Origin of the sequence: Staphylococcus devriesei (assembly GCF_002902625.1) — a bacterium.
Classification (GTDB): domain Bacteria; phylum Bacillota; class Bacilli; order Staphylococcales; family Staphylococcaceae; genus Staphylococcus; species Staphylococcus devriesei.
The window spans coordinates 1-56,933 of the sequence record NZ_PPRG01000023.1; the positions used below are offsets into that span (position 1 = coordinate 1).

The window sequence follows — 56,933 nt, forward strand, 5'->3', positions numbered from 1 at the left end:
CTATCATCTTATATATATAATAGCATTTCTTCAAAGATTAGAATAAAGTAATTATATAATATTATTTAAATATTAATATTTTGCTAAGATAATTTTTTTAAGAAAAAATAGATTTATCTTAAGTAACTCAAGAAGAACTTAACTATGCTTTAGATTCAATTAAATATGGACCAAGAAAGTGTTAAAATTACCTTATGAAGTTTTATCTAAAAAATGTTGCACTTAAATTGACAATCTAATATATAAAGATACTAATTTTCTTCAACTATATTATGAAATGTTAATATTAATCTCCCTTTGAACTCGAACAATTTCTTCCCCCTTAGGTGTATTTTGACATTTTTAAAGAACTATATACACTTTTGGTAGCGTTTTCAAAAAATATGATAAAATAATATGGTAAAGTAACTATTCAACAAAGGGTGGGGGAATAAAAATGAAAAAATATCGTTACTTTATTATTGTCATGATTATTATTATGACTATGATTAATTACATAGACAGAGGTGCAATTTCGTATGCACAAAAGGATATTATAAGTGAATATGGTTTTGACACTATAGCTTGGGGCAAGATTCTGGGTTATTTCGGATATGGGTATATGTTTGGTTCTCTTGTAGGTGGGTTAACTGCTGATAAGAGGGGGCCTAAATTCGTTTGGATTATAGCTGGAACGTCATGGTCTATTACTGAAATAGCGATGGCATTTGCTGGAGAGCTAGGTATGGCATTATTTGGCGGTTCAGCAATCTTAGGGTTTGGTATTTTAAGAGTACTGTTTGGAGTAGCTGAAGGACCAGTATTTTCAATCATTAGTAAAACAAACGCAAACTGGGCAGCGCCAAAAGAGCGTGGTTTGTTATCTGCGCTAGGTCTAATTGGTGTGCCACTTGGTGCTTTAATTACAGCACCTATTGTTTCTGGATTTTTAACAATAGCGAGTTGGAAATTGTTATTTATTATTTTAGGGGCGCTAGGGTTAGTATGGGTCGTGATATGGGCTTTTGTATTCACTGACTACCCAGAAGATAATAAGCGTGTATCTAAAGAGGAATTAAAAGAAATTCGTTCCACTGCCAATAGCTTAAACGATGAAAAGACAATTGAAACTGAGACGGTAAATAACGAAAAATGGTATCATTTCTTTAAAAGTCCAACATTAGTTGGAAATATGTTTGGCTATTTTGGTTTTCAATATGTTAACTTTTTAATTTTAACGTGGACGCCTAAATATTTACAAGATGAGTACCATTTTGAAATTCATTCATTATGGTATTTAGGGATGGTCCCATGGATAGGTGCATGTTTCACAATTTATTTTGGCGGTCATATATCTGACTGGCTTCGTGAAAAAACGGGAAGTCTGCGTATAGCAAGATCTTATTTTGCGATGGGTGGCATGATTTGTGCAGCGATTTGTTTCTTAATTATTCCGTTTACACATAGTATTGTTGCCATTATGATATTGATGATGATAGGTAATGCCTTTATCTTTTTACCTAATGGTGTATATTGGTCTGTTATTATTGATACAGCACCGAATAAAACAGGTACATATGGTGGGATTACTCATTTCTTCGTTAACTCTGCAACCGTAATTGCACCTACATTAACAGGTTATTTAGTGGCAAGTTTTGGTTATTCATCAATGTTTATTTCCGCCGTAATTGCCTCAGTCATCAGTATTGTAGCCATGAGTTTTGTTAAACCTGGACAGAAAAGAATGGCAAAACATTAATATTTTCATACATTATAAAAAGCAGTTACCTCATTTTTTTCGAGGCAACTGCTTTTTAGTTTAGAATAAATAAAGACATTTATAAGTTATGCATTTAGAAAATGATTAACGAAATTAAATAAATAACTGTCCTAAAATACTCTATTTTCTATATTTTAATTTAGCAAAAGCGTCATGTTGGTGGATAGATTCTTCATTGCGACATTCAATATCGAAGCCGTCAATCCAATCAAATTCGACTAAATCAGCAGCAACCAAACGAATTAAATCTTCAACAAAACGAGGATTTTCATATGCACGTTCAGTCACACGTTTTTCATCCGGACGTTTTAAAACTGGATACAAGATTGAACTTGCATTAGCTTCCATGGCGTCTAGGATTTTATCTTTATAGTCATCAACTACATCATTATCTTTGTCTAAATATACTTTTACAGTTACGATACCACGTTGATTATGTGCAGAATACTCGCTGATTTCTTTAGAACAAGGACATAATGTTGTCACGCTTGCTTCAATTGTAATTTCTTTACGTGTAATTTGATCTTGTTCAATCGCTAAACCGTACGTTACATCAGCATTGCCCACAGCTTTAATATTAGTTACAGGGCTAAAACGGTCGAAGAACCATTTACCAGAAACATCGACGCCGGCAGAATTTTGTTTCATATTCGTTTGAAGCGTACGTAATACTTGATAAAGTGTGTTGAAATTTAGTTCTAAACCATTATTGTAGTGCTTTTCGACACTTTCCAAGATACGGCTCATATTAATGCCTTTTTCATCTTTATTCAAACTTGTTGAAAAGCTAAAACGACCGGCAGTTTGAAAGCGATCAATATTAACTGGGTAAATTAAATTTTTAATACCAACTTCTTCTATTTCAAATAAGAAGTTTTTATGAGTACTTTGCAAGTCTGTCATTTCACTTTTAGTTGTAGGTTTTGTACCTTCAACTGGGTCAACTGAGCCAAAATGTTTCCAACGACCCTCGCGTGTGGATAAATCAAATTCAGTCATCATTTACCTCCCCTTAAGATTCAAAATGATATGTCCAATAAGGTTCAACATCTAAGAAACTCTGTGTTTCTCCACCAACTTCAGGACTAGCAAGTTGTTGTAAGAAAGGACCAGTTTGAGATGCATGAGCCTCAAACGCTTTCATTTTCAGTTCTTTATATTGACTAATATCATTTAAAATATCTGGTTCACCTAATACTTCAGGTGCATCATTACTAAATGCCACAAGTTGTAATCTTGGACGTTGTTCTTTTGGCATGCGTTCAACAGTTCTAACTACTGCTTCGGCTGTAGCTTCATGATCTGGATGGACTGCAAATTTTGGATAGAAAGAAATAATAACTGAAGGATTCGTTTCTTCAATTAAATTCTTCACCATATCGTCCATTTGATCATGGGGCTCAAACTCTACCGTTTTATCACGTAAACCCATTTTGCGTAAATCAGTAATACCAATTATCTTCATCGCTTCTTCAAGCTCACGTTCGCGGATATCAGGTAGCGATTCTCTGGTCGCAAAAGGAGGATTTCCCAAATTACGTCCCATTTGACCTAATGTTAAGCAAGCATAAGTGACTGGGACGCCATTATCTATATAGCTTGCAATCGTGCCAGCTGATGAGAAGGTCTCATCATCAGGGTGTGGAAATATCATTAACACATGTCTTTCATCTTTCATGAATAACCCCCCTATACCGTAAATGGCTTTTCACTAATTTCGAGTGTAGCAGCCAATTGTCCTTCGTAGTTAAACCCTGCAATTAATAACTCATTATTATCATTTATTTCATAATGAGTTAATCCTTGAACATATCCCCAACCGCCGTCGCGAAGTTTTAGCCCAACACGATAGGGATCTTTGTCTCCGCCTTTAAGTTGCGCATGTTCATATGTTACTTGTATATTTCTTAAAAATGTTCCCGCATTAAAGACACGCTGATCGAAATGGTTAGCATATGCACCATTAGTCGTTTCAACGTGTAAGAATACAGGTTTATTTTCGAATGATGTTAATAATTGTTGTACTTCTTCAGCGTTAATGAGTTCCAACACTTTCACTCCTTGCAACCATTCAATGTGTTTATCTATTCATTTTACTAAAAAGAACGGATGAATTGTATATCTCTGCTCAATTTATTTATAAAAAATTGTATTTTTAGTCAAAATAAGATAATTTCCTTTAATAATATGAAGGAAATGAACATGATATGGGCTTATAAAAACGATATCGTTTAAAATGTGTCCAAATGGGTAGACTATGAAATGTGAAATAAAAAACTAGAGTGTTGAGATTGAGTGGCGTTAATTGTTTTTTAAGAGTATAAATAATTAATAGCCAATCTTACAACTCATCGAAAGGATGTTTGCATTGGAATTACAATTAGCAATTGATTTATTAAATAAAGAAGAAGCAGCAGAATTAGCTAAAAAAGTTGAGGAATATGTAGATATCGTAGAAATTGGTACACCTATCGTTATTAATGAAGGTTTGCCATCAGTACAACATTTAAATGAAAATATTAATAATGCAAAAGTATTAGCTGATCTTAAAATTATGGACGCAGCAGACTATGAAGTTAGCCAAGCAATTAAATTTGGTGCAGATGTTGTTACAATTTTAGGCGTAGCAGAAGATGCTTCAATTAAAGCAGCAGTTGAAGAGGCACACAAACATGATAAACAATTATTAGTAGATATGATTGCAGTTCAAGATTTAGAAAAACGTGCGAAAGAATTAGATGAAATGGGCGCTGACTACATTGCAGTGCATACTGGTTATGACTTACAAGCAGAAGGACAATCACCATTAGATAGTTTACGTACTGTAAAATCTGTAATTAAAAACTCTAAAGTAGCTGTAGCTGGTGGTATTAAACCAGATACTATTAAAGACATTGTGGCAGAAGGACCTGACTTAGTTATTGTTGGTGGCGGTATTGCCAATGCTGATGACCCTGTAGAAGCAGCTAAACAATGTCGTGAAGCGATTGAAGGTAAGTAATGATGTCTCAATTTACAAATTATCGTCTGATTCTTGATGAATTAGATCGTACATTATCTCATGTTCAAGACGAACAGTATGATCGTTTTGCTAATGATATTAATGGCGCACAAAGAATATTTACGGCTGGTAAAGGCCGTTCAGGGTTTATTGCGAACAGCTTCGCTATGCGTCTTAATCAATTAGGTAAAGAAGCGTTTGTAGTAGGTGAATCTACTACACCTTCTATTAAAGAACATGATTTGTTTATTATTTTATCTGGTTCTGGTTCAACAGAGCACTTGCGCTTGTTAGCAGATAAAGCACAATCTGTCGGTGCAAAAGTAGTCCTATTAACTACAAAATCCGATTCTCCAATTGGCGAATTAGCAGAAACTATCATTGAGCTTCCAGCTGGAACAAAGCATGATGCAAAAGGATCAGAACAACCCTTAGGCAGTTTGTTCGAACAAGCTTCACTTTTATTTTTAGATAGTGTTGTACTTGGATTAATGGAAACGTTCAATGTTGATGAAGAAACAATGCAAAGTAATCATGCGAATTTAGAATAAAATATACAGTAAACAGTCCAAGACAGTAATGTTTTGGACTGTTTTTTATATGCGTATTTTATTAATGCTTTGTATTGTTTAGCTCGCGTTCTTACAGTAATGCAAGCTTTTCGTAGGGACAGGCTAAACCATGGTCTCAACCTAATCCAGTTCTCCGAGAAGTCTCGCTTCTTTAATGTCTGTTACCGCTCCCTATTTTTTATGTGCGCGAAATTTTATATAATGTTAACATATTATAAAATAAAGTTGACATTAAGAGGGTTAAATTATGTTAGAAATTTTACGTAAACTTCAAGATTATGCTATATCCCAACCTGATTGTATTGCACTTCAATTTGATGACGAAACGTTAACGTATAAAGAGTTATATCAAACAGTGATATATACTAAATCTCAGTTTCCTAATCTAACAGAAGGCACACGTGTAGGTTTACTAAGTGATGTACCTATGAGTAATATGATTCATTACTTCGCTATATTGATGAGTCATGGTGTGCCTTGCTTTTTAGATGCACAATGGTCGCAAACAACCATTGATGAATTAATTAGCACATACCATATTGAGTACATCATTTCTTCAGATAAAAGATTACTGCCTACATCTTTATGTGAAGCCCAGACATCCATCGAAGAAGAACAATCTCAAATTACGCAATTATTACATATTGGTTTTACTTCAGGCACTACTGGGTTACCAAAGGCCTATTATCGTAATGAACCCTCATGGCTTGCCTCTTACGTTGAAAATGAAAAACTCTTACACCATAATGAACGTTTACTAATTGCGCCAGGGCCGTTAGCACATTCGTTATCATTATACACTTGTATTTTTGCATTGTATTCGGGCAGAACGTTTGTCGGACAGTGTAGTTTTAACGCACGCAAGTTGATGCTTTAATTACAACAACAAACTCAAAATTGTGCACTCTTCCTTGTGCCAACGATGTTGTATCAACTTATTAATTTAGATATACCTTGTCCTTGTCTTACCTCGATTTTTAGCAGTGGCGCTAAGCTATCACCACAATTATTTCAAAAGTGACGCGTCAATTTTCAAAAGCCAATATCATTGAATTCTTTGGTACATCAGAAGCGAGTTTTATTAGTTACAATTTTAATCAAACTGCGCCTACACAATCAGTCGGTTATATTTTTAACAATGTAAATATACAACTAGAAGAGCAAGATGCTAACAACATCGGTCTCCTCAAAGTACAAAGTAATATGATCTATTCGGGTTATGTTAATCGTAAAGTTGTCACACCAAACAGTTGGATTGAGACAGTAGATTTCGCTTATATCAAGGATAATCATCTTTATTTAGTCGGTCGGAAAAGCGAGCGTCTAATTATAGGAGGCAAGAATGTTTATCCTAATGCAATTGAACAACGCGTTAAACAGTTGGAGGGCATAGAGGAAGCGATAGTAATTGGGGAACCGCATCGGCGTTTTGGTGAAATTGCGGTACTAATTTATATAGGAGATTACGAACTTGATTATGTAACTTTACGACGTTATTTACAACAAACTTTATCACGATATGAGGTGCCTTCTAAGCTTGTGAAGGTAAATACGTTGCCTTATACCAATAGTGGTAAGGTTGCGCGTGGTAGCGTTCGATCACTTTATTTAAAAGGGGAGTTTAAATCGTGAGAGAAGCAGTCGTAGTATGGGCTAAGCGGACACCGTTTGGTAAATATGGTGGAACGTTAAAACATTTAGAACCTGAGGCCTTACTTTTACCACTTTTTCAAAAAATAAAAAAAGAATATCCTGCTATAATGAATCAAATCGATGATGTAATATTGTTGGTAATGGTGGGAATATTGCGCGTAAGGCGTTGTTGGAAGCGGGTTTGGGTGATGCAATCCCTGGAGTAACGGTGGATCGTCAATGCGGTTCGGGTTTAGAGAGTGTTATTTATGCGTGTCGGATGGTACAGTGTGGTGCTGGGCGTGTCTATATTGCCGGGGGTGTGGAAAGTACGAGTCGTGCGCCATGGAAGATTAAGCGTCCACAATCAGTGTATGAAACGCAGTTACCTCAGTTTTATGAGCGTGCATCGTTTGCGCCTGAAGGTCAGGATCCAAGTATGATAGAAACGGCGGAACGTGTAGCGCAGTATTATGGAATATCGCGTGAAGACCAAGATGCGTTTGTGTTGCGAAGTCATCAGCTGACGTCTCAACATTTTGACAATGGAGATATTAGTCGTGAAATTGAGCCGTTGAAAGTGAAAGGGGAATGGTTTAATAGGGATGAAAGTATTAAACCAACGTTAAATGAGAGACGTTTAAATCGCTTGCGTCCTTTATTACCTGGAGGTACGGTAACAGTTGGTAATTGTTGTATGAAGAACGATGGTGCGGCGCTAACTTTAATCATGGATAAAGAAATGGCAGAAGCGTTAGAGATTTCTAATGGTCTTCTTTTTAAGGATGCAGTTACAATAGGGGTGAATCCTACTGTTTTAGGTATTGGTCCAGTGCCAGCTGTTTCTAAATTATTACATAGACAGGGAGTAGCGATAGAGGATATTGATGCTATAGAGTTAAATGAAGCGTTTAGTTCACAAGTATTAGCTTCTATAAATGAGTTGCATCTATGCATGAATCGAGTAAATCGCTGGGGTGGCGCAATTGCATCCGGACATCCGTATAGTGCAAGTGGTGCAGCTTTAGTCACGCGACTTTTTAATATGCAAGACTGGAAATTAGGTATTGCTACTATGGGCATTGGAGGAGGAATGGGTAATGCAATTCTCTTTGAAAAATGGTGACACGGAAGCTCAACGTGTGATATTTAAGGACCAAGACGTACGTAACTATTGTGAAATGATAGGGTACGAATACGATAGCGTAGTACCAACTTTAATGTGTGCACAACTTTGGTCGGAGTTTAAAGTATTTCAAAGTTTTTCAAATGAAGAAATAATGCTAGTTCGCACAAAAGTTGAAAAGTACGAAAATTTAGAAAGCGACATGCAATATTGTGCATATTTAACGTATAAAAAGTCTTATAAGGTAAAGCAATTTGACCAATTTATCTTCGAATTAAAAATAAATAATAATAAAACATGCATTATTATCGAACAAACTTTTTTAAAAGAGGTAAAGATGTATGACATTTAACCATGAGTTAGTGACACGATATTTAAAGTTAGTAAATGATAATAATCCGATACATAATCACATTGTTCCTGGTCAACTTATTGTTGAAAAAGCTTTTTTAATATGCAAAGTAAATTGGAAATCATATAGCATTAAATACCGTAAAGCCACTATTATTAACGAAAATGTGAGATTTGACAAAGAATTAGAAAATAAAATCACAGTAAAAAACGATAGAAATGAAATAAAAATTGTTATCACTAAAAAAGTATAATTTTTCTGCGTTGAAGAATAAATTTTAGTTTTTCAATATCTAAAATATAAAGAAATTCTCTAATTTTCTTTATATTCTGTAAAGTGAATAATATTGTAATTTTAAAATTAGATTAAAATTAATAAATTTGACAAGGTTCATTAGGTCTGTATAATTATGTAACATAAATAGAAGGAGTGTTACAGATCATGGACTTTGAAAAAGATAGAATTAACATGGTGGATGCTCAGACAGCGAAGAAAACGGTCTTTGCCACGGGTATTGGTAACGCCATGGAGTGGTTCGACTTTGGTGTGTACGCTTATACAACCGCCTACATTGGTGCGAATTTCTTTTCACCAGTTCAGAATCCTCAAATCCAACAAATATTTACTTTCGCGGCATTAGCGATTGCTTTCCTATTACGACCAATAGGAGGCATAGTATTTGGTATTATTGGTGATAAATTTGGACGTAAAGTTGTGTTAACAACTACGATTATTTTAATGGCCTTATCTACATTGACTATCGGTGTTTTACCGAACTATGACATGATAGGTTTATGGGCGCCGGCGCTCTTATTACTTGCTAGAGTACTACAAGGTTTCTCAACTGGTGGGGAATACGCAGGTGCAATGACATATATTGCAGAAATATCACCAGACAAAAAGCGTAATAGTTTAGGTAGTGGTCTTGAAATAGGGACATTATCAGGTTATATCGCAGCTTCGATTATGATTGCCTTACTTAGTTTCTTTTTAAATGATGCACAAATGGAAGCATGGGGTTGGAGAATTCCCTTTATATTAGGTTTATTCCTTGGACTATTTGGTCTTTATTTACGTCGTAAACTTGAAGAGTCTCCAATTTATGAACAAGATGTAGAAGCACCGGCACGTGATAATATTGGTTTCTTTACAATCATTCGTTACTATTTCAAAGATATTCTCGTTTGTTTTGTAGCAGTAGTTTTCTTTAATGTAACAAATTATACTGTAACGGCTTATTTACCAACTTATTTAGGCCAAGTTGTTAAAGTAGATGAAACCACAACAAGTTTATTAATTACTTGTATTATGGCCATTATGATTCCGTTAGCTTTATTCTTCGGTAAACTTGCAGATAAAATTGGTGAGAAGAAAGTATTCCTAATCGGTACAGCTGGTTTGACATTATTCAGTGTTATAGCATTTAGTTTATTAAATACACATTCACTACCATTTATTATTTTAGGTGTATTTATCTTAGGCTTCTTCTTATCAACATATGAAGCGACTATGCCTGGTTCATTACCAACGATGTTCTTTACGCATATTAGATATCGTACATTAGCAGTTACGTTTAACGTCTCTGTATCATTATTTGGTGGTACGACACCATTAGTGAATTCTTGGTTAGTACATGAAACTGGTAATATTTATGCGCCAGCATATTATTTAACTGCCATTAGTATTATTGGCTTTATTGTGATCGCATTACTTCACGTAAGTACTGCAGGAAAATCACTTAAAGGTTCATACCCTAACGTCGATAATAAACAAGATCTTCAATACTATGAAACGCATCCTAAAAAAGCATTGTGGTGGATTAGTAACAAGAAGAAGAATAAAAATGCATAGGTTTTAGCATCAATCCATTGACGATAGTTTCGTCAGTGGATTTTTTAAATAATAATAACTATAACAATTTTCTTTCATGTCTAGCCGAATTAAAATAGATTAGAAGATTAAGTAGAAATAATAAGTCAATACATAAAAAAATATAGCGTCAAATGTTAGTTTAGCTTAAAGTTACTCTCTAAGCTTCCAAAGGGGGACAATCCTTGGCTAACATTGACGCTATTTTTATAAGGTGAGTTAGGAATGATTAATGACTTTTAAAGCTACTTAGTGTTAGGGGGCATAAGTACTTAAAAATCAATTTTTAGGAATAATTCATCTGTTTGAATTCTTAATCTGGAAAACACTTTTTGTACTTCTTGGTGTAAACTCGACTTAATAATACACTTTCATATTATCAAGGTCACTTTCAAGTAGAGAGAGCAATTTGTAAATCTGATTTTTATTAAACGTTTCATCGAATTTTACCGTAATTGTCTTGAAAGTTTTAGTGATGATTTCGTACATTGGGGTACCATTTTCTATATTTTGTTTGTAGATAATCATGATGTGTGATTTCTCCTTTGCCTCTCTACACTTAATATAGTAAGATATTTTTCTAATTAAAACATGAACCCCAAGTACCAACTTTCAATACGACGAACAACTGATAAATTACTACGACTAAATACCTAGATTTTGAAGTGATTTTACTTATTCTTCGGTAAAGTAATGAGTTTCTTTATTCCTTTCAAAAATATAGATTAATTCTAAAAAATAGATAAAAAGCTTTTAATTCTTACTTAACACTTTGTATGATAAGTGCTAAGAGAATTAAAAGCTAATAGCTAAAATTTATATAAAAAAGTTGTTATTTTCTTGTTTATACTTCTGTAACTTCAACATCAATATGTTCTACACGATTGAAGGCACCGTGGTCTACTGGACCTACGAAGTCGTTCATTTTCCAACCATTTTTAATTGCTGAAGCTACAAATGCTTTAGCACTAACTACAGCATCTTTAGGCGATTTACCGTTTGCTAGATAAGCTGTTGTAGCAGCTGCAAATGTACAACCTGCGCCGTGGTTATAGCTTTGTTGGAACATGTCTGTAGTTAATTGATAATATTGGCTACCATCATAGTATAAGTCGTATGATTTATCTTGATCTAAGGCTTTGCCACCTTTAATAATAACATGTTGAGCACCTTGATTGTAGATAATCTCAGCTGCTTTTTTCATGTCGTCAATTGAAGTTAATTTACCTAAGCCAGAAAGTTGACCGGCTTCGAATAAATTAGGTGTTACAACTGTTGCTTTAGGTAATAAATGTTCAATCATTGCGTCAGTATTTCCTGGGTTAAGTACTTCATCTTCGCCTTTACATACCATAACCGGGTCAACTACGAAATATTGTGCACCTGATTGCTCGAATGCTTCGCCGGCACGTTTAATAATCTCTTGAGTGCCTAGCATAGCTGTTTTTACAGCATCTGGTCCAATAGAAATTGCTGTTTCAAGTTGTTTCTCGAATAAGTCCATTGGAAGAGGAGTCACATCGTGAGACCATGTTTCTTTATCCATTGTTACGACAGCAGTTAAAGCGACCATGCCGTATGTGTCTAATTCTTGGAATGTTTTAAGGTCTGCTTGCATTCCAGCTCCCGCGCTAGTATCTGATCCTGCAATTGTTAATACTTTTTTTAAAGCCATATCTATTCACTCCCGATAGTTTCTAATCTATGTCCTATCATATCACGTTTTTCTTAACTCTTGCTAGCTACAAGTTATGGTAGAAATCGGTAACTGATAAGTGGTTGATTATGTTAAAATATGGCATGAGGTGAATGCGATGGAATGGTCAGAAATATTTCATGACATTACAGAACGACACGACTTTAAAGCAATGCACGATTTTCTAGAAAAAGAATATACCACTCAAGTGGTTTATCCGGATAAAGAGAATATCTATCAAGCATTTGATTTAACGCCGTTTGAAAATATTAAAGTAGTTATACTAGGCCAAGATCCTTATCACGGTCCAAATCAAGCCCATGGTTTAGCGTTCTCAGTACAACCGAATGCGAAGTTTCCACCATCATTAAGAAATATGTATCAAGAACTAGAAGATGATATTGGTTGTCATAGAACGTCGCCACATTTACAAGATTGGGCACGCGAAGGTGTATTATTATTGAACACTGTCTTGACTGTACGTCAAGGCGAAGCACATTCCCATAAAGACATTGGTTGGGAAACATTTACGGATGAAATTATTAAAGCGGTCTCAGAGTATCGTAAAGATGTAGTGTTTATACTGTGGGGTAAACCTGCCCAACAGAAGATTAAATTAATCGACACATCTAAACATCATATTATTAAATCCCCACATCCAAGCCCGTTATCTGCATATCGTGGCTTCTTCGGCTCGAAACCGTACTCACGTGCCAATGAGTTTCTAGAGTCTAAAGGTAAAACGCCAATACAATGGTGTGAAAGTGGGGAAAGCTAGATGAATAGAGATGATATTATTCGATTAATTGAACAGGAATTAGTACAAGCAGATGAAGCTGCGAATGAATACCAATTTGAAAAACATATGTATACGATTCATACGTTAACATCACTATACGCTAAAGGTTCTTCTAGCAGTACGCAAGGTCATGATTTTACAAATACGGTAACTGCGAACTCATTTTCAAAAAATAAACTTAAAACGACTGATTATGTAGCGCATCAAACGACTAATACGCCTCAAGATAAACCTACAGTGACGGCACAAGAAATTGAAGCGATGGGTGGTAAGGTACCTAATTCTATGAAATCATCAACTAATGAGAGCTTGCCATCGAATACTATGGTTACGGATGACGAAATTGGTAATGGAGACTCGATATTTGATTTTTAGATTAAAAAGGGAGGTTAGTAATAATGATGAAAGTATTTATAATTCTAGGTGCATTATGTACGATGATGTCGGTAGGTACAGGTGCATTTGGAGCGCATGGTCTTGAGAATAAACTTTCAGACAAATACAAGTCTGTATGGGAAAAAGCGGTAAATTATCAAATGTATCATGGTCTTGGATTGCTTATCATCGGAGTGATTGGTGGTACAACGTCAATTAATGTGAACTGGGCAGGATGGCTTATTTTCTTAGGTGTCGTGTTCTTCAGTGGTTCATTATATATTTTAGCGTTAACGCAGATCCGTATATTAGGAGCAGTAACTCCGATTGGCGGGATCCTATTTATCGCCGGTTGGTTAATGCTCATCATTTCTACATTTAAATTTATTGGATAATTAATCATATTCTATTTGAATATTGAATGATTGAATCGAGATTAAATCGCTCACCTTAAGGGTATTAAATATACTTGAGGTGAGTTTATTTTATGGGTAAAGAAAAAGAGAATCCGAATATAGATAGAGGGGATTTGAAGAAAAACCTTTCCGAAAAATTTGTATGGGCAATTGCTTATGGCTCATGTATAGGTTGGGGTGCGTTTATCTTACCTGGCGATTGGATTAAACAATCTGGCCCGATTGCTGCATCGATTGGTATCGTTATAGGGGCATTACTAATGATTTTAATCGCAGTAAGTTATGGCGCACTAGTTGAAAAGTTCCCCGTTTCAGGTGGGGCATTTGCATTTAGTTACTTAAGTTTCGGAAGATACGTTAGTTTCTTCTCATCTTGGTTTTTAACGTTTGGATACGTTTGCGTGGTAGCATTGAATGCCACCGCATTTAGTTTATTAGTTAAGTTCTTATTACCAAATATATTAAATAATGGGCGACTTTATACCATTGCAGGCTGGGATGTGTACATAACTGAGATAATTATAGCGACCGTCTTATTACTTGTATTCATGTTCGTTGCGATTCGTGGCGCAAGTGTTTCTGGTTCGTTACAGTATTATTTCTGTGTAGCGATGGTCATTGTAGTTATTTTAATGTTTGTCGGTTCATTCTTTGGTAATAATTTCGATTTTGGAAACTTACAACCATTAGCAAATCCTAAGAGTGGATGGTTTACTTCAATTATTATGATTGTAGCCGTGGCACCGTGGGCTTACGTTGGTTTCGACAACATTCCACAAACTGCTGAAGAATTTAACTTTCCACCAAATAAAACATTTAAACTAATCGTGTATAGTTTGTTAGCAGCTTCATTAACTTATGTTGTTATGCTTCTATATACAGGTTGGTTAAGCACAAATAATGCTAGTTTGAATGGTAATTTATGGGTCACTGGTGCTGAGACACAGAGTGCATTTGGTTATGTAGGTTTAGGTGTATTAGCTATAGCCATTATTATGGGAATATTTACAGGTTTAAATGGTTTCCTAATGAGTGCGAGTCGTCTACTATTCTCAATGGGACGTTCTGGCATTATGCCAAAAGCTTTTAGCACATTACACAGTAAATATAAAACGCCTTATGTGGCAATTATCTTCCTAGTAGCAGTAACATTAATTGCGCCTTGGTTAGGCCGTACTGCCTTAACTTGGATTGTGGATATGTCATCAACAGGTGTATCTATTGCCTACTTTGTAACATGTTTATCAGCAGCTAAATTGTTTAGTTACAATAAACAAAGTAATACGTATGGGCCAATCTATAAGACGTTTGCAATTTTAGGCTCAATCGTGTCATTCATTTTCCTTCTATTATTATTAGTGCCTGGTTCACCAGCAGCACTTTCAACGCCATCATATATAGCGTTAGGTGGTTGGCTTATTATCGGATTAATTTTCTTTGCGATTCGTTATCCTAAATTGAAGAGAATTGATAGTGATGAATTAAGTCGCTTGATATTAAATCGTTCTGAAAATGAAGTTGAAGAAATGATAGAAGATACGAATAAATAGATAGAAAATAATATAAATAGGTACAGTTAAAGCTTCGAATGGATTGTCTAAATACCATTCGAAGCTTTTATATTTAAAATGAAGTTAAATACGTTTCCTTCTTATATCGAAGCCGGATATGATAATTTTAGAGATTTGGTCTGCGAATAGTAACCCCAGAGCAATTCCTCCAGCAATAAGCGTCACTTCAAGCATTGTGTTAATCGCTTGTCCGAATTCTAATAAGACGAGGTTCTTTGTCGCATCGAAAGCTAGACCTCCTGGCACGAGAGGGATAATACCTGGGACCATAAAGATAATAGCCGGTTCTTTCTTTCTACGGGCCATGTAATGACTAATTAGACCTAATGCTAGGCTGCCAAGAAAGCTTGAATAAATCGTATGAATACTAAAACCATGATAAAACAGAATATAAACCATCCAACCAAATGCGCCTACAAAACCACAAGATAAGTATAATCTTCTAGGAGCATCGAATATTACACAGAAAAAGAATGAAGACATAAAACTAAATAATAAATTTAATATCCAAAACATGCGTGTGCACTCCTAAACTAAAATTAATACTGAGCCTACGCCAGCGCCGATACCAAAAGCAGTAACGAGGGCTTCTAGCGATTTCGTAGTAAACATCAACATATGACCACCGAATAAATCTTGAATGGCATTGGTAATAAGTACTCCGGGTACAATCGGCATTACAGAGGCAATGATGATAGTGGCTAAATCACCACTAGGAGCAAGTGAATGCCCGAGAACAGAGATAATTCCAATGACTAAGGAACCTATAAATTCTGGTATAAATTGTGCATGTAAACGCCGATCTAGAATTTCAACGACTAAATAACCTAAACCACCAGCTAGTAAAGCAGTAAAGACATCAATAAGTAGGCCCCCTTGTAAATAGAGGAAGCTAATAGCAATAATAGCTGCAGCAATTCCTTTAAATAGTAAACTGCTGTCTCGCTTAGCCACGTAAATATGTTCTAGTTCTTTCTTTGCATCTTCGAGAGAAATTGCACCTTTAGTAATAAGGCGAGAAATTTCATTTGCTTGAGAAATTTTAATGAGATTAGTATCACGTGAGTTAATTCTAAAAATTCGTGGATACGATTCGTTATGTAATGTAAATTGAATTACTGTATTGGTAACGAAACTATTACTTTCGGAATAACCTAATTTACGGGCAATACGTGTCATCGTATCCTCGACCCGGGTGCCTTCTGCTCCTGACTCTAATAAAATACGGCCGGCCATCATAACCACATCTTTGATTAATTTTTCATTTGCGTTTTCATTTGTTTTTATTTTATCCATTTCATCACCATTTGTTAATATGTACTCATTATTATAGTGTATGCATATTGAAAATACTACTTATTATTAATGAAATGTTTACAATTTGATAAATTAATTTCATAAAAAGTCGAATTCATAATATTGTAGTAGACTTAAACAAAAAAGTATAAACAAATTTTCCACATAATGTTTCAAAATATTACAATTTGGTTAAATAATAATTAGTTAACAATTTGTGAACAATATTGGGTAGTGACAATGTTGTTACAAATGTTAATGATTCAGAGTAGTAATTAAGTTCTCCCAACACATACTACACGAAGAAGCTAGGGGATAAGCCCTAGAGACAGAGGGTTCAAATTGGAAACAGTATTTCCAACTTGAACCCTCATTTTATATCGCTATTTCGTTTGTAATTAAATTGCAAAGAATGTTTCAAAATCTTCAGTGTTTAAGATGTGACCTATATAGAACCCGCCAAAATCGCCGTAGCGAGCAGTTGTTTCGTCAAAACGCATTTCGTAGACGATTTTCTTGAATTGTAAGACGTCATCTGCAAATAATGTTACGCCCCATTCGTAATCATCGAAACCTACAGAGCCAGTAATAAATTGTTTAATTTTACCTGCGTATTTACGACCAATCATGCCATGATTGTACATTAGTTTTTTACGATCTTCCATTGGTAGCATATACCAGTTATATGTTTCATTACGGCGTTTGTCCATTGGGTAGAAACAAATATATTCTGATCTTGGTAGTTCAGGATATAAGCGCGCTCTTACATGTGGATTTTGGTAAGGATCTTCATCGGATTTACCTGCTAAATAATTTCCTAATTCAATTACAGAAACATAAGAATACGTTTGAATAAAGAAATCGGCAATGCGTAATTTATTTAATTCATTTTCAATTTCATTTAATTCTTTCATTTCTGGACGTAAATACCATAATAAAATATCGGCTTTTTGCCCAGTAATATTGTAGAGCGCATAGTCACCTGCTTGGTTATCTCTAGCGCTAGCTTTATCATTAATAAATGTTTTAAACTCATTAATCATCGCTTCGCGTTCATCTTCGGGCACTAATCTAAACGTCGCCCAATCTACAGCGTAAAATAAATGAAGGCTATACCAACCATCTAAAGTTTCAGCTGCTTCGCTCATGTTTATCGCTCCTTTAAATTAAGATATTTATCACTTAATACAGGTTAAATTTTATCATAAAGCATATGAGGAGACATACCTAAATGATTACAAATTAGTGAAATGGAAATCTCTTATAAAATAAAGTATAATTAAGGTGCAAACATAATTATGAAATTATTTAGGAGGGCCTTATGTCTAGTTTATTAGATGTATTACAAGAAAAACTTTCAGGAAAAAATGTGAGAATCGTATTACCTGAAGGTGAAGATGAACGTGTATTAACAGCTGCTACACAATTACAAGCAACTGATTATGTAACACCTGTTGTATTAGGTGACTATGACAAAATTAATTTATTAGCTCAAGATAAAGGATTAGATGTTTCAAATATCGAAGTCATCAATCCATCTACAAGTGAATTAAAACCAGAATTAGTTAAATCTTTCGTTGAACGCCGTAAAGGTAAAGCAACTGAAGAACAAGCGGACGAATTATTAAATAATGTGAACTATTTCGGTACAATGTTAGTTTATGCAGGTCACGCTGACGGATTAGTAAGTGGTGCTGCACATTCTACTGGTGATACTGTACGTCCTGCTTTACAAATTATCAAAACTAAACCAGGTGTATCTAAAACTTCTGGTATCTTCTTTATGATTAAAGATGACCAACAATATGTCTTTGGTGATTGTGCTATCAATCCAACTTTAGAATCATCTGACTTAGCAGAAATCGCGGTTGAAAGTGCTAAATCAGCTAAAAGCTTTGGCATGGACCCACGCGTAGCAATGTTAAGTTTCTCAACTAAAGGTTCAGCTAAATCTGACGACGTTGATAAAGTTGCAAATGCTGTTCAATTAGCACAAGAAAAAATTAAATCTGAAGGATTAGATGATGTAGTTATCGACGGTGAATTCCAATTCGACACTGCTATCGTACCTTCTGTTTCTGAGAAAAAAGCACCAGGTGCAAAACTTCAAGGTGATGCAAATGTATTCGTATTCCCAAGCTTAGAAGCGGGTAACATCGGATATAAAATTGCACAACGTTTAGGTGGATTCGACGCAGTTGGCCCAGTATTACAAGGCTTAAATTCACCTGTAAATGACTTATCACGTGGTTGCTCAACTGAAGACGTTTATAAATTATCAATTATCACTGCTGCTCAAACATTACAATAATGGATTTAGCAAGCAAATATTTTAATGACATTGATTGGCGCTATATAGACCATTCTTCTGGCTTAGCGCCAATGCAGTCATTTGCGTTTGATGACACGTTTTCAGAAAGTGTAGGAAAAGATTTATCATGTAACGTAGTAAGAACTTGGATTCATCAACATACCGTGATACTTGGTATTCATGATTCTCGTCTGCCGTACCTTAAAGACGGTATACAGTATTTAACCGATGAGATTGGTTATAATGCAATTGTGAGAAATTCAGGCGGACTCGGTGTGGTACTTGATCAAGGTGTTTTAAATATCTCGCTTATTTTTAAGGGACAAACTGAAACAACTATCGATGAAGCATTTACAGTTATGTACTTATTAATTTGTAAAATGTTTGAAGACGAAGATGTTGAGATAGATACTCGAGAAATTGAGCATTCTTATTGTCCTGGGAAATTTGATTTAAGTATTGATGGCAAAAAGTTTGCAGGTATATCACAACGACGCGTACGTGGTGGTATTGCCGTTCAAATATATTTATGCGTAGAAGGCTCTGGTGCCGAACGTGCTGAAATGATGCGTGTCTTTTATGAACATGCACTTAAAGGTGAGATAACTAAATTTAGTTATCCAGATATTCAACCAGAGTGTATGGCATCATTAGAAACGTTGTTTAAACGTGAAATTAAAGTGCAAGATGTAATGTTCCAATTACTACATGCGATTAAGGATTTAGGCGGCAAGTTAAACATGGACTCCATTACAGATGATGAATGGCAACGTTACGATGGTTATTTCAATAAAATGATCGAGCGTAACGAAAAGATGAACCGTTCCATGGCCGAATAATGAATAGACGTTAGAGACTTTTTATTACTTTTTATTAGTAGTGAAAAGTCTCTTTTTTTGAAAAGATGACAAAATTGGATTGGTTTTATTTTTCGCATCAAAAAAACAATTTTAGACCTAATAATCTATGAAAATCATCGCAAATTGCTATATTCCTAATAATTTTTATAGTAATATAGTTTAGGTGGACTAATTTAAAAAAATGTCATAAGGCATAAGATTATGTTATTAAATTCGAATTTTAGGGTATTTATATTTTTAAGTTTTGAACTAAATTCAACAAAGTTTTATACTATTTATTGGTATGAGTTTTATAACATAATTTTTTATTAAAATTAATTTTGATAGATATAGCTAAATATATTTTTATAGAAAAATAGATATTTAAACAATTAATGATAAATAAACAAAGTAGGAAGGCCAGAAGGTGCCCTTACTTTTTAAAGTCGGTTAATCGGATGTAGAGAGTATGAGTTTATAGTGTCCTAGCGTCCTACATAATTACAGACAATACGGGATAACAATTGAGGATGTATAGCACAATGGATGTGTATGCGAGCCTCGAAATAATTTTCAGAAAGAATATTAAAGGTGAGATATCATGGTACAACGTGGCTATGGGGAGTCTAACGGTAAAATAATATTAATCGGTGAGCATGCGGTAACATTTGGACAACCGGCAATTGCGATTCCGTTTACTTCAGGAAAAGTTAAAGTATTAATTGAAAGTTTGGAAAAAGGCAGTTATTCAGCGATTCAAAGTGATGTCTATGACGGACCTTTGTATGATGCACCAGAACATTTGAAATCATTAGTCGGTCATTTCGTTGAGATTAAAGAAGTAGAGGAGCCTTTATTAGTTCGAATCCAAGCAAACTTACCTCCTTCAAGAGGATTAGGTTCAAGTGCGGCAGTAGCTGTAGCATTTATTAGAGCGAGTTATGATTATTTAGGTTTACCATTAACAGATGAAGAATTATTAGAGAATGCGGATTGGGCTGAACGTATTGCTCACGGTAAACCTAGCGGAATCGATACTAAAACAATCGTCACCAACCAACCTGTATGGTATCAAAAAGGGGAAGTAGAAATCCTTAAAACATTAGATTTAGATGGCTATATGGTTGTTATTGATACAGGCATTAAAGGATCGACAAAACAAGCGGTTGAAGACGTTCATCAATTATGTGATAACGATGAAAAATATATGGACATTATTAAACATATTGGCTCTTTAGTATATTCTGCAAGTGAAGCCATCGAACATCATAGTTTTGATCAATTGGCGGATGTTTTCAACCAATGCCAAGATGATTTAAGAACATTAACTGTAAGTCACGAGAAAATTGAGATGTTGCTTAAATTAGGCGAACAACATGGCTCAGTCGCTGGTAAGTTAACTGGTGGCGGTCGTGGCGGTAGTATGCTAATTTTAGCGAAAGAGTTAAAGACTGCTAAAAATATTGTAGCGGTTGCAGAAAAAGCTGGAGCACAACACACATGGATTGAGAAGTTAGGAGGATAAACCATTGAAAAAGAGCGGTAAAGCACGTGCACATACGAATATTGCACTGATTAAATATTGGGGTAAAGCAGACGAAGCGCTGATTATTCCGATGAATAATAGTTTATCAGTTACATTAGAGCGTTTTTATACTGAAACGCGTGTAACATTTGATGAGGCATTAACTGAAGACCAGTTAGTTCTTAATGGCGAACAAGTGAATGCTAAAGAAAGTGTCAAGATTAAGCGTTACATGGAAATGATTCGTAAAGAAGCGGGCATTACTGAACATGCACTAATTGAAAGTGAAAATTTTGTCCCTACAGCGGCAGGGTTAGCTTCTTCAGCTAGCGCATACGCAGCATTAGCTGGTGCATGTAATGAAGCTCTCCAATTAGGTTTATCTGATAAAGACTTATCTCGCTTAGCCCGTCGTGGGTCTGGCTCAGCCTCACGCAGTGTCTTCGGTGGCTTTGCCGAATGGGAAAAGGGTCAAGACGATGCGACTTCATTCGCACATAGCATTGATGCAAAAGGTTGGGAAGACGACTTGGCTATGATCTTCGTTGTGATTAATAATAAATCTAAAAAAGTTTCAAGCCGTTCAGGTATGTCGTTAACACGTGAAACTTCACGTTTCTATCAATATTGGTTAGATCATGTAGATGCGGATTTGAAAGAAACTAAAGAAGCAATCTCTAATAAAGATTTCAAACGTATGGGTGAAGTGATTGAAGCAAATGGGTTACGTATGCATGCGACTAATTTAGGCGCGCAACCACCATTTACATATTTAGTTCCAGAAAGTTATGAGGCAATGCGTATTGTCCATGAATGTAGAGAAGCAGGGCTTCCTTGTTACTTTACAATGGACGCAGGCCCAAATGTTAAAGTTCTTATTGAAAAGAAAAACCAACAAGCAATTGTAGATAAATTTCTACAAACATTTGACCAAGAACAAATTATTACAAGTGATATCACTAAATCAGGAATTGAAATAATTAAGTAAGGAAGAGATATAATGATTCAGGTGAAAGCGCCAGGAAAGCTTTATGTAGCAGGTGAATATGCAGTGACTGAGCCAGGCTATAAGTCGGTCTTAATCGCGGTAGACCGTTTTGTTACAGCTGCCATTGAAGCTTCAAATGAGATAACGGGTACAATTCATTCTAAGACATTACATTATGAACCAATCACCTTCTATCGCAATGAAGATAAGATTGAAATTTCGGATTCTCATGCGGCTAATCGATTAAAATATGTCGTCACAGCGATTGAAGTTTTCGAACAGTATGCTAGAAGTTGCAATGTTAAGTTAAAACATTTTCATTTAACGATTGATAGTAATTTAGATGATGCATCAGGCCAAAAATACGGCTTAGGTTCAAGTGCAGCTGTATTAGTATCAGTTGTGAAAGTCTTAAATGAGTTTTATGAAATGCAATTATCTAACTTATATATTTATAAATTGGCAGTTATTGCAAACATGAGATTGCAAAGTTTGAGTTCTTGTGGTGATATTGCAGTGAGTGTTTACAGTGGTTGGCTTGCTTATAGTACATTTGACCACGACTGGGTTAAGCAACAAATGGAAGAGACTTCTGTAAATGATGTATTAGAAAAGAACTGGCCAGGGCTTCATATTGAGCCACTTCAAGCTCCTGAGAACATGGAGGTATTAATAGGCTGGACAGGTTCTCCAGCGTCCTCTCCTCATTTAGTAAGTGAAGTAAAACGCCTTAAATCAGATCCTACTTTTTATGGTAAATTTTTAGATCAATCACATTCTTGTGTTGAAAATTTAATTTACGCTTTTAAAACTAATAATATTAAAGGTGTACAAAAAATGATTCGCCAAAATCGTGGCATTATTCAACAAATGGATAATGAAGCAACCGTTGATATTGAAACGGAAAATTTAAAGCTATTGTGTGATATTGGTGAGCGTTTCGGTGGTGCTGCGAAGACTTCGGGTGCTGGTGGAGGCGATTGTGGTATTACTATTATTGATAAAAAAATTGATAAGCAACGCATTTATAGTGAGTGGGAAGCACATGGTATTAAACCATTAAAATTTAGAATTTATCACGGTCAATAATGAGTTGAAAGGAACGAGTGAGTCAGAATTCGGAAGAGGAATTATGAGCTTACTCTTTTTTTAGAAATATGTATTCTTTGAAACAGTGCTTGAATTTTCCGGTAAAAAGAGTAAAATTATTAGAGTTAAATTAGTCGATAGAGGTTAGAGTGAGCTAGTAAATTTTCAGGTTATCTTTAGAATGTTCGATAATGTGCGTCTTCTAAAGTAAAGATATAAATAGTCTAACCTCGCTACATAGTTGTGGCTATAGAGAGAAAGGTGGGTAGCAAGGTGAAAAATAAATTCTTAATATGTGATGAATGTCAGGCGGTTAATCTAAAATCATTAAAGCGAAAACTTGAAAAATTAGACCCTGAAGCTGAAATTGAAATAGGATGCCAATCTTATTGTGGCCCTGGACGTCGTAAAACTTTTGCGTTTATTAATAACCGTCCACTTGCTGCGCTAACTGAAGATGAACTAATGGAGAAAGTGACAACGCAACTTAAAAAACCGCGTGATCCTGAAGAAGAAGAACGTTTGAGAAAACGTAATGAAGAACGCAAGCGTCGTAAAGAAGAACAGGATAAAAAATTAAAAGAAAAATTGGCTAAGCGTAAAGCCACGAAATAAGACAGAAGACTAGAAATAATAATTGCATATCGTTTTAAAAGAAGAGGATCTTCAAAATTCTAGGTTAAAGTTAAAATTCGAAGAGCCTTCTTTTTGATGCATTATTATTTGGGAAAAGGGATGACGCTATATTCTGAATTACATTAGTTGTGAGTTTTGCTCATAAAAAAAGAACTAAGAAGAATAAATTCTTCTTAGTTCTCAAGTAAGGTTTAATCCTATGACATTACTACAACGTTAGTTGCTTGTTCGCCACGTTGACCTTCAGTGATTTCGAATTCAACTTTTTGGCCTTCTTCTAATGATTTGTAACCTTCGCCAGCAATACCGCTGAAGTGTACGAATACATCGTTACCATCTTCTCTTTCGATAAAACCAAAACCTTTTTCTGCGTTAAACCATTTTACTGTACCGTTATTCATATAGAATACCTCCATGTGCTTTTGCACGAATATTTGTAACAAATTCATTTATTAAAAAGAGAGCATTCTAGATAAACACACTACAATTAAATACACGAGCTTTTATTACGTTAGATTAACTATAACTCATATTTATTAATAAGTAAAGCTTTTTATCAATAAAAATAATGATAAGTTTAATTTATATATTAATATAGCGTCTTTAACCCTTGTAACTCATGAGATTGATCCTAAGCTTATAGTTTAAAACTTATCGAAAACTAACTAAATAATCACATAAAAAAACACTAAGAAGAAAATGATTCCTTCTTAGTGTTAATATAGGTTCAATCCTATGACATTACAACAACATTAGTTGCTTGTTCGCCACGTTGACCTTCAGTAATATCGAAGTCAACTTTTTGACCTTCTTCTAACGTTTTGAAACCTTCACCAGCGATACCGCTAAAGTGTACGAATACGTCGTCACCGTCTTCTCTTTCGATGAAGCCAAAACCTTTGTCTGCGTTAAACCATTTTACTGTACCGTTATTCATATAGAATACCTCCATGTGCTTTTGCACTTAATATTTGTAACAAATTCATTTATAAAAAGGAGAGCATTTCTAGATAAACACACTACAATTAAATACACGAGCTTTTATTACGTAAGTCCAACTATAACTGATATTCGTTAATAAGTAAAGATTTTCATTATAAAAAATAATGATAAAAAATTTTTATACTTGTTAAAAGTGCTTAAAATACTGATAAGCTAGGGTTAATTATGCTTCATAGTTAAATTGAAAATTTAATTTTAAAGTTTTATCTAATGTAGTTCTTATATATTGAATAAATCATTAAATGATTCAACCATAGTAGGATGTGTATAAATATTATCGCGTAATACGTGATAAGGGATATGTTGATCAATGGCTAATTTAATTAAATTAATGATTTCTTCAGATTCTTTACCATACAAGGTAGCCCCTAAAATTTCATTATTGTCTTTATTAATAACTACTTTAAATATACCACGTCCATCATTATTAATTTTGTGACGAGGTACAGTGTTAATTAGAATTTTATTTTCTACATAGTTGTAATGTTGCTCTTGCGCTTCTTTAGCAGTTAAACCGACACGAGATAATGGCGGATCGATAAATACTGTGTAAGGAATGACACTACGGTTATCTGTCGTACGTGAGTGATCACCAAATATTTCGGATTTTAAAATTCTAAAGTCATCTAATGAAATATAAGTAAACTGTAGGCCTCCTTTGACATCTCCAGCTGCATAGATATGTTCTACTGAAGTTTGCAAGTGGTTATTTACTTTAATTTCTCCGCGTTCACCTAGGGAAATATCAGTGTTTTCTAACGCTAAGTCAGTATTTGGAATACGGCCAGTAGCTAATAATACAGCATCAGCAGTAAATATACCTTTAGATGTTTCTACAACTGTACGTGAATCGTCATTTTTAAATTCATCTATGTTCGCGTCTGTAATAAACGTAATGCCTTTAGCTTCTAAATCAGCTATAGCATGTTCTACTACTTCTTTATCTTCTCTCGGCATAATTTGATCGCTATGTTCGATAACAGTGACTGTGGAACCGAAATTTGCGAACATAGAAGCAAACTCCAGTGCAATATAGCCGCCACCAATAATGACTAAATCTTTAGGTTGAAACTCAATATTCAATAAACCGCGTGAATCATAAAGATTTTGTGCTGTATCAATCCCTTTAATAGACGGTATATTAGATTTAGCGCCAGTATTAATAACAATCTTATCAGCAGTAACTGTATGTGCTACCTCTCCATTCTTATCTACTAAATTCACTTCAGTATTAGATTTAAATTGAGCTTTGAAATCTAGAACATCGATATTATCATCATTTGCTAAGTTGCCATAGTTTTTCTTATTTAAGGCACTTACCACTTCTTTTTTTCTTGAAAAGGCAGTCTCAAAGTTTACATTCTCTATACCATCATAAACAAGGACCTTTGAAGGAATGCAGCCATGATTGATACATGTGCCACCGTAGTTCTCCGATGATTGTTCTACTAGGGCGACGCTTTGTCCTTGTGATGCTACATATTTAGCAAGTGTTTTTCCTGCTTTACCAAAGCCGATAATCAATAAATTATAATGTGACATGTGTTGTATCCTCCTTAATAATATCTTGAATAACGTCATTAATTGTTAATTGACTGTAAAAATCGAGTGTTAATGCTAACTCTCGTTCTTTATAGTGAGACATAGTATGTGCGATGTTTCTTGAAATAGCACAATGACTATGTTCGCTACCTGTGAAAATTCGTTGTGATTTGGTTTTCTCTACTACAAACATTTGATACAAAGTAGATAATTTAATTGTAGGTGTAGTGTCATTTGCACGATATCCGCCTCTTTGCCCACGAAGGGTAGTTATGAAACCATGATTAGTTAGTATGGTCGTTACACGACGTAATTGTACTGGATTAAGACAAGTAAGCTCTGCTAATTCTTGACTACTGAAATGTTCATCATTATGTTTAGTTAAAAAACTAAGTACATGAACAGAAATATTAAATTCTAAATTCACTACTTCACCACCTTTAATGTAACTTCGTTAGTTACATTAAAATATATTATATGAGAAAAGTCAATATGAATGACTTTAAAAGGAAACGGGTAAATCATATAATAAGAGAAATTAATTCTAAAGTGATAATAGAAGGAGAGATCTTTAATGCCAGAGTTAGTACAATTAGGTAAATCAGATGTACATGTATTTCCAATCGCGCTCGGTACAAATGCAGTAGGTGGCCACAACTTGTATCCAAATTTAGATGAAGAACAAGGTAAAGAAGTTGTTAGAAATGCCATCGATAACGGTATTACTTTATTAGATACTGCGTATATTTATGGACCAGAACGTTCTGAAGAGTTAGTAGGGCAAGTCGTTCAAGAATACCCTCGTGAAAAGGTTCAAATTGCTACTAAAGGCTCCCATGTTATTAAAGAAAATGATGAAGTCATTCAAAACAACGATCCAGAATACTTAAAACAACAAGTTGAGAATAGCTTGAAACGTCTTCAAGTAGATTATATTGATTTATACTACATTCATTTTCCAGATGAAAATACTCCAAAAGATAAAGCGGTTGCTGCGTTACAAGAACTTAAACAAGAAGGTAAAATTAAAGCAATTGGTGTTTCTAATTTCTCATTAGAACAACTTAAAGATGCTAATAAGGATGGTTATGTAGACGTAGTTCAATTAGAATACAACCTATTACACCGTGAAAATGAAGAAATAATGAAGTATGCAGCTGACAACAATATTACTTTCGTCCCTTATTTCCCATTAGCATCTGGAATATTAGCAGGTAAATATGACGAAGACCAAACATTCAATGATCATCGTGCAACGCGTCGTGACTTTCAACCAGAAGTATTTAAAGATAATGTGCGTCGTGTGAAAGAATTGGGAACAATTGCAGATGCACATGATACTTCTATAGCTAACATAGTCTTAGCTTTCTATCTTACACGTCCAGCACTTGATGTAGTGATTCCAGGCGCAAAACGTGCTGAACAAGTTGTAGAAAATATTGAGGCGGCTAAGATAACATTAAGTGATGAAGAGATTAAAAAAATTGATGACCTATTTCCAATTAAATAATGAAAAATAAAGTAATTAAGACTCCTACACCGTTTATATATGTGTAGGAGCTTTTTATAATTAGAGACTGTTTTTAAGTCCTTAAATCATGAAGAAGTTTTTTTGCTTCTAGAATAAAATTTAAGGAACTTACATAAATATGTACTGAATAGGGTACTAACACATTGTGTAAGCAATAAGTGAGGCATAAAGTTAAGTTATAAATTTCTAACATAATAATAAAATAATGAACGATATCTTATACATAAATGGATAAATTAATTGAAAGCGAGGAATATTAATGATTACAGTTTTATTTGGTGGTAGCCGCCCAGAAGGTAATACTGCGCAATTAACAAAGTTAGCGTTAGAGGGGCTAGAATATGACTGGATAGATTTAACGGAATATCAATTCAATCCTGTGAGAGATTTACGTCATGAGAACGAAGACATTACTACATATCAAGATGACTATAAAGGAATTATAGATAAAGTGCTAGAAAGTGACGTAGTTATTTTTGCATCTCCAGTTTATTGGTATAGTGTATCAGCATTATTAAAAGCGTTTATTGATCACTGGTCTGAAACACTTATAGATCCTAATTATAGTGATTTTAAAGAGAAGATGGCGAATATAGATTTCCGTTTAGTCTTAGTGGGTGGAGATTGCCCTAAAGTAAAAGCGAAACCTTGTATTACTCAAATGAAATATACATTAGGTTTTATAGGTGCAGAATTAAACGGATATATTATTGGTACGGCTGAAAGACCAGGCGATATTTCTAAAGATGTATTTGCTCTAGAAAGAGCTAAAGAATGGAAAGAAAGTTTAGGCAACGCAACTAAACTATAATAAACTTCCAGTCATTTTTAGCTTAACTTCTATATTGAGCGCTTGCTTGCGGTCTGTGATATAATTTCATTATTAATTCCATTGTAGAGTCAGGAGAATCAAGTATGTATAAAGTCAGAGAAGCGACAGCAAATGACGTAGTAGCTATTAGAGATATTGCTACTAAGGCATGGTATAACACATATTTAAATATTTATGCCGCATCAACGATTAACGAGTTACTTGCTGCTTCATATAATGAACAACATTTAAAAAAACGTTTAGAAGAACAATTATTTTTAGTTGCTATAGATGGAGAGGAAATTGTAGGGTTTGCAAACTTTATATATGGTACAGACTTATATTTATCCGCACACTATGTTCATCCAGAGTGTCAACATAAAGGCTATGGTACAGATTTACTTAAAAATGGATTAGCTCATTTCAAAGGTAAATACGATGCCGTCTATTTAGAAGTAGATAATAAGAATAAAGGTGCCATCGCTTATTATCAAGAACAAGGTTTTGAAATCATTCGTTCTTACCAACCGGAAATGTATGGGGAACAACTCGATTTAGCGCTAATGAAGAAAAAAATATAATTTATTAATATACTAATATGAAAGGAAGGATAAGTTTGACGCAAACATCATATGTTGAACAGAAATTAGCTGAAGAGAAAGTATTTAAAGATCCAATTCATAAATACATTCATGTTAAAGATCAGCTTATTTGGGATTTGATTAAAACTAAAGAATTTCAACGTTTACGTCGTATTAAACAATTGGGTACTTTGTATCTTTCCTTTCATACTGCAGAACATAGTCGTTTTGGACATTCTCTAGGTGTTTATGAAATCGTACGTCGTATGATTGATGAAACTTTTGTAGGGCGCGAGGCGTGGAACGATGAGGATAGACCACTAGCGTTATGTGCTGCGCTTCTACATGATTTAGGACATGGGCCTTTTTCACATAGCTTTGAAAAGATATTTAATACTGACCACGAGGCTTTTACACAGGCAATTATCACTGGTCCAACTGAAGTAAATCAAGTATTAAGCCGTGTTTCTGAATCATTTCCGCAAGATGTGGCTGATGTTATTAATAAAACGCATAAAAATAAATTGGTAATTTCTATGATTTCATCTCAAATTGATGCAGACCGTATGGATTATTTACAACGTGATGCTTATTTTACAGGTGTATCTTATGGAACATTCGATATGGAGAGAATACTGCGTTTAATGAGACCATCTAAAGATGAAGTGCTTATTAAAGAAAGCGGTATGCATGCTGTTGAGAACTTCATTATGAGCCGATATCAAATGTACTGGCAAATTTACTTCCATCCGGTTAGTAGAGGTGGAGAAGTTTTATTGAATAATTGTTTGAAGCGAGTAAAACAATTGTATAAAGAAGGCTATCATTTTAAAATGTATCCAGAAGATTTTGTACCATTTTTCGAAGAAACTATTACTATAGAACAGTATGTAGAATTAGATGAAGTCGTAGTGCTATATTATTTGAAAAAATGGGTTAATGAGAATGATGCAATACTTAGTGATTTAGCACGAAGATTTATTAATCGTGATTTATTTAAATACATACCATTTGATGGTTCGATTATTACGATCACTGAATTACAAGAACTATTTATTGAAGGTGGCATAGACGCTGATTATTACTTTGTTAGTGAAGCTTTCTCAGATTTACCATACGATTATGACCGACCTGGTTCAAATCGACAACCGATTCATTTATTAAGAAGAAACGGGAGTATTAGAGAAATAAGTAGTCAGTCCCTTGTAATTTCAAGTATTACAGGTATCAATCGTGAAGATTATAAATTATACTATCCAAAAGAAATGATACTTAATATTAAAAATCCACAGATTAAAGGTTCTATTATTAATTTACTAAATGAAATGAATTAAATAGATTCGTTGAAAGTTTCATCAATAACTCATAATATAATAAATATAAAAATTAAGTTTTTGGAGGTGTAACAGTGTCTGAGAACAAAGGTTTTAAATTTAATATTATTAAGAATGATCCTTTAGATGGCCATAAGGGTACAAATATTGGATCAATTAGTTTAGATAATATTGCTCCTGTCTTTATAGATGTTGCGAAGAAAGAAGCGTTTATTGATATTGGAGGCATGCATGCGCGTGCTCAAGTTGAAAAGGGCGTAAAATGGATTACTGATAAAGAAACAGTAGAAGGCGAAGAAGCTAAAGAATACTGGCTATGTTGGGTAACTACCGAACGTGGCGAAAATGGGCCTTACTATGCAGGTGTTACAGCTTGCTATTTATTGGTTAATAAAAGTATTCGCCGTGGATATAAGAGTATGCCTGAACACGTTAATATGATGGACAAATCTATGAAACATAAAATTATCGTTGATCATATTGGAGAAGATAATAAAAAAGTTTTAAAAGATTTCTTGAAATCACATAATGAAGAAATGTGGAATAATTCTAGCGAAGAGTTATTCGAAGCATTAAAATAAATTTAAAAGTTAAAGATATCTTAGTTTTTAGCTTAGAAATCGTTGACTGAAATAAAGAGGCGTGAAGAGGGATTCTACTTAATTATCTTCTTCACGCCTCGTTTTATACAAAACTTTTATTCTAAAGCGAAGGCTATTCTTCAGTTAATTCGTCGCCCACTTTATAATGATTATATAATACTTTCATAACCTCGTTATAAACGTTTTGTAAAGGAATACTTTCTTCTGTACTTACTTTTTTCATCTCTTCATACTCAGGTTTCATTTTTAAAATCTTGCCGTTTTTTAAAGAGAATTTAATTGTAATTTCGCCGTATTGAGTTTTTATTTTACGAAAAGCACGACTTAAAATACGACGATTTACTGTATAGCTTCTTACACCTAATGATGAGGTATGACTCAGTACTATATTTTCAATATGATGTTTTTCATTGACCTTACAAATGATAGTTAATTGAATGGCAGGTCGATTCTTTTTCATTGTGATAGGTGTGTAGTACACGTCTAACGCCCCGTCTTTTAGCGCTATATCCATAAAATGTCCTAGCATTTCAGGCGTCATATCATCAATTTGGCATTCTACCACTTGGACTTGGTCATTTGTATTTTCTCGGGCATCTTGAAATTGAATAACACGTAAAATGTTTGGAAATTCAAAATCTTTATTTCCTGCGCCATATCCAATTTCGGTCATCGTAGCAGCGGGAAAAGGTCCAAAGTTGGAAACTAAACTTTTAGCAAATGCAGCCCCAGTTGGTGTTGTCAATTCACTTTGAACATCGAAATCGGCTAGTGGGATGCCTTTTAGAATTTCAGCAGTAGCAGGCGCTGGGATAGGGTAAATACCATGAGCAATATTGATTTTGCCATTTCCTGTTGGAATGGCTGAACAATATAATGTTTCAATATCGAGTTGTTCAAGTGCGATACAGCCACCAATAATATCGATAATTGAATCCATGGCACCGACTTCGTGAAAGTGCACATCTTCGAGGGTCATGCCATGTATTTTCGCTTCAGCATAACCAATAGTTTCAAAGATTTTTTTACTCCGTGCTTTAACCCGATCTGCTAAGTGACTTTCATCAATCATTTTGAAAATATCTGAAGCTTTACGATGATGGTGATGTTCATGAAAGTCGATATTCAACGTCATAGCGTTGATACCTTGTTTAACTTTCTTTTCAAAATGTAATGCAAAATCATCAATAGGTAACTGTTTTAGTTCATTTTCAATTTTTTTAGCATCGGCGCCTAAGTCAACTAAAGCAGAAAGTAGCATGTCACCTGCTATACCAGCATGGCAATCTAAATATAAAGCTTTACTCATAATTTTAGCTCCATTCTATGTGTTTTCTAGCATGTTAATAATCATCGCAGCGTTATAACCAGCTCCAAAACCGTTGTCAATATTGAGTACACTTGTTCCTGGAGCACAAGAATTAATCATCGACAATAGTGTAGTTATTCCATCTAAATTGGCCCCATAGCCAACACTAGTCGGTACTGCGTAAACAGGATGATCTACTAAACCACCTACAACGCTAGAAAGCGCGCCCTCCATGCCTGCAATGACGATAGAAACCTTCCCGTGACGAATATCTTGGATATGAGCGAATAAACGATGAATTCCAGATACACCTACATCATAAAAACGTTTTACTTGAATGCCCATCACTTCGGCTGTAATAGCCGCTTCTTCGGCAATGGGTAAATCTGATGTACCTGCACATAATACAGAAATATAATGTTCTGACTTCTCAATTTCATCTAACGGAGTACATACAATATTAGCCTCTGCATAATGTGCTAAATTTGGATGATGTTCTAAAACATAGGTTGCTTTATCTTGATCAATTCGCGTGACTAAAATAACGTTATTATGATGAAGTAAACTAGTTATAATTTTAACAATTTGTTCTTTCGTCTTTCCTTGACCGAAAATAACTTCAGGGAAACCTTGACGTTGTGCTCTATGTAAATCAATTTTAGCAAAGCCCAATTCGTCATAGTGACTGAGTTGGGCTTTAGCTTCATCAATTGATATTTGATTTGATTTTACACTTTCGAGCAAGTCTTCGATAGAGCTAGGATCTTTACTCATGTGTATACTTCCTTATACTAATTTAGTTGAAGTTGTATCGATAACTTCATTCATACTACCAGTTCTGTAACCTTCTAAATCTACAGTAACATAGTCAAAACCAAGTTCTTTTAAGCGCAATGTGATATTATCTTTGTTTGTAATAACAGTTGCTAAGTCCTCTTGTGCTACTTCAATACGTGCAATATTATGGTGATAACGTACACGTACATTATTAACTCCTAAATTTAAAATGTGTTTTTCAGCTTCATTCACTTTGTTTACTTTAGTAAAGCTTAGCTCTTCACCATAAGGAATACGAGACGCTAAACTGCACAATGCAGGTTTATTCCATACTGGTAAGTTATATTGTTTACTTAGTTCTCTAATTTCTGTTTTATATAATTGAGCCTCTTGTAAGACGCTACGTACGCCGAATTCTTCTCTCGCTTTTAAACCAGGACGGAAGTCTTCTAAATCATCCATAATCATACCGTCTAATACATAATTGAGACCTAAATCTTCTTTGATTTGAGACAAATTGCTATACATTAAACGTTTACTATAGTACCAACTTTCAGGTGTATTCTTAACAATATTAGCATCGTTTAATTCAGACATTTCAGTTTCTATTACTTCGATACCCATTTCTCGACCTAAGTCAATTGCTTGGTTAAATTCTTCATTTCTGAAAAGTTCAGATTTCACAACGACTGGTTTTACATTATCAATACCTAAAACATCAATCGCTTTTTTTAGAACAAAACTACTGTCCACACCCCCAGAAAAAGCGATAACTACACTTTTCATTTCTTGAAGTAGTGAATCTAATTTTAATTCTTTATTTTGTAATTCAGTCATGTATATCATTCCTTCCAATTATTCTTCGTCTTCTACGTATGGGATAGTTAACGGGCCTTGTGGCATAACCCCAATACTTAGTTTACAACCATATTGTTTTTCTAATTCTGCAATCGTTTGTTCAATATTTGAAGTTGGATTTAACATTGAATCTTTTAATTGTTGGTCAGTTAATTCTGAATAAACATATACATTGGCAAATGTTTGAATACTTGCTTGTTTCTGGACTTGCCATTGATCGACTTCGGAAAAGTTCGGATCATGAATTAAATCTAAAATGCCTTGTGGGGTATCAGCCATTTTAAATATTTCAGCGAATTTTCCGTGATCTGGGAACCCATCGGCACATTCAGATACCATAATAATGTTTCCATTTTCTTTTACGACTTTACTAGCTGCACTCATACCTTTTACCGTTTGATATAAGTTTTGATCGAGTGGATAGCCTGAGTTAGAGGCAATTACGACATCAAATCGATCCTCGCATTTAAACATGGCATGTTCTTTAACATATGCACAACCTTCTTTATGTGCTTCGAACACATCGCCACCAAATGCAGCGGTAATTTTTTTATCTTTGTTTAAAGCAACATTTAACATAAAATCCGGTTTACACATTGTGTTAACTTCTCGTGCCATATCTTGCACTGGATTATCTTCTAAGTTTCCCCAAGTTGAACGTGGGTCACCAATCATCTTCGCATTATGGAATGTTTGAATTGTCTCGATACCAGCAATACCAGGCATAATACCTTTAGGCCCACCTGAAAAGCCAGCGAAGAAGTGGGGTTCAATAAAACCAGTAACAATTTTAAAGTCAGATTCCACATACTCTTTATTTAAATAAGCGTCACAACCATATTTACTGTGTCCCACTTTAACAAGACTTTCTTTTTCATTACAGTGGTTATGCACGATTTTTACGCTATCAACAATATCTTCGCCTAACATTTGAATAAGTTCATCACGTGTTTGATCACGATGTGTACCTGTGCCATTAATAATTACAAAGTTCTCACGTGGCACATGATTTAATTCTTCAATTAATAAAGGTACTAATATATGATTAGGCGTTGGGCGCGTAATATCACTAATAACGATTGAAACGATATCATCGCTTTTTACAAGTTCTTTTAAAGGCTTAGAGCCCGTAGGATTTCTCAGAACATTTTGAATTGTTGAAGTATAGTCATCTATCGCGTCGATAGTTTGGGGTTCAATTACTGTGCTATCATCGGGCACATTGACTTCTACTTCAGACTTGCCATATAGGACATGCGTTTTCACTTTCTATCCCTCCATAAGTCTTGATGTCAAACCGTAATAATTATAAAATTACTTGTTTATTACATGTTAAATTATAGCATAATATATATCTTATTTTAATGGTAAGGAATAGAGGGCAATAGATTGTAAACTGGTTTTAAGAGGTTTTGCATCGGTGATAAAAATAAAAAGTCGGGAGATGTAGTTATTATTTAAGCAGGTTAGAATTATTCAGTCTAGTTTATTATAAATTAAATTTTCACAGTACTAAATTGACTCAATGTATGGGAAGTTGACGACTACAAGCACTATGGGATTTGTGCTATAATGTGGTGTATTAATTAGGAATTAGGGTGAGTTAAACGTTGGATAAGAACATAGATATTCAAACGAAGCAAGTCTTAAAACAAAATGATGAAAAGCAAAAATTCGAGTTTGCTACTCAAGGCTCATGGCAAAAAAAGAGTGCAGACTTTATACGCTATCAAGAACGGATTGAAGAAGCGATTGTTAATGTAACAATCAAGATTGAAGAACAAGGTGTAAAATTAATACGCAAAGGTGATATTAATATGAATCTTCATTTTGTTGAAGGTCAAGATACGGTAACACTCTATGATATTCCAGCTGGTCGTATTCCGTTAACGGTTAAAACACGCAGCATACTACATTTTGTAAACGATAATGGTGGGAAATTAAAAATTCAATACGAATTACATCAAAATAATGAAAAAATGGGCTCATATCAATATGAAATTAATTATAAGGAGATAAGCTAATGAATATTATTGAACAAGTAAAAGCCACGTTAGTACAAGAAATTGAAGCAAGCATTAAAAAAGCTGGTCTTACAGAAGATGTACCGGAAATTAAAATTGAAATTCCAAAAGATACAAAAAATGGCGATTATGCTACAAACATTGCTATGGTATTAACTAAAATTGCTAAACGTAACCCGCGCGAAATTGCTCAAGCAATCGTAGATCATTTGGATACTAGTAAAGCTAATGTTAAACAAGTAGATATTGCTGGACCAGGTTTTATTAACTTTTATTTAGATAATCACTATTTAACTCAAGTCATACCAGAAGCCATTAATAAAGGTGATAAATTTGGTCATGCTGAAGAATCAAAAAATACTAAGATTCTATTAGAATATGTTTCTGCCAATCCAACAGGAGATTTACATATTGGTCACGCAAGAAATGCAGCGGTAGGAGACTCTTTAGCGAATATCTTAATAGCAGCAGGTTATGAGGTCACTCGTGAGTATTATATTAATGACGCTGGTAATCAAATTACTAATTTGGCACGTTCAATCGAAGCACGTTATTTTGAAGCACTTGGTGATACAAGTCATGAAATGCCAGCAGATGGCTACAACGGCAAAGATATCATTGAAATTGGTAAAGATTTAGCTAATAAACATCCTGAGATGAAAGATTACTCAGATGAAGAACGTCTTAAAACGTTTAGACAATTAGGCGTAGATTATGAAATGGATAAGTTAAAGAAAGACTTAGCAGATTTTAATGTGCACTTTGATAACTGGTTTAGTGAAACATCATTATATGAAAATGGCGCCATTGATAACACACTAGCTAAAATGCATGAACTTGGTTACACATATGAAGCGGATGGTGCAACATGGTTACGTACGTCTGACTTTAAAGATGATAAAGACCGTGTATTAATTAAAAAAGACGGTAATTATACTTATTTCACTCCAGACACAGCATACCACTATAATAAAATCAATCGTGGCAACGATATCTTAATCGATTTAATGGGCGCTGATCACCATGGTTATATCAATCGTCTTAAAGCAAGTTTAGAAACATTTGGTGTTGATAGTGATCGCCTTGAAATTCAAATTATGCAAATGGTACGTTTAATGCAAGATGGTGAAGAAGTTAAAATGAGTAAACGTACAGGAAATGCTATTTCATTACGTGATATTATGGATGAAGTGGGCATCGATGCAGCACGTTACTTCTTAACAATGCGTAGTCCTGACTCACACTTTGATTTTGACTTAGAACTTGCAAAAGAAAAGTCACAAGACAACCCTATCTATTATGCACAATATGCACATGCGCGTATTTGTTCAATCTTAAAACAGGCTAAAGAACAAGGCGTTGAAGTAACTAAAGAGGCAGACTTTAGTACTATTACTAATGAAAAAGCAATCGACTTATTGAAAAAAGTTGCAGAATTTGAACCTACAATTGAACATGTAGCGGCAAGTCGTGCGCCACATCGTTTAACTAACTATATTCAAGACTTAGCCTCAGCATTCCACAAATTCTATAATGCTGAAAAAGTCTTAACAGACGATGTAGAAAAAACTAAAGCACATATAGCATTAGTGGAGGCAGTTAGAATTACATTACACAATGTTTTAGCATTAGTAGGAGTATCTGCACCAGAAACAATGTAAATTAATTAGATTATTTATAAATAAATATACCTTATGTGAGAGGCTGAGACATTAATATATAGTGTCTCAGCCTTGTATTATAGGTAATTATTTAGGGAAAAGTAAACATGGTTAAGTTATCAAATTGTGATAAATGGAGGGAAAGCATGCCAATGCTAACAACAGAAGAACTTTATAAGATATTGTACCAACATATGGGTCCTCAAGGTTGGTGGCCTGGGAAAACGCCAGAAGAAATTATGTTAGGTGCTATTTTAGTTCAAAATACGAATTGGAAAAATGCAGATATGGCTTTGCAACGGTTAAAAGAAGAAACGCAATTTGATCCTTATCACATTTTAAAAATGCCTTTAGAAGAATTACAAGAAGTGATTCGTTCTAGTGGTTTCTATAAAAATAAAGGTAAAGCGATTCACGCTTTATTTCAATGGTTAGAGAATTACCGATTTAATTATGAAGAAATAGCACGTATTCATGGACAAAATTTAAGGCGAGAATTATTAAATATTCGAGGTGTAGGTAGCGAAACAGCAGACGTTTTAATTGTCTATATTTTTGGGGGAATCGAGTTTATACCAGACAGTTATACACGTCGTCTTTATCATAAATTAGGTTATACGCAAACTGAAAGTTACGATAAATTTAAAAAGTATATAATCTTGCCAACATATTTTACTAATCAAGATGCTAATGAATTTCATGCGTTGCTAGATAATTTTGGGAAAAATTATTTTAACGGAAAAGGAGTACAACGCTATACATTTTTAGATAATTATTTTATAGATAAGGATTGACCTTCACGTTTCGTCATAGCTCATACTCCTTATTAGATGATATATTGAAGTTAAGTGATGTTGAAATAAGTTGCGAAAGGACAGGGGGAGTGCCGCTTAATGTTAAATAATGAATATTTCACTCCTAAAGAAGTACATCAGATTACAAATATTAGTACACGGACGCTACATTACTATCACGAAATTGAGTTATTAGTACCCAGTTATATTGCAGAAAGTGGCTATCGCTATTATTCTACTCAAGATATTGCTAAATTGCAGGTTATTATCTTTCTTAGACAACTTAATTTATCGTTGCATGACATCCAACAATATTTTGATAAAAGTATTAGAGAGAAAAATCAAATTTTAGAAAACAATTATATGCAAATTATTCAACATCGTAATCAGCTTAATCAAATGATTACTTTCCTCGATTATCATCTTACTCATAATAGAGAAGAGGAGATTAATATGGAGAAATTTAATGATTTTAATGTACAGGATCAATACGACCGAGAAGCAGAATTAAAATATGGAGACACTGAATATTATCAAGCGTTTAAAACGCAACGTAAAAATTTAAGTGATTCAGATAAGCAAAAATCTGACAGTAATGTAAATCAGCAGCTGAATCAGTTTTTCGAAAAGATGAATGTATTGTTAGAAGAAGGTTATAATGCCAACGAAATACAGGTATACCGTTACATTTCAGAATTAAAATCGATTCTACAACGTCAAGTACCCAATGTTGATGGACAATTTTTGGAATATATGGCGTTAACTTATGAGAATGATGAACGCTTTGCGCAAAATATCAATAAAAGTCGTAATTCTAGACTTAACCAGTATATCGCTCAAGCTATACGAGCGTATAACCAATAAACTATTTTAATAAATCTTTAAATGTGTAATGATTAAATTAACATACAATTAATTACATATTTAAGGAGAGAAGACAATGATTGAAGCGTATAAGCTTTTTTGGCAAAATTACCTAAATATCGAAGGGCGTACAAGACGACGTCATTACTGGTTAGCTACGCTATGCAACATCCTTGTATTAATTTTGTTAGGTCTAATTTTCGGTATCTTAACCTCGATTTTTAAAGATGGCGAAATATTTTTCGGCATAGTCTATGAAATAATAGATTTAGTTCTCTTAATAGGATTATTTACGATGTCGGTGCGTAGATTTCATGATGTTGGCCATACAATGACGATTCCTGTCATCATGCTTGTTTGCATGTTAATTCGCGAAATAGAAACACTTGCTGACACATACTTTCACGTATCTTTAGATAGTTTCTTTACAGGCGTAGTTGGAACGATAGTTACGATTGTAATAGGTGCTATTTCATTTGCATTGCTTATTATCTCAATAATCGCCTTGATTTATTGTATAAAAGATAGTGAACAGGGTTCTAATACCTATGGTCCTAATCCTAAAGAACCTGAATATTATTAAATCATTGCTTAACATACACCATTTTATAAATGAGGCACCTTAATAAACATAAAGGTGTCTTATTTTTTGTTTAAAAAATAAGTACAATACATAAATATGAATACTAGAGTTTAAACTTTTTGAGGTCTAAGTCAATACTATGGTTAAAGTGTAAAATTCCTTATTTAAATAGCATGGAATTTAATTAATTATAAAAGTAATTTGTTATTATAAAGGCATAAACTTCTATCAAGAAAGGCAGGTTTTAGTAGTAACATGTTACATAAGAAAATATGGTTAGTGCTTGTAGCGTTAATGCTTGTGTTAGCGGCTTGTGGTCAAAGTAATCAATCTAACAAGTCATCAGAATCAAATCAATCTTCATCCAATAATCATCAATCTTATAAACGTATTGTCTCACTTATACCTAGTAATACAGAGATTTTATATGAATTAGGCTTAGGAAAGAATGTTGTCGGCGTGTCTACAGTTGATGATTACCCAAAAGACGTTAAAAAAGGTAAACAACAATTTGATGCGATGAATTTAAATAAAGAAGATTTACTTAAAGCAAAACCCGACTTGATTTTAGCACATGAATCTCAAAAAGGAACTTCTAAAAAAGTGCTAGATAGTATAGAGAAAAGTGGTGTTAAAGTAGTATATGTTAAAGATGCGCAATCACTTGAACAAACATATGATACTTTTAAACAAGTTGGAGAAGTAACTGGGCGTGAAAAGCAGGCTGATGAATTAATTAATGAAACAAAGAAAAATGTTGAAAAAGTAGTTAAATCAGTGCCGAAACATCATCAATCACAAAGTGTCTTTATGGAAGTATCTTCTAAACCTGATATTTATACAGCAGGAAAAGGTACGTTCTTCGATGACATGCTTAACAAACTTGGTGCTAAAAATAGCTTTTCAAACATTGAAGGTTGGAAAGCAGTAGATAAAGAAAGTATAATTAAAAAAAATCCTGATATTTTAATTTCTACAGAAGGCTTGTCTAAGTCAGATTATTATAAAGTAATTAAAAAACGTGGAGGCTTTGAACAAATTAAAGCAGTTAAAAATGAACGTGTAGAAACAGTAAATGGTGATGAAATTTCGCGTCCAGGTCCACGTATCGATGAAGGGTTAAAAGAATTACGTGATGCGATTTATAAACGATAATTCATATTGTTAAGGCGGGGCAATGAAATCTTTGAACTTTCAAAGATTTCTGTTCCGTTTTCTTTTTGACGTATCGGTTATAATATAGAAGATGATAGAAAGATAGTTGAAGAGTTGATAAAATGACGAAGACAATTTATTTAACATTTATAATATGGGGATTTTGTTTGTGCCTCACTATTATAGCTAGCTTATTTTGGGATTTAGGCACATTGAATGATACTTTTAATCAAACTATTCTTTATAAAGTCAGATTACCAAGAGTATTAGAAGCGATATTGACTGGCGCAATTCTAACGTTAGCTGGGCAAATGTTTCAAACTGTATTAAACAACCCTTTAGCTGATAGTTTTACGCTTGGGTTGGCTAGTGGTGCTACATTCGGCTCAGGTCTTTCGGTGTTCTTAGGATTTTCATTTATTTTGACTCCTATTTTTTCTATAGGATTTAGTTTAATTACTTTAATCATTGTTCTTATAATTACAGCGGTAATGTCTCGAGGTTACCCAATTAGAGTATTAATTATTACTGGTTTAATGATTGGATCGTTATTTAATGCGTTACTCTATATCCTTGTATTAATTAAGCCGAATGCCATGAAACAAATTGCGAATTATTTCTTTGGCGGATTTGCAACTGCAGAAATGCGGGAAGCGATGTATATTGGAAGTGTAGCCATCCCGGTTGTTATTATCTTATTTTGTATGATACCAACTATTAAGCTTTTACAATTAGGAGAATTGAAAAGCCGGTCTTTAGGGTTAAAAGTGCAGCGTGTGACATTTATTGTACTTATACTCGCATCAATTATGACAGCGATTGCTGTAGCGTATATCGGAGTCATTGGTTTTATAGGTATGATTGTGCCTCAACTTATACGACAACGTTATTGGCACTATACATTAAGCGTACAAATGACATTAAATATATTAATTGGTGCTACTATTATGCTATTCGCCGATTGGATAGGCAGTACGATAATTCATCCAGTACAAATACCTGCAAGTATTATTTTAGCATTAATTGGTATTCCAACATTGTTTTACATTTTGATTAAACAAAAAGATGTAATAAGTTAAATAAGATAAAGAATTAAAAGAATAATTATAGAACTAAGAGGGAAAAATCATGGATTTAAGCCATATAAAAGCAGTTGTGTTTGATTTAGAAGGAACCTTATTAGATAGAACTAAATCAAGAGATAAATTTATTGAAGAACAATATGAACGCTTTCACGATTACTTTGTGCATGTTCAATTAGCGGATTTTAAGTGCAAATTTATCGAGTTGGATGATGATGAAGATAATGATAAACCTGATTTATATAAAGCGATTATCAAACAATTTCATATTGATAGATTGAGTTGGAAAGATTTATTTAATGACTTTGAGATGCATTTCTATCGCTATGTATTCCCATACTATGACACGCTTTACACTTTGGAAAAACTATCTAACAGTGATTACACATTAGGCGTGATAGCGAATGGAAAATCTAAGATAAAACAGTTTCGACTACACTCATTAGGCTTAGGGCATGTCATTAATTATTTATCTACGTCTGAAACAGTTGGATATCGTAAACCCCATCCTAAAATATTCGAAGATATGATTGATCAATTAGATGTTGAACCAGAAGAAATTATGTATGTAGGGGACGATGCCCTTAATGATGTAGCACCTGCTCGAGCAATGGGAATGGTAAGTGTTTGGTTTAAACATGACGATGCTGAAATTGAACCTCTCGCTGAAGAAGTAGACTATATTATCTCTACTATCGAAGAATTACTATCTATTTTACCAATTAATATTAAGCAAGAAGGAGAGGATTGAAATGGATTTATTTACTAGAAAAGGTGGTTTATCACTCCATTACGATACGATGGGAGAAGGTTACCCGGTCGTATTAGTTCATACTGCTTATGAGAATGCTTCAATTTTCCAAAATGTAGCAAAAGAGTTGGCGAAGTCATTTCAAGTGGTATTAATGGATTTACGAGGGCATGGCTATTCTGATAAGCCAAGGGAGATTAAATTTAATGAATTTGCAGACGATATTATCCAATTACTCGATTATTTATATATAGATGAAGCTGCATTCATTGGGCATGAAATGGGGTCGGCGATTATTGCTGATTTATCCGAGCGTTATCCTAATTACGTCTCTTCACTAACGATGGTAAGCCCGACATCTATTGAAGGGGAGTTGCCAGAAGAACGCTTGTTTAGAAAATATTCTCATAAAATCCGCAACTGGGAAGATAATAAACAAGATAAGTTCTTGGAAAAACGTAGATATTTTAAACCACGTAAAATTAATAAATTCCTAAAACATGTTGAAGATACCAATGCTATTTCAACCAAAGAAGAAACTCAAGCGATTGAAGATGTCTTTAAAGAAACGAATATCGCAAGTGGGTTTAATCGAGTAGAAAAACCAACATATATTATTGTAGGAGAGTATGGAGAGAGAATTACCACTGTCGAAGCGAAAGAAGTAGCTGATTTAATCGGAGAAGTACAATTTGAAGTTTATAGTCAATCTAGCTTGTATCCATTTGAAGAAGAAAAAGAAAAATTCATTGAGGACATCACTCCGTTTATAAAAAAACACATGCCACAACGTTAAATTAATTGGCTTGGCGAATTAGATTAACTAAGGTTTGTTACATAAAAAAATAAAAATGTAACATTTTTGTAATAATGCTGTTATTTTAGTAATAATGAGGGTGTACTATAAATAAGCACAAGACGAGAAAAGAGATAAAGGAGAGAGTGCTTATGAAAAAATTAGTAGCGGCATTTTTAGTTTCAGGACTAGTAATGACAGGAGTAGGCGTAAATCATGCCGAAGCGGCTAGTGGTAATTCAATTCAAACAGTTCAACAATTAACTCAAGGACAAAAATCATTAGAAAATGTTACACTTGGCGAGTCAATCAAAAATGTTACACACAAATACGGTACACCAATCTATTCTAAAAATCCGAATAACCGTGAAAGTTATTATGAATATCGTACAAATAAAGGTGTGTTAGTTGTAACTGCGAATGGTAAAAAAAATCAAGGTTATGTAACTAGAGTATCTATGACTTATAACGAAGCGAATGGTCCAACTTATAATCAAGTTAAAAAAAGCGTAGGTCAAAATGCGTTGACACGTGTGCAATATAACAAAATAAGTGGTAACTTTGGTTATATCCAAAAAGGCAATACAAGTTATCAATTTGGTTCAAACGGGACACAAGATAAAAACTTAAAATTATACCGTATTGATATAGCTAAATAATAAGTTCTAGAGTAGATTAAAATTCATTTTCGAATTTTAATCTACTCTATTTTTTTATAGCAAAAGAAATTAATATCAATATATGATAAAATGCTTAATTGAACAATGAAACAATGAGAGGGATAAGATATTGTAGATATTGCAAAGAGAATTATATCTTAACCTTCGATTTATAAAGGAGTAACTCATGAGAACTAACGACAAAGTGTTACTTGAAAATATCAATGACTACTTTAGCCATAAAGGAATGGCTCCTAATCTAATTGATGATGCAAAAGAGAATTTACGCACAGATTTGAAAAAGTCTGAAGCGAGAGATCAAGATTATTTAGAATATAGAGGTAAATCACCGGCTCAAATTATTTTGACAATTCAACGTAACTTATTTGGTTTGCAACTTAACCCGGTTGTATTTTTTATAGTAAATTTTGTCTTGATTTCTTATTTATACGATAAACAATATGTGCCCTTCCAAGCGGCGACGACAATTTCAATCTTTTATTGTATTGTTGTCTTTCCGCTAAGTATAATTATTAATCTTCGAGTAGAAAGGAAGAAATATCTCTATAGCAACCGACCTGAAATTCTTATTGGTTATAGTATAGCGATTATAACGCTCGTCTTAATTATTATGCGTGCCTTTAATTTTACGTGGGGAATTATTCCTATCACAATCTACAGTCATCAATTTGTATTTTTTGTAGGAATTATTTTAGGCTTAGCAGGTGTTTTCTTTAAAAGATTAGAATATACAGTGATTGGTTTATTATTCTGCCAAAAAACAATTGACGCTGTAATTACAAATCCTGAAATTGCACAAATCTTCTCTCTTCTTATTTGGATAATTATTGTGGTGTTAATTATTTTCTATACTATTCGATTATCCTCAAGAACTAAAGTTTAATAGATGAAAATGAAGCTCAACCAGTCAATAGAATAATGACGGTTGGGCTTTTTTTGATAAAAAAACTATTAAATAAAAATAAAATTAATAGTATGGATGTTCATAGCGTAAGCGCTGATTAAAGGGGTATAGTAAAAACTAAGGGAGGTGCCACTATGAAAAAAATTCAAACGGTAAATCAAACGAAAATCGCTTACCAAGATGAAGGACAAGGCATTCCCATTATATTAATTCATGGCTTAGACGGTAATTCCGCAGCTTTTTATTTATTAAATAAACAATTACAAGATCAATATAGAGTAATAGCATATGATGTTAGAGGGCATGGTAAATCTAGCCGACCTAATTCATATAGCTTAGATGATCACGTGAAAGACTTATACATCTTAATGGATAAATTAAATATTAATCGAGCACATATTTTAGGTCATGATATGGGAGGCATCATCGCGAGGGAATTTACAGAAAAACATGAGAAAAAAGTACACTCTTTAACAATAATATCTTCAAAAGTTGAAGATATTATTCATGGCTTTACAAAGTTAATGATTGAACAACAAGATGAAGTCGCTGGATTCAATAAATCAGAAGCACTACTCATACTCTTCCCATTTATTTATAAAAATTATGGGCAAGCGATGAAATGGTTTCAGCGCCAACGCTTATATAGTAAACAGAGTCCAGAAGATAGCGCGGTAGCAAGCCGAGCACTTTTAGAAACAGTGAATGCTAATAAGAAATTTACACATAATATCGAAGTGCCAACTTTAATTATTAACGGACGTTATGATCCGATTATTAGAGACAAGAACCATTACGAAATGGAAGAGCATTTCCAAAATATCGAAAAAGTATTATTTGAAGATTCAGGGCATGCACCTTATGTAGAAGAAGCAGACAGATTTTTAGATTTATTTTTAAGTTTTATTGAAAAATATAAATCATATTAAGAAGGAAAATCATTTAATAAGTAATGCTTACTCAATAAACTATACTAGTCCTCCGAAGATAGAAGGTAACTTGTGTATAGTTTATTTTTTTATGAAGATTAGATCGATGCTCATACTTTTAAAATGCCATTTATCATCCTTCTAAGGTGCTAATTATTAAAATTTCAGGCACACTCCTAAATAATAGAATCTATTAATACAAAAAAAGACATGAAGATAATAACAATCATCCTCACATCTCCTATAATCATGGGATACATTCCCAATACTCTTTAAATAATTAGAATTAAAACCTAATTATAGTTTGAAATAGCTTCAAAGAATTATAATTCTGTTTCCTTGTTAGCTTGTTCAATACGAGTGTTAACTCTAGCTAATAATTCATCGATCTTCTTACGTTGTGTACCATTTACAAGAATCAATACTGTTCTTTCGTCATGTTCATTACGTTTTTTATCGAAGTAATCTTCTTGAGATAAATTTTTAACAGCTTTAACTACTTGTGGTTGTTTGTAGTTTAAGTGGTTAATAATATCTTTTAAGTAGTACTCATCTTCCTTACTTTGACTAATGTAAGTTAGTACTGCGAATTCCTCAAAGCTAATTGAAAATTCCTTTTTAATGATACTTTTTAATTTATCTGCATAAGTAATCATAGCTAATAGTTCGAAACAATCATTAATTTTTGATATAGCCATTTTGTAACCTCCCCAACTAGTGTCCTCTCTATTTTGTGTTGCGCCCGTTAACTCTATATATAACGTCTTTTAATAGTTAAAATTACTTTAATAATTTAGATTAAAAGAATTTTATTAAATTAATTTAATGCTATATTATTTAGTTAATTATAACTAAATAATTTTAAGAAGTAAACAAAAAAGCACTTAATAAAACAATATTTTGATTAATAAATACTTTGTTTGGAAATGAAAGCAATTTTTTAAAAGCAATTATTCACGAATGATTATTGCGTAGCTCCATATAATAAAAAATAAACTGAATATTTTGTAAGATAAAATATTACTCGTTATTTTGCAGAAGTGATGAAGTTGGGTTCACTATAATTTTATCGCCAATATTTATTCCGTTGAATACTATAATATACCCACTTTTTTGACTTTTGTTGTATTTTATTTTTCTTTTAATAATTTTGTTATTTTGTGTAACAAAAATATAATGTTTATCATAGATAACACTTGTTGGCACTTGAAATTCAATAGCACCTGATTCAATTTTAAAATGATAGCCGATAGGATATTGAGCTTTTGTTGAAACAATAATATGATACATAGATTTATTTTTTTCAATTTTGAAAGGTGTTGAAGATATTGAAAGTACTCTTCCTGTAAACAATGGAGAAGATTTCGGAGTAATCATAACTGTTTGGTTGACTTTAATGCGAGACAGTTGAGATTCAGTAATAGTAGCACGAATAATACGTTTTTCGCTATTAATTTGCATTATTTTAGTATTACTTTTTGAGGGGAATGAATGAAGTATAGTTACTTTTCCTTGAATTGGGGAGCTAAGTTGGATGCGAAGTCGACTTTGAAGTTCTGCGATTTGGTCATACAAATTAATTGTCGCAAGGGAAAGTGGTTCAGTTATAGGTTGAAGACTACGTATGGAGACTAATGTTTTCTTTTTAGCGACAATTAATTTTCCAATATAGGTATTATAATATTCCAATAATGGTGTGTGGGGTTTCACAGTAGCATTATTTGTAACTAAAATATCTGGCATTTCGCCTAGGGAAGGATTGTAATAAACCGTATAACTTTCTTTAGCTTCTTGAATACCTGTAAATGAGAGAGGGTAATGAGGTTTGGCAATGATGGTTTTGACTTTAGATAAATTAGGTTGGCTAGGTAACTTTAAATAAATATAATAACTAAAAATCAAAATAAGAAGGAGTAAAAACGGGATTAAGATAGTTAAAGGGGTTAAATGTTTTTTCAAATAGGTCACCTCTATTTAATTTTATATATTAATTATACAGCAAGAATCCCCTTAATCTAGACATTTTCTAGAGATAATAAAATGTCTTCTCAATTTTTAATTAAGAAGACATCGAAAGTGAAATTATTTAAATTTTTAGATGAAATTAAAATAACCGTAATAAGATAATTCCAATGGCAATGGCTATTAAACCACTAAATTTGCGTAAAGTAATAGGGCTCTTATGTACACCTAAACCAAAGTGATCAATAATTACGCCCATAAGCATCTGACCAAGCATAGCGATGATGGTAGTCAATGCAGCACCTAAAAATGGCATCAAAATAATGTTTGAAGTGACAAATACAACGCCTAATATACCACCGATAAAGTAGAGTGGTTTAATTTGTCCTATATCAGGTTGAGTTATTTTAATTTTCAGGCTTCTATTAAAAATCAATGTAAGAATAAATAACGCGATTGTACCTACCGTAAATGAAATTAAAGAGGCGAAGAGAGAAGAATGCATTTGTTGAGATAACCCACTATTAATCGTTGTTTGTAATGGTGGCGCAAAGCCAAATACAAATCCTACTATGAGCCAAAGATAAAATGTCGGATTCGTTTTTTCTTCTAATTTATTTCTAGGTATGTAATTCATTAAGAGAATACCTAAAAATAATACGACAACACCTACACCTTTGAGAAATGTAAATGAATGTTGGCTTGCTCCAAGTAATCCAAACGTATCAATAACAACGCCCATACAAATTTGACCTGCAACTGTCATTACCACAGTTAAAGTAGCGCCTAAACGTGGTAACAAAAGTAAGTTACCTGTTAAGAAACAGACGCCAAGTAATCCGCCAACCCACCAATGATAATCTATTGAATGGCCGTTATAAAACGAATGTGAAAACATCTGAGTATTAAAAAGAATATTTAAAATAAATAGAAATAATGTGCCTACAAAAAATGAAATGGTGGATGCATAGAACGATGATTCAGTGTATCGTCCTAGACGAGAATTGATGGAAGTTTGGATAGGGACCATCATACCTGCCACAATACCGAGAATAAATAAAAATATCACGTTTCGACTTCCTCAACTTTCTATATATAACTTTATAACCATACTTATTATGTATTTTATTGTCGAAAACTACAAGATTAAATAACTTGAAATATGTATAAGAGAGAGGTTGAGACACTATATATTGGTCTCCCAGAGCATAAAAGATTAGTGTCTCAATCTCTTCTCAATAATTATTTGTATTACTTTTCTGCAAAAATAACTGTAGTTGTGACGTCAACTATTTGAGCTGAATCGACTTTAACCGGAGTGCCTGCACTAGGTTTTAAAATATTTAATTTAATTATATTATCCATAGCAGCACGGGCGCCCGCTTCAGTTATAGCACCTTCAATTTGCGGGAACTGCAATTTTGCTGATTTGTTTAGATTAGTTTTAAACACAAGTTCTAATGTTTTAGACATATCATAACCTCCTTATATTTTGCGACTTATTTTACGCTAAGTCTTGTGTTTTAATTGCTTCGACTTTATCAAAATCTTCGCCAAGTAAATGCGAAATAACATCTACGAAAGATTTGATTTCGGCGTCAGTAGCACTAGTGTTTAGATTAGTAAAACGGCGTTTATTTTCTTTCGCTTTACCATTTTCGTCGTGAGTGATACGGGTACAAACAACTGATAATTGAGTAACTTCATTCATAAGTGTTTCACCTCCTTTCACACTATATATCGAAAATGGACGAAAAAAAGGACACCTTAAATCGAAAAAATTAAGCAAAATTATTTCATGTTACTAATTTATGATTTATCATTAAATAAGAAACTTTTTAGAGGTGGATAAATGAATCAAGTTGAACCTATTCGAAATAAAGATGATATTAAAAAAATGTATTACATATTAAAGGTCAAATCAGATAGAGACTATCTTTTCTTTAAATTAGCAATACATACAGGCATTCGCCTAGTGGATTTATTAAATCTGAAAGTTAGAGATATTAAAGTAGTTGAAAGGGGAGAAATCAAAACCTCATGGATACAACAGTGTGCGCCTTCTATAAAAATTAAATTGCCTAATGATTTAAGGGAAGAGATGGATGGGTATATTGAACGTAATCAACTGAAGAATGATGAACTATTGTTCCAATCTATTCGTACTCATAGAGAATTATCTAGGCAACAAGCATATCGAATTATTCATCATGCTGCTGAAGAATTAGGCTTACTACACATTGGTTTAACTACATTGCGTAAAACTTTTGCATATCATGCCTATAAATCGGGTATTTCTATTGCAATCATTCAAAAATACTTGGGACACCAGACTACGCAAGAAACGGTGAAATTTATTGGTTTATCGCCAAAAGAAGAACACCATACCATTATTGCTTTAAATTTATAACTTAAAAAAGGAGGCTTTTGATGAGCTTAGTGTATTTACTAAGTGGCCTCATAATTATTATGGGGATCATCTTAGTAACATTGTTTAAACCGTTCCATCGTTTAAGACGATATGTTGGATATATAGCGTTAATAGCGCCCATTATCTCTTCTATATATTTCCTTATCCAAATCCCTAACGTTATGCAGCAGAAATTTGTAGCATTTAAAGTACCTTGGATGCCTGCAATAGATGTGAACTTAGATTTAAGATTAGATGGCTTAGGACTCATGTTTGGGTTAATTATATCGATGATTGGGATAGCAGTATTTTTCTACGCCACTCAATATTTATCACCTAATGGAGATAATTTACCTCGATTCTTCTTTTATCTATTATTATTTATGTTTAGTATGTTAGGAATTGTAGTTTCTAACAATACAATTTTAATGTATGTCTTTTGGGAGTTAACAAGCGTATCCTCATTTTTATTAATTTCTTATTGGTATAGTAATGCGAATAGCCAATTAGGAGCGATACAGTCTTTTATTATTACTGTACTAGGTGGTTTAGCCTTACTAACTGGTTTTATCATGCTTTATATCATGACTGGTACGAATACAATTTCAGAATTGTTAGCACAAAGTCATCACATTAGTGAACATACGCTATTTATACCGATGATGGTCATGTTATTAATAGGTGCATTTACCAAATCAGCACAATTTCCATTTCACATTTGGTTGCCTAAAGCTATGGCAGCACCTACGCCGGTCAGTGCTTATTTACATTCAGCCACAATGGTTAAAGCAGGAATTTTCTTATTATTCAAATTTACCCCAATTTTGGGACTAAGTAATAGTTATATCTATATTGTGACTTTTGTTGGATTGATTACTATGCTTTTCGGGGCAATTACTGCGTTAAGACAATATGACTTAAAAGCTATCTTAGCCTATTCTACGATTAGTCAGTTAGGTATGATTATGTCAATGGTAGGCTTAGGGGGCGGTATCGCGCAACATCCAACGGGGCTCATGGCAGAAACGTATACTCTTATCTTATTTGCCGGTCTATTTCATGTGATGAACCACGCTATATTTAAATGTGCCTTATTTATGGGAGTAGGGATAATTGATCATGAAGCAGGCACACGTGATATTTATCGTTTAAGTGGTATGCGTAAATACTTCCCTAAAATGAATTTAGTTATGACGTTAGCCGCTCTATCTATGGCAGGCGTTCCATTTTTAAATGGATTTCTAAGTAAAGAAATGTTCTTTGATTCACTCGTAAGCGCCACTCATTTACAACAATTTGGCTTAACATTAACAGTAATAATCGTATTGTTAGGTGTAATCGCAAGCATCTTTACCTTCGTTTATGCAGTTTACATGTTAAAAGAAACGTATTGGGGCGAATTTGACGATAAGAAAGTGCCTAAGAAACATATTCATGAACCATGGGCTTTCAGTTTACCAGCAATGGTTTTAATGGTTCTTATACCAATCATTTTCTTTATACCTAATTTCTTTACAGAACATATTGTTTTACCAGCGTTACGAGATGTGACCAATTTAAGTACTAAAGTAGATGCACTAGCGCCACACGTGTCACAGTGGCATGGGATTAATTTACCCCTTATCTTTAGCGTGATTGTAATTGTTATAGGTGCCATTTTAGCATTGAAAATTAATTGGAAAGCGCACATTTATAGATTTATTAAGTATGCTTCAATTACGAATAGTTATCGCAAAACTTACCGTGTGTTTGAACATTACTCTGGAAAAAGTATTCAAGGGTTAATGAATAACCGTTTAAATCACTACAATATTATTACGCTTTTAATCTTTTCATTATTTGTAGCGTATGGACTTATGAAAGTCGGCTTTCCAAAGTTACACCAAATCGACATTTCTGAGTTTGGGCCGTTAGAAGTCATATTGGCAATTACTATTAGCATTGTCGGGGTAGCACTCGTCTTTATTCGTCAACGTTTAACGATGGTTATTTTAAACGGTATTATTGGGTACAGTGTAGCATTATTCTTCTTATTAATGAGAGCGCCAGATTTAGCACTCACGCAATTAGTTGTAGAGACAATTACTACAATTCTCTTTATTGTCAGTTTCTCACGTCTGCCAAATATTGCGCGTACGAATGCTATTTTAAAAAAGGAAGCCGTTAAAATAATCGTTTCCTTTATTATGGCAGGTGCAGTTGTAACTCTAATCTTTATTGCCCAACAAGGCGATGGGTTTGAAACTATCTCAAAATACTACACAAATGCCTATGAATTAACTGGTGGAAAAAACATAGTCAATGCGATTCTCGGCGACTTTAGAGCATTAGATACTATGTTTGAAGGAGTCGTTCTTATCATTGCTGGACTAGGAATTTACACACTATTACACTACAAAGATCGGAGGGGCCAAGATGAAAGAAAATGATGTGGTATTAAGGACTGTTACCAAAATCGTCGTTTTTATATTATTAACATTTGGATTTTATGTGTTCTTTGCCGGACATAATAATCCAGGCGGAGGCTTTATTGGTGGGTTAATCTTTAGCTCAGCTTTCATCTTAATGTTCCTAGCTTTCGATGTACGCCAAGTTTTAGAAAGTCTCCCAATTGATTTTAAAAAGTTAATGATCATCGGTGCTATGATTTCATTACTAACGGCTATTGTTCCTATATTTTTTGGTAAGGCCTTCTTATACCAAACAGATGCACATTTACATCTACCGTTATTAGGAGACATACACGTCACAACCGTTACGCTATTTGAATTAGGTGTTCTTTTAACGGTTGTTGGCGTTATCGTTACTATTATGTTGGCATTAAGTGGTGGTAAATCATGAATTTAATCTTACTGCTTGTGATAGGATTCTTAGTATTCATAGGAACGTACATGATACTATCACTAAACTTAATCCGAATTGTTATAGGTATTTCAATTTATACGCATGCAGGAAACTTGATTATTATGAGCATGGGTCATTATGACAATCATATGACTGAACCGTTAATTCATGGTTCGAACACGAATTATGTAGATCCATTATTACAAGCGATTGTTCTAACGGCGATTGTCATTGGCTTTGCGATGACTGCATTTCTACTCGTACTTGTTTATAGAACATATCGTGTTACGAAAGAGGCTAATATCGATGTATTAAGAGGAGAGGAGGAAAACAATGAATAGTAATATATTAATTCTTCCAATCCTATTGCCTCTATTATGTGCACTTATACTCGTTTTTACGAAGAATAAAAACAGAATATCGAAGGTTCTATATATTGGAACAATGTCACTTAACACGGTCATTTCATTATGCTTACTTATCTATGTGTTACGTCATAAACCTATTACTTTAGATTTTGGGGGCTGGGTAGCACCATTCGGTATTCAATTTCTTGGTGACTCACTCAGCCTGATTATGGTAACTATTGCCTCGTTTGTAGTGACATTAATTATGTCTTACGGTTTTGGACGTGGCGAGAAACGTGTGAACAGATATTATTTACCAACATTTATTCTGTTATTAACTACAGGGGTCATCGGTTCATTCCTTACATCTGATTTGTTTAATTTATACGTTATGTTCGAAATTATGTTACTAGCTTCATTTGTATTAGTGACTTTAGGACAATCCGTCGAACAATTACGTGCTGCGATTATTTACGTCGTTTTAAATATTATTGGTTCGTGGCTCTTTCTACTTGGGATTGGACTGTTATATAAAACAGTCGGCACATTAAATTTCTCGCAAGTAGCGTTACGTTTAGATCAACTTCAAGATAATAAATCAATTATTATTATTTCAATTGTCTTTATGGTGGCCTTTGGTTCAAAAGCAGCATTGGTATTATTTATGTGGCTGCCTAAAGCTTACTCAGTTTTAAACACCGAACTTGCGGCATTATTTGCTGCCTTAATGACGAAAGTGGGCGCATATGCACTTATTCGTTTCTTTACATTATTATTTGACCAACATCCAGGTGTTACACATCCTTTATTAGTCTTTATGGCTTGTATTACGATGATTATTGGAGCTTTTGGTGTCATTGCTTATCATGATATTAAGACAGTTGCCTCATACCAGGTTATATTATCAATCGGTTTTGTTATTTTAGGGTTAGGATCGAACACCTTTGCTGGTATACACGGTGCTATCTTCTATTTAGCTAATGATATTGTAGTGAAGACGATGCTATTTTTCGTCATTGGCAGTTTAGTCTATATGTCAGGTTATCGTGAATTTAAATACTTATGTGGCTTGGCTAAGAGAGAACCATTTTATGGTGTAGCATTTATGGTTGTAATATTCGCTATAGGTGGCGTGCCTCCGTTTAGTGGTTTTCCAGGTAAAGTGCTCATCTTCCAAGGAGCAATTGAAAATGGAAACTATATCGGTTTGGCCTTAATGATTGTTACAAGTTTGCTTGCTATGTATAGTCTGTTTAGAATTCTATTTATTATGTATTTTGGAGACAATGACGGTGAGCAAGTGGACTTTAACCCGCTACCTAAGCACCGTAAAACAATATTAGGTATATTAATTGCGATTGTATTAATGATGGGTATTGCAGCGCCAGCGGTTATGACAGCTACGGAAAATGCTACAAAACTTAACACAGATGACAAGTACTACCATAGTATTGTTAATACACACTTGAAGGAGGAGAATAAATGAGACAAATTGTATTAAATATCTTGATTGCATTTTTATGGGTGCTTTTTCAAGATGAAGATGCTTTCTTATTCTCCACTTTCGTGACTGGGTATATTATTGGGTTGATTGTTATCTATATCTTGCATCGCTTTTTTGACCAAGAATTTTATCCTAGAAAGATATGGGTAGCTATTAAATTCTTGACTGTATATTTGTATCAACTACTTACATCTAGTCTTAGTATTATTAATTATATTTTGTTTAAAACAAATGATATGAATCCTGGTTTATTAACATATGAAACAAATTTAAAAAATGATTGGGCGATAACATTTTTAACTATATTAATTATTATTACACCTGGTTCTACAGTTATTCGCATTTCTAAGACCACGAATAAATTCTTTATTCATAGTATAGATGTTTCTGAAAAAGAAAAAGAAAGTTTGTTAAAGAACATCAAGCAATATGAAAACTTGATTATGGAGGTGTCACAATGATTGAGACACTCACAAATTTCTTTACTACAAGTGCTTTAATATTGTTCGGGGTTGCGTTTTTAATTGGCTTATTTCGTTTAATCAAGGGGCCGACAACCGCAGATAGAGTAGTCGCATTTGATGCTTCAAGTGCCGTGATTATGTGTATCGTAGGTGTAGTTAGTGTGATTTATAATACTGTATCATTCCTAGATTCAATTATGTTAATTGCTATTATTTCATTTGTAAGCTCTGTGTCAATTTCAAGATTTATTGGAGGAGGTCGCGTGTTCAATGGAACTAATAAACGAAATCGTTGATCTCATCGCTGCGTTCCTCATTTTTCTAGGAAGTATTATCGCCGTGATAAGTGCGGTTGGGATTGTTAAATTTCAAGACGTATTTTTACGGAGTCACGCCTCTACAAAAAGTTCGACGCTGTCTGTGTTATTAACATTAGTAGGCGTATTGATTTATTTTACGAATGAACAGAGTTTCTTTAGTGTTAGACTGTTATTATCTATCGTCTTTATTAACTTAACATCGCCAGTAGGTATGCATCTTGTAGCGCGAGCTGCCTATCGTACAGGTGCTTATATGTATCGAAAAGATGATGTGCCAAGACAAAGCACGATACTCTTAAGCTCAAAAGAATATAACACAAAAGAAGAGTTAGAAACTAGAGCAAAAATGCGAGAAAAACATCGTCAAAAACTGTACTATGAAAGCCAACTAGAACGTAAAAAAGACAAAGAAGTAAAGCAAGATGACTAATTCGAAAATAAACTAAATAATTAAGAAATAAGCAACAAAAGAGATTGAAACATAGTCTTAAAGGTTAAATATAAAGCAGTAACCTAATGTGTCTTCAATCTCTATTTTTGTAAACTAAATAAGCGACAACAATTTAATTTTATTTTTATTATAGATAGTGCAAGTTAGTTACGTCACTTACGTATTAATGGTAAAATAGTAATTAATCAATTGAGAGTGTAAGATACATC

The 56,933-nt window shown here is 33.7% G+C and carries 64 protein-coding genes and 1 pseudogene; 44 read left to right on the forward strand and 21 right to left on the reverse strand.

Annotated elements, in window-relative coordinates; translation table 11 throughout:
• The first annotated feature begins 436 nt into the window (after positions 1-436).
• Positions 437-1,738 carry an MFS transporter gene (locus tag CD147_RS03600; RefSeq protein ID WP_103166078.1) on the forward strand — a complete coding sequence of 434 codons (1,302 nt, stop codon included), beginning with the start codon at positions 437-439 and terminating at the stop codon, positions 1,736-1,738.
• Positions 1,739-1,879: 141 nt separating this feature from the next.
• Here the strand turns inward: CD147_RS03600 and folE2 are convergent, their stop codons facing one another.
• The 3 genes from folE2 to CD147_RS03615 are packed head-to-tail and all read right to left on the reverse strand — an operon-like array spanning position 1,880 to position 3,811.
• On the reverse strand, positions 1,880-2,758 hold the full coding sequence (gene folE2, locus CD147_RS03605; protein WP_103166079.1) for a GTP cyclohydrolase FolE2: 879 nt from the start codon (positions 2,756-2,758) through the stop codon (positions 1,880-1,882).
• Positions 2,759-2,771: 13 nt separating this feature from the next.
• A complete protein-coding gene (gene bshB2 / locus CD147_RS03610) occupies positions 2,772-3,437 on the reverse strand; it encodes a bacillithiol biosynthesis deacetylase BshB2 (protein WP_103166080.1) in 666 nt (221 codons plus the stop codon).
• Positions 3,438-3,448: 11 nt separating this feature from the next.
• Complete coding sequence (locus tag CD147_RS03615) at positions 3,449-3,811, reverse strand: YojF family protein (RefSeq protein WP_174694345.1); 363 nt, start codon at positions 3,809-3,811, stop codon at positions 3,449-3,451.
• 316 nt (positions 3,812-4,127) lie between these two features.
• On the opposite strand from CD147_RS03615, the gene hxlA reads away from it, so the two are divergent.
• The 8 genes and pseudogenes from hxlA to CD147_RS03650 all read left to right on the forward strand — a co-directional run bounded on the left by hxlA (position 4,128) and on the right by CD147_RS03650 (position 10,293).
• Positions 4,128-4,760: a 3-hexulose-6-phosphate synthase gene (hxlA, locus tag CD147_RS03620; protein WP_103166082.1), complete on the forward strand. Its 633-nt coding sequence runs from the start codon at positions 4,128-4,130 to the stop codon at positions 4,758-4,760.
• 2 nt (positions 4,761-4,762) lie between these two features.
• Positions 4,763-5,311, forward strand: a complete 549-nt coding sequence (gene hxlB, locus CD147_RS03625) for a 6-phospho-3-hexuloisomerase (RefSeq protein ID WP_103166136.1) — start codon at positions 4,763-4,765, stop codon at positions 5,309-5,311.
• A gap of 268 nt (positions 5,312-5,579) precedes the next feature.
• The gene (locus CD147_RS12480) at positions 5,580-6,209 is read left to right on the forward strand and encodes an AMP-binding protein (protein WP_325167831.1); all 630 of its coding nucleotides are present in this window, start codon (positions 5,580-5,582) and stop codon (positions 6,207-6,209) included.
• Positions 6,210-6,349: 140 nt separating this feature from the next.
• The gene (locus CD147_RS12485) at positions 6,350-6,964 is read left to right on the forward strand and encodes an AMP-binding enzyme (protein ID WP_338108614.1); all 615 of its coding nucleotides are present in this window, start codon (positions 6,350-6,352) and stop codon (positions 6,962-6,964) included.
• A pseudogene (locus tag CD147_RS03635) lies at positions 6,961-8,090 on the forward strand (thiolase family protein). Before CD147_RS12485 ends, CD147_RS03635 begins: the two are co-directional and overlap by 4 nt.
• Complete coding sequence (locus CD147_RS03640; protein ID WP_103166083.1) at positions 8,065-8,442, forward strand: protein VraC; 378 nt, start codon at positions 8,065-8,067, stop codon at positions 8,440-8,442. Before CD147_RS03635 ends, CD147_RS03640 begins: the two are co-directional and overlap by 26 nt.
• Positions 8,432-8,695, forward strand: a complete 264-nt coding sequence (locus CD147_RS03645) for a hypothetical protein (RefSeq protein WP_103166084.1) — start codon at positions 8,432-8,434, stop codon at positions 8,693-8,695. The genes CD147_RS03640 and CD147_RS03645 overlap by 11 nt, the downstream gene beginning before the upstream one ends.
• Before the next feature lie 188 nt (positions 8,696-8,883).
• Positions 8,884-10,293, forward strand: coding sequence for an MFS transporter (locus CD147_RS03650; RefSeq protein WP_103166085.1), 1,410 nt, complete (start codon positions 8,884-8,886; stop codon positions 10,291-10,293).
• A 375-nt stretch (positions 10,294-10,668) separates the two neighbouring features.
• Here CD147_RS03650 and vraX read toward each other — a convergent pair whose 3' ends face one another.
• Complete coding sequence (gene vraX, locus CD147_RS12045) at positions 10,669-10,839, reverse strand: C1q-binding complement inhibitor VraX (RefSeq protein WP_157947854.1); 171 nt, start codon at positions 10,837-10,839, stop codon at positions 10,669-10,671.
• A gap of 316 nt (positions 10,840-11,155) precedes the next feature.
• Entirely contained in the window at positions 11,156-11,986 is an 831-nt protein-coding gene (gene thiD, locus CD147_RS03655; protein ID WP_103166086.1) for a bifunctional hydroxymethylpyrimidine kinase/phosphomethylpyrimidine kinase, read from the reverse strand.
• A 139-nt stretch (positions 11,987-12,125) separates the two neighbouring features.
• Between thiD and CD147_RS03660 the strand changes: the two genes are divergently transcribed.
• The 4 genes from CD147_RS03660 (at position 12,126) to CD147_RS03675 (ending at position 15,147) form a co-directional block, all read left to right on the forward strand.
• On the forward strand, positions 12,126-12,785 hold the full coding sequence (locus tag CD147_RS03660; protein ID WP_103166087.1) for a uracil-DNA glycosylase: 660 nt from the start codon (positions 12,126-12,128) through the stop codon (positions 12,783-12,785).
• Complete coding sequence (locus CD147_RS03665; protein ID WP_103166088.1) at positions 12,786-13,181, forward strand: YwdI family protein; 396 nt, start codon at positions 12,786-12,788, stop codon at positions 13,179-13,181.
• Positions 13,182-13,207: 26 nt separating this feature from the next.
• Entirely contained in the window at positions 13,208-13,576 is a 369-nt protein-coding gene (locus CD147_RS03670) for a DUF423 domain-containing protein (RefSeq protein WP_167409774.1), read from the forward strand.
• Positions 13,577-13,668: 92 nt separating this feature from the next.
• Positions 13,669-15,147, forward strand: a complete 1,479-nt coding sequence (locus tag CD147_RS03675) for an APC family permease (protein ID WP_103166090.1) — start codon at positions 13,669-13,671, stop codon at positions 15,145-15,147.
• 84 nt (positions 15,148-15,231) lie between these two features.
• Here the strand turns inward: CD147_RS03675 and CD147_RS03680 are convergent, their stop codons facing one another.
• The 3 genes from CD147_RS03680 to hemQ form a co-directional block, all read right to left on the reverse strand.
• Positions 15,232-15,684, reverse strand: a complete 453-nt coding sequence (locus CD147_RS03680) for a threonine/serine exporter family protein (protein ID WP_103166091.1) — start codon at positions 15,682-15,684, stop codon at positions 15,232-15,234.
• A 12-nt stretch (positions 15,685-15,696) separates the two neighbouring features.
• Entirely contained in the window at positions 15,697-16,464 is a 768-nt protein-coding gene (locus CD147_RS03685; RefSeq protein ID WP_103166092.1) for a threonine/serine exporter family protein, read from the reverse strand.
• 398 nt (positions 16,465-16,862) lie between these two features.
• Entirely contained in the window at positions 16,863-17,612 is a 750-nt protein-coding gene (gene hemQ / locus CD147_RS03690; RefSeq protein ID WP_103166093.1) for a hydrogen peroxide-dependent heme synthase, read from the reverse strand.
• A 173-nt stretch (positions 17,613-17,785) separates the two neighbouring features.
• Between hemQ and pta the strand changes: the two genes are divergently transcribed.
• From pta to CD147_RS03720, 6 genes are all read left to right on the forward strand, one after another.
• Entirely contained in the window at positions 17,786-18,775 is a 990-nt protein-coding gene (gene pta / locus CD147_RS03695) for a phosphate acetyltransferase (RefSeq protein ID WP_103166094.1), read from the forward strand.
• Positions 18,775-19,614: a lipoate--protein ligase family protein gene (locus CD147_RS03700; protein ID WP_103166095.1), complete on the forward strand. Its 840-nt coding sequence runs from the start codon at positions 18,775-18,777 to the stop codon at positions 19,612-19,614. Before pta ends, CD147_RS03700 begins: the two co-directional genes overlap by 1 nt.
• 601 nt (positions 19,615-20,215) lie before the next feature.
• Complete coding sequence (mvk, locus tag CD147_RS03705; RefSeq protein WP_103166096.1) at positions 20,216-21,139, forward strand: mevalonate kinase; 924 nt, start codon at positions 20,216-20,218, stop codon at positions 21,137-21,139.
• A gap of 4 nt (positions 21,140-21,143) precedes the next feature.
• Positions 21,144-22,127 carry a diphosphomevalonate decarboxylase gene (gene mvaD, locus CD147_RS03710; protein WP_103166097.1) on the forward strand — a complete coding sequence of 328 codons (984 nt, stop codon included), beginning with the start codon at positions 21,144-21,146 and terminating at the stop codon, positions 22,125-22,127.
• A gap of 12 nt (positions 22,128-22,139) precedes the next feature.
• On the forward strand, positions 22,140-23,216 hold the full coding sequence (locus CD147_RS03715) for a phosphomevalonate kinase (protein ID WP_103166098.1): 1,077 nt from the start codon (positions 22,140-22,142) through the stop codon (positions 23,214-23,216).
• 273 nt (positions 23,217-23,489) lie between these two features.
• A complete protein-coding gene (locus CD147_RS03720) occupies positions 23,490-23,831 on the forward strand; it encodes a YuzB family protein (protein ID WP_103166099.1) in 342 nt (113 codons plus the stop codon).
• A 218-nt stretch (positions 23,832-24,049) separates the two neighbouring features.
• Here the strand turns inward: CD147_RS03720 and CD147_RS03725 are convergent, their stop codons facing one another.
• From CD147_RS03725 to hypR, 4 genes are all read right to left on the reverse strand, one after another.
• Positions 24,050-24,253, reverse strand: a complete 204-nt coding sequence (locus tag CD147_RS03725; RefSeq protein WP_103166100.1) for a cold-shock protein — start codon at positions 24,251-24,253, stop codon at positions 24,050-24,052.
• 332 nt (positions 24,254-24,585) lie between these two features.
• Positions 24,586-24,789 carry a cold-shock protein gene (locus tag CD147_RS03730; RefSeq protein ID WP_103166101.1) on the reverse strand — a complete coding sequence of 68 codons (204 nt, stop codon included), beginning with the start codon at positions 24,787-24,789 and terminating at the stop codon, positions 24,586-24,588.
• Positions 24,790-25,073: 284 nt separating this feature from the next.
• Positions 25,074-26,396, reverse strand: coding sequence for a hypothiocyanous acid reductase MerA (gene merA, locus CD147_RS03735; protein WP_103166102.1), 1,323 nt, complete (start codon positions 26,394-26,396; stop codon positions 25,074-25,076).
• Positions 26,383-26,823, reverse strand: coding sequence for a redox-sensitive transcriptional regulator HypR (gene hypR / locus CD147_RS03740; protein WP_103166103.1), 441 nt, complete (start codon positions 26,821-26,823; stop codon positions 26,383-26,385). Before hypR ends, merA begins: the two co-directional genes overlap by 14 nt.
• A gap of 147 nt (positions 26,824-26,970) precedes the next feature.
• Here hypR and CD147_RS03745 point away from each other — a divergent pair, with 147 nt between their 5' ends.
• The 5 genes from CD147_RS03745 (at position 26,971) to CD147_RS03765 (ending at position 31,234) form a co-directional block, all read left to right on the forward strand.
• On the forward strand, positions 26,971-27,906 hold the full coding sequence (locus CD147_RS03745) for an aldo/keto reductase (RefSeq protein ID WP_103166104.1): 936 nt from the start codon (positions 26,971-26,973) through the stop codon (positions 27,904-27,906).
• 280 nt (positions 27,907-28,186) lie between these two features.
• A complete protein-coding gene (locus tag CD147_RS03750; RefSeq protein ID WP_103166105.1) occupies positions 28,187-28,738 on the forward strand; it encodes a flavodoxin family protein in 552 nt (183 codons plus the stop codon).
• 104 nt (positions 28,739-28,842) lie between these two features.
• Positions 28,843-29,319 (forward strand): GNAT family N-acetyltransferase, encoded by a 477-nt coding sequence (locus CD147_RS03755; protein ID WP_103166106.1) that lies wholly within the window; start codon positions 28,843-28,845, stop codon positions 29,317-29,319.
• A 17-nt stretch (positions 29,320-29,336) separates the two neighbouring features.
• Positions 29,337-30,653, forward strand: coding sequence for an HD domain-containing protein (locus tag CD147_RS03760; protein ID WP_174694344.1), 1,317 nt, complete (start codon positions 29,337-29,339; stop codon positions 30,651-30,653).
• Between the two features lie 74 nt (positions 30,654-30,727).
• Complete coding sequence (locus tag CD147_RS03765; RefSeq protein WP_103166108.1) at positions 30,728-31,234, forward strand: YwhD family protein; 507 nt, start codon at positions 30,728-30,730, stop codon at positions 31,232-31,234.
• A 133-nt stretch (positions 31,235-31,367) separates the two neighbouring features.
• Here the strand turns inward: CD147_RS03765 and larC are convergent, their stop codons facing one another.
• Genes larC through larA form a run of 4 tightly spaced genes read right to left on the reverse strand, consistent with a single transcriptional unit; the run spans position 31,368 to position 35,465 of the window.
• The gene (larC, locus tag CD147_RS03770) at positions 31,368-32,564 is read right to left on the reverse strand and encodes a nickel pincer cofactor biosynthesis protein LarC (RefSeq protein ID WP_103166109.1); all 1,197 of its coding nucleotides are present in this window, start codon (positions 32,562-32,564) and stop codon (positions 31,368-31,370) included.
• 15 nt (positions 32,565-32,579) lie between these two features.
• Positions 32,580-33,338: a nickel pincer cofactor biosynthesis protein LarB gene (gene larB, locus CD147_RS03775; RefSeq protein ID WP_103166110.1), complete on the reverse strand. Its 759-nt coding sequence runs from the start codon at positions 33,336-33,338 to the stop codon at positions 32,580-32,582.
• 12 nt (positions 33,339-33,350) lie between these two features.
• Complete coding sequence (larE, locus tag CD147_RS03780; protein ID WP_167409761.1) at positions 33,351-34,178, reverse strand: ATP-dependent sacrificial sulfur transferase LarE; 828 nt, start codon at positions 34,176-34,178, stop codon at positions 33,351-33,353.
• A gap of 18 nt (positions 34,179-34,196) precedes the next feature.
• Entirely contained in the window at positions 34,197-35,465 is a 1,269-nt protein-coding gene (gene larA / locus CD147_RS03785) for a nickel-dependent lactate racemase (RefSeq protein ID WP_103166111.1), read from the reverse strand.
• A 344-nt stretch (positions 35,466-35,809) separates the two neighbouring features.
• Here larA and CD147_RS03790 point away from each other — a divergent pair, with 344 nt between their 5' ends.
• The 12 genes from CD147_RS03790 to CD147_RS03845 all read left to right on the forward strand — a co-directional run bounded on the left by CD147_RS03790 (position 35,810) and on the right by CD147_RS03845 (position 46,422).
• Positions 35,810-36,223, forward strand: a complete 414-nt coding sequence (locus CD147_RS03790; protein WP_103166112.1) for a YwiB family protein — start codon at positions 35,810-35,812, stop codon at positions 36,221-36,223.
• Positions 36,223-37,884, forward strand: coding sequence for an arginine--tRNA ligase (gene argS, locus CD147_RS03795; RefSeq protein WP_103166113.1), 1,662 nt, complete (start codon positions 36,223-36,225; stop codon positions 37,882-37,884). The genes CD147_RS03790 and argS overlap by 1 nt, the downstream gene beginning before the upstream one ends.
• A 152-nt stretch (positions 37,885-38,036) precedes the next feature.
• On the forward strand, positions 38,037-38,678 hold the full coding sequence (locus tag CD147_RS03800; protein WP_103166138.1) for an endonuclease III domain-containing protein: 642 nt from the start codon (positions 38,037-38,039) through the stop codon (positions 38,676-38,678).
• A 99-nt stretch (positions 38,679-38,777) separates the two neighbouring features.
• On the forward strand, positions 38,778-39,542 hold the full coding sequence (locus CD147_RS03805; RefSeq protein ID WP_103166114.1) for a MerR family transcriptional regulator: 765 nt from the start codon (positions 38,778-38,780) through the stop codon (positions 39,540-39,542).
• A gap of 76 nt (positions 39,543-39,618) precedes the next feature.
• Positions 39,619-40,125: a DUF805 domain-containing protein gene (locus CD147_RS03810; protein ID WP_103166115.1), complete on the forward strand. Its 507-nt coding sequence runs from the start codon at positions 39,619-39,621 to the stop codon at positions 40,123-40,125.
• Between the two features lie 255 nt (positions 40,126-40,380).
• Entirely contained in the window at positions 40,381-41,280 is a 900-nt protein-coding gene (locus tag CD147_RS03815) for an ABC transporter substrate-binding protein (RefSeq protein WP_103166116.1), read from the forward strand.
• A gap of 122 nt (positions 41,281-41,402) precedes the next feature.
• Positions 41,403-42,359, forward strand: coding sequence for a FecCD family ABC transporter permease (locus CD147_RS03820; RefSeq protein WP_103166117.1), 957 nt, complete (start codon positions 41,403-41,405; stop codon positions 42,357-42,359).
• A gap of 49 nt (positions 42,360-42,408) precedes the next feature.
• Positions 42,409-43,113: an HAD family hydrolase gene (locus tag CD147_RS03825; RefSeq protein ID WP_103166118.1), complete on the forward strand. Its 705-nt coding sequence runs from the start codon at positions 42,409-42,411 to the stop codon at positions 43,111-43,113.
• 1 nt (position 43,114) lies between these two features.
• A complete protein-coding gene (locus CD147_RS03830) occupies positions 43,115-43,909 on the forward strand; it encodes an alpha/beta fold hydrolase (RefSeq protein WP_103166119.1) in 795 nt (264 codons plus the stop codon).
• A gap of 152 nt (positions 43,910-44,061) precedes the next feature.
• Positions 44,062-44,568, forward strand: coding sequence for an SA0570 family protein (locus CD147_RS03835; RefSeq protein WP_103166120.1), 507 nt, complete (start codon positions 44,062-44,064; stop codon positions 44,566-44,568).
• 187 nt (positions 44,569-44,755) lie between these two features.
• Complete coding sequence (locus CD147_RS03840; RefSeq protein WP_103166121.1) at positions 44,756-45,472, forward strand: hypothetical protein; 717 nt, start codon at positions 44,756-44,758, stop codon at positions 45,470-45,472.
• 155 nt (positions 45,473-45,627) lie between these two features.
• The gene (locus tag CD147_RS03845) at positions 45,628-46,422 is read left to right on the forward strand and encodes an alpha/beta fold hydrolase (RefSeq protein WP_103166122.1); all 795 of its coding nucleotides are present in this window, start codon (positions 45,628-45,630) and stop codon (positions 46,420-46,422) included.
• 323 nt (positions 46,423-46,745) lie between these two features.
• Here CD147_RS03845 and sarA read toward each other — a convergent pair whose 3' ends face one another.
• From sarA to sroA, 5 genes are all read right to left on the reverse strand, one after another.
• Entirely contained in the window at positions 46,746-47,120 is a 375-nt protein-coding gene (sarA, locus tag CD147_RS03850; RefSeq protein WP_103166123.1) for a global transcriptional regulator SarA, read from the reverse strand.
• A 322-nt stretch (positions 47,121-47,442) separates the two neighbouring features.
• A complete protein-coding gene (locus CD147_RS03855) occupies positions 47,443-48,381 on the reverse strand; it encodes an efflux RND transporter periplasmic adaptor subunit (protein ID WP_103166124.1) in 939 nt (312 codons plus the stop codon).
• Positions 48,382-48,526: 145 nt separating this feature from the next.
• Positions 48,527-49,453 (reverse strand): DMT family transporter, encoded by a 927-nt coding sequence (locus tag CD147_RS03860; protein WP_103166125.1) that lies wholly within the window; start codon positions 49,451-49,453, stop codon positions 48,527-48,529.
• Between the two features lie 182 nt (positions 49,454-49,635).
• A complete protein-coding gene (locus tag CD147_RS03865) occupies positions 49,636-49,857 on the reverse strand; it encodes a DUF2922 domain-containing protein (RefSeq protein ID WP_103166126.1) in 222 nt (73 codons plus the stop codon).
• A 31-nt stretch (positions 49,858-49,888) separates the two neighbouring features.
• Positions 49,889-50,095, reverse strand: coding sequence for a sigS mRNA-stabilizing protein SroA (gene sroA / locus CD147_RS03870; protein ID WP_103166127.1), 207 nt, complete (start codon positions 50,093-50,095; stop codon positions 49,889-49,891).
• A 141-nt stretch (positions 50,096-50,236) separates the two neighbouring features.
• Here sroA and CD147_RS03875 point away from each other — a divergent pair, with 141 nt between their 5' ends.
• From CD147_RS03875 to CD147_RS03910, 8 genes are read left to right on the forward strand one after another with little or no spacing between them, the layout of a single operon-like run.
• The gene (locus CD147_RS03875) at positions 50,237-50,794 is read left to right on the forward strand and encodes a tyrosine-type recombinase/integrase (protein WP_103166128.1); all 558 of its coding nucleotides are present in this window, start codon (positions 50,237-50,239) and stop codon (positions 50,792-50,794) included.
• A gap of 20 nt (positions 50,795-50,814) precedes the next feature.
• Positions 50,815-53,223: a DUF4040 family protein gene (locus CD147_RS03880; RefSeq protein ID WP_103166129.1), complete on the forward strand. Its 2,409-nt coding sequence runs from the start codon at positions 50,815-50,817 to the stop codon at positions 53,221-53,223.
• The gene (gene mnhB2, locus CD147_RS03885) at positions 53,210-53,635 is read left to right on the forward strand and encodes a Na+/H+ antiporter Mnh2 subunit B (protein ID WP_103166130.1); all 426 of its coding nucleotides are present in this window, start codon (positions 53,210-53,212) and stop codon (positions 53,633-53,635) included. The genes CD147_RS03880 and mnhB2 overlap by 14 nt, the downstream gene beginning before the upstream one ends.
• Entirely contained in the window at positions 53,632-53,979 is a 348-nt protein-coding gene (gene mnhC2 / locus CD147_RS03890; protein WP_103166131.1) for a Na+/H+ antiporter Mnh2 subunit C, read from the forward strand. The genes mnhB2 and mnhC2 overlap by 4 nt, the downstream gene beginning before the upstream one ends.
• Complete coding sequence (gene mnhD2 / locus CD147_RS03895) at positions 53,972-55,471, forward strand: Na+/H+ antiporter Mnh2 subunit D (protein WP_103166132.1); 1,500 nt, start codon at positions 53,972-53,974, stop codon at positions 55,469-55,471. Before mnhC2 ends, mnhD2 begins: the two co-directional genes overlap by 8 nt.
• On the forward strand, positions 55,468-55,950 hold the full coding sequence (mnhE2, locus tag CD147_RS03900; protein WP_103166133.1) for a Na+/H+ antiporter Mnh2 subunit E: 483 nt from the start codon (positions 55,468-55,470) through the stop codon (positions 55,948-55,950). The genes mnhD2 and mnhE2 overlap by 4 nt, the downstream gene beginning before the upstream one ends.
• Complete coding sequence (mnhF2, locus tag CD147_RS03905) at positions 55,947-56,249, forward strand: Na+/H+ antiporter Mnh2 subunit F (protein WP_103166134.1); 303 nt, start codon at positions 55,947-55,949, stop codon at positions 56,247-56,249. The genes mnhE2 and mnhF2 overlap by 4 nt, the downstream gene beginning before the upstream one ends.
• A complete protein-coding gene (locus CD147_RS03910) occupies positions 56,224-56,703 on the forward strand; it encodes a Na+/H+ antiporter subunit G (RefSeq protein WP_103166135.1) in 480 nt (159 codons plus the stop codon). Before mnhF2 ends, CD147_RS03910 begins: the two co-directional genes overlap by 26 nt.
• The last annotated feature ends 230 nt before the right edge of the window (positions 56,704-56,933 follow it).

What these genes read in the sequence shown, in the direction of transcription:
- mnhF2 (WP_103166134.1), top strand. Translation starts at nt 55,947, where the DNA reads ATGATTGAGACACTCACAAATTTCTTTACTACAAGTGCTTTAATATTG.
- CD147_RS03835 (WP_103166120.1), top strand. Translation starts at nt 44,062, where the DNA reads ATGAAAAAATTAGTAGCGGCATTTTTAGTTTCAGGACTAGTAATGACA.
- CD147_RS03880 (WP_103166129.1), top strand. Translation starts at nt 50,815, where the DNA reads ATGAGCTTAGTGTATTTACTAAGTGGCCTCATAATTATTATGGGGATC.
- mnhD2 (WP_103166132.1), top strand. Translation starts at nt 53,972, where the DNA reads ATGAATAGTAATATATTAATTCTTCCAATCCTATTGCCTCTATTATGT.
- CD147_RS03875 (WP_103166128.1), top strand. Translation starts at nt 50,237, where the DNA reads ATGAATCAAGTTGAACCTATTCGAAATAAAGATGATATTAAAAAAATG.
- larC (WP_103166109.1), bottom strand. Translation starts at nt 32,564, where the DNA reads ATGAGTAAAGCTTTATATTTAGATTGCCATGCTGGTATAGCAGGTGAC.
- CD147_RS03700 (WP_103166095.1), top strand. Translation starts at nt 18,775, where the DNA reads ATGGATTTAGCAAGCAAATATTTTAATGACATTGATTGGCGCTATATA.
- CD147_RS03830 (WP_103166119.1), top strand. Translation starts at nt 43,115, where the DNA reads ATGGATTTATTTACTAGAAAAGGTGGTTTATCACTCCATTACGATACG.
- CD147_RS03745 (WP_103166104.1), top strand. Translation starts at nt 26,971, where the DNA reads ATGCCAGAGTTAGTACAATTAGGTAAATCAGATGTACATGTATTTCCA.
- CD147_RS03750 (WP_103166105.1), top strand. Translation starts at nt 28,187, where the DNA reads ATGATTACAGTTTTATTTGGTGGTAGCCGCCCAGAAGGTAATACTGCG.
- CD147_RS12480 (WP_325167831.1), top strand. Translation starts at nt 5,580, where the DNA reads ATGTTAGAAATTTTACGTAAACTTCAAGATTATGCTATATCCCAACCT.
- CD147_RS03730 (WP_103166101.1), bottom strand. Translation starts at nt 24,789, where the DNA reads ATGAATAACGGTACAGTAAAATGGTTTAACGCAGACAAAGGTTTTGGC.
- CD147_RS03670 (WP_167409774.1), top strand. Translation starts at nt 13,208, where the DNA reads ATGAAAGTATTTATAATTCTAGGTGCATTATGTACGATGATGTCGGTA.
- CD147_RS03845 (WP_103166122.1), top strand. Translation starts at nt 45,628, where the DNA reads ATGAAAAAAATTCAAACGGTAAATCAAACGAAAATCGCTTACCAAGAT.
- CD147_RS03600 (WP_103166078.1), top strand. Translation starts at nt 437, where the DNA reads ATGAAAAAATATCGTTACTTTATTATTGTCATGATTATTATTATGACT.
- CD147_RS03815 (WP_103166116.1), top strand. Translation starts at nt 40,381, where the DNA reads ATGTTACATAAGAAAATATGGTTAGTGCTTGTAGCGTTAATGCTTGTG.
- CD147_RS03755 (WP_103166106.1), top strand. Translation starts at nt 28,843, where the DNA reads ATGTATAAAGTCAGAGAAGCGACAGCAAATGACGTAGTAGCTATTAGA.
- CD147_RS03800 (WP_103166138.1), top strand. Translation starts at nt 38,037, where the DNA reads ATGCTAACAACAGAAGAACTTTATAAGATATTGTACCAACATATGGGT.
- CD147_RS03840 (WP_103166121.1), top strand. Translation starts at nt 44,756, where the DNA reads ATGAGAACTAACGACAAAGTGTTACTTGAAAATATCAATGACTACTTT.
- CD147_RS03910 (WP_103166135.1), top strand. Translation starts at nt 56,224, where the DNA reads ATGGAACTAATAAACGAAATCGTTGATCTCATCGCTGCGTTCCTCATT.
- CD147_RS03640 (WP_103166083.1), top strand. Translation starts at nt 8,065, where the DNA reads ATGCAATTCTCTTTGAAAAATGGTGACACGGAAGCTCAACGTGTGATA.
- CD147_RS03680 (WP_103166091.1), bottom strand. Translation starts at nt 15,684, where the DNA reads ATGTTTTGGATATTAAATTTATTATTTAGTTTTATGTCTTCATTCTTT.
- mvk (WP_103166096.1), top strand. Translation starts at nt 20,216, where the DNA reads ATGGTACAACGTGGCTATGGGGAGTCTAACGGTAAAATAATATTAATC.
- CD147_RS03685 (WP_103166092.1), bottom strand. Translation starts at nt 16,464, where the DNA reads ATGGATAAAATAAAAACAAATGAAAACGCAAATGAAAAATTAATCAAA.
- CD147_RS03675 (WP_103166090.1), top strand. Translation starts at nt 13,669, where the DNA reads ATGGGTAAAGAAAAAGAGAATCCGAATATAGATAGAGGGGATTTGAAG.
- mnhC2 (WP_103166131.1), top strand. Translation starts at nt 53,632, where the DNA reads ATGAATTTAATCTTACTGCTTGTGATAGGATTCTTAGTATTCATAGGA.
- CD147_RS03805 (WP_103166114.1), top strand. Translation starts at nt 38,778, where the DNA reads ATGTTAAATAATGAATATTTCACTCCTAAAGAAGTACATCAGATTACA.
- CD147_RS03760 (WP_174694344.1), top strand. Translation starts at nt 29,337, where the DNA reads ATGAAAGGAAGGATAAGTTTGACGCAAACATCATATGTTGAACAGAAA.
- merA (WP_103166102.1), bottom strand. Translation starts at nt 26,396, where the DNA reads ATGTCACATTATAATTTATTGATTATCGGCTTTGGTAAAGCAGGAAAA.
- bshB2 (WP_103166080.1), bottom strand. Translation starts at nt 3,437, where the DNA reads ATGAAAGATGAAAGACATGTGTTAATGATATTTCCACACCCTGATGAT.
- pta (WP_103166094.1), top strand. Translation starts at nt 17,786, where the DNA reads ATGTCTAGTTTATTAGATGTATTACAAGAAAAACTTTCAGGAAAAAAT.
- CD147_RS03825 (WP_103166118.1), top strand. Translation starts at nt 42,409, where the DNA reads ATGGATTTAAGCCATATAAAAGCAGTTGTGTTTGATTTAGAAGGAACC.
- thiD (WP_103166086.1), bottom strand. Translation starts at nt 11,986, where the DNA reads ATGGCTTTAAAAAAAGTATTAACAATTGCAGGATCAGATACTAGCGCG.
- CD147_RS03725 (WP_103166100.1), bottom strand. Translation starts at nt 24,253, where the DNA reads ATGAATAACGGTACAGTAAAATGGTTTAACGCAGAAAAAGGTTTTGGT.
- CD147_RS03715 (WP_103166098.1), top strand. Translation starts at nt 22,140, where the DNA reads ATGATTCAGGTGAAAGCGCCAGGAAAGCTTTATGTAGCAGGTGAATAT.
- larE (WP_167409761.1), bottom strand. Translation starts at nt 34,178, where the DNA reads ATGACTGAATTACAAAATAAAGAATTAAAATTAGATTCACTACTTCAA.
- CD147_RS03660 (WP_103166087.1), top strand. Translation starts at nt 12,126, where the DNA reads ATGGAATGGTCAGAAATATTTCATGACATTACAGAACGACACGACTTT.
- mnhE2 (WP_103166133.1), top strand. Translation starts at nt 55,468, where the DNA reads ATGAGACAAATTGTATTAAATATCTTGATTGCATTTTTATGGGTGCTT.
- CD147_RS03820 (WP_103166117.1), top strand. Translation starts at nt 41,403, where the DNA reads ATGACGAAGACAATTTATTTAACATTTATAATATGGGGATTTTGTTTG.
- argS (WP_103166113.1), top strand. Translation starts at nt 36,223, where the DNA reads ATGAATATTATTGAACAAGTAAAAGCCACGTTAGTACAAGAAATTGAA.
- mnhB2 (WP_103166130.1), top strand. Translation starts at nt 53,210, where the DNA reads ATGAAAGAAAATGATGTGGTATTAAGGACTGTTACCAAAATCGTCGTT.
- CD147_RS03810 (WP_103166115.1), top strand. Translation starts at nt 39,619, where the DNA reads ATGATTGAAGCGTATAAGCTTTTTTGGCAAAATTACCTAAATATCGAA.
- sarA (WP_103166123.1), bottom strand. Translation starts at nt 47,120, where the DNA reads ATGGCTATATCAAAAATTAATGATTGTTTCGAACTATTAGCTATGATT.
- vraX (WP_157947854.1), bottom strand. Translation starts at nt 10,839, where the DNA reads ATGATTATCTACAAACAAAATATAGAAAATGGTACCCCAATGTACGAA.
- CD147_RS03865 (WP_103166126.1), bottom strand. Translation starts at nt 49,857, where the DNA reads ATGTCTAAAACATTAGAACTTGTGTTTAAAACTAATCTAAACAAATCA.
- sroA (WP_103166127.1), bottom strand. Translation starts at nt 50,095, where the DNA reads ATGAATGAAGTTACTCAATTATCAGTTGTTTGTACCCGTATCACTCAC.
- hemQ (WP_103166093.1), bottom strand. Translation starts at nt 17,612, where the DNA reads ATGAGCGAAGCAGCTGAAACTTTAGATGGTTGGTATAGCCTTCATTTA.
- CD147_RS03645 (WP_103166084.1), top strand. Translation starts at nt 8,432, where the DNA reads ATGACATTTAACCATGAGTTAGTGACACGATATTTAAAGTTAGTAAAT.
- CD147_RS03650 (WP_103166085.1), top strand. Translation starts at nt 8,884, where the DNA reads ATGGACTTTGAAAAAGATAGAATTAACATGGTGGATGCTCAGACAGCG.
- hxlB (WP_103166136.1), top strand. Translation starts at nt 4,763, where the DNA reads ATGTCTCAATTTACAAATTATCGTCTGATTCTTGATGAATTAGATCGT.
- CD147_RS03665 (WP_103166088.1), top strand. Translation starts at nt 12,786, where the DNA reads ATGAATAGAGATGATATTATTCGATTAATTGAACAGGAATTAGTACAA.
- larB (WP_103166110.1), bottom strand. Translation starts at nt 33,338, where the DNA reads ATGAGTAAAGATCCTAGCTCTATCGAAGACTTGCTCGAAAGTGTAAAA.
- folE2 (WP_103166079.1), bottom strand. Translation starts at nt 2,758, where the DNA reads ATGACTGAATTTGATTTATCCACACGCGAGGGTCGTTGGAAACATTTT.